This window comes from Nonomuraea sp. NPDC052116 (genome assembly GCF_040680035.1).
GTDB classification, from domain to species: Bacteria; Actinomycetota; Actinomycetes; order Streptosporangiales; family Streptosporangiaceae; genus Nonomuraea; species Nonomuraea angiospora_A.
This window is the reverse complement of the sequence record NZ_JBFAWA010000002.1, coordinates 1-56,548: the sequence shown is the minus strand read 5'-3', so window position 1 is coordinate 56,548 and position 56,548 is coordinate 1. Positions and strand designations below refer to the sequence as shown.

48 protein-coding genes and 1 tRNA gene (1 of these 49 cut by a window edge) are annotated in these 56,548 nt (G+C 70.8%); 29 read left to right on the top strand and 20 right to left on the bottom strand.

Annotation, left to right across the window (positions count from 1 at the left end):
* Positions 1-1,209: the 3' portion of a hypothetical protein gene (locus AB0L65_RS03135; RefSeq protein ID WP_364239809.1), read on the top strand. It extends 66 nt beyond the left edge of the window; 1,209 of the gene's 1,275 nt are visible here — the last part of the coding sequence; its start codon lies beyond the left edge, outside the window; its stop codon occupies positions 1,207-1,209.
* Complete coding sequence (locus tag AB0L65_RS03130; protein WP_364239807.1) at positions 1,206-1,682, top strand: hypothetical protein; 477 nt, start codon at positions 1,206-1,208, stop codon at positions 1,680-1,682. Before AB0L65_RS03135 ends, AB0L65_RS03130 begins: the two co-directional genes overlap by 4 nt.
* A gap of 193 nt (positions 1,683-1,875) precedes the next feature.
* Here AB0L65_RS03130 and AB0L65_RS03125 read toward each other — a convergent pair whose 3' ends face one another.
* Positions 1,876-2,193 carry a YtxH domain-containing protein gene (locus tag AB0L65_RS03125; RefSeq protein ID WP_364239805.1) on the bottom strand — a complete coding sequence of 106 codons (318 nt, stop codon included), beginning with the start codon at positions 2,191-2,193 and terminating at the stop codon, positions 1,876-1,878.
* Between the two features lie 125 nt (positions 2,194-2,318).
* On the opposite strand from AB0L65_RS03125, the gene AB0L65_RS03120 reads away from it, so the two are divergent.
* Positions 2,319-2,393: transfer RNA gene (locus AB0L65_RS03120), tRNA-Asn, on the top strand.
* A 62-nt stretch (positions 2,394-2,455) separates the two neighbouring features.
* On the opposite strand, the gene AB0L65_RS03115 is transcribed toward AB0L65_RS03120, so the two are convergent.
* A complete protein-coding gene (locus tag AB0L65_RS03115; RefSeq protein WP_364239804.1) occupies positions 2,456-2,632 on the bottom strand; it encodes a hypothetical protein in 177 nt (58 codons plus the stop codon).
* A 75-nt stretch (positions 2,633-2,707) separates the two neighbouring features.
* On the opposite strand from AB0L65_RS03115, the gene AB0L65_RS03110 reads away from it, so the two are divergent.
* On the top strand, positions 2,708-3,850 hold the full coding sequence (locus tag AB0L65_RS03110; protein ID WP_364239802.1) for a sensor histidine kinase: 1,143 nt from the start codon (positions 2,708-2,710) through the stop codon (positions 3,848-3,850).
* Positions 3,838-4,452: a response regulator transcription factor gene (locus tag AB0L65_RS03105; RefSeq protein WP_364239800.1), complete on the top strand. Its 615-nt coding sequence runs from the start codon at positions 3,838-3,840 to the stop codon at positions 4,450-4,452. Before AB0L65_RS03110 ends, AB0L65_RS03105 begins: the two co-directional genes overlap by 13 nt.
* Before the next feature lie 238 nt (positions 4,453-4,690).
* Here the strand turns inward: AB0L65_RS03105 and AB0L65_RS03100 are convergent, their stop codons facing one another.
* Both AB0L65_RS03100 and AB0L65_RS03095 read right to left on the bottom strand, forming a co-directional pair.
* Positions 4,691-5,932, bottom strand: coding sequence for a DUF6596 domain-containing protein (locus tag AB0L65_RS03100; RefSeq protein ID WP_364239798.1), 1,242 nt, complete (start codon positions 5,930-5,932; stop codon positions 4,691-4,693).
* Positions 5,929-6,252 carry a YciI family protein gene (locus AB0L65_RS03095; protein ID WP_364239797.1) on the bottom strand — a complete coding sequence of 108 codons (324 nt, stop codon included), beginning with the start codon at positions 6,250-6,252 and terminating at the stop codon, positions 5,929-5,931. Before AB0L65_RS03095 ends, AB0L65_RS03100 begins: the two co-directional genes overlap by 4 nt.
* 348 nt (positions 6,253-6,600) lie before the next feature.
* On the opposite strand from AB0L65_RS03095, the gene AB0L65_RS03090 reads away from it, so the two are divergent.
* From AB0L65_RS03090 to AB0L65_RS03080, 3 genes are all read left to right on the top strand, one after another.
* Positions 6,601-7,005: a hypothetical protein gene (locus tag AB0L65_RS03090; RefSeq protein WP_364239795.1), complete on the top strand. Its 405-nt coding sequence runs from the start codon at positions 6,601-6,603 to the stop codon at positions 7,003-7,005.
* A gap of 267 nt (positions 7,006-7,272) precedes the next feature.
* A complete protein-coding gene (locus AB0L65_RS03085; protein WP_364239794.1) occupies positions 7,273-8,394 on the top strand; it encodes a nitric oxide synthase oxygenase in 1,122 nt (373 codons plus the stop codon).
* 3 nt (positions 8,395-8,397) lie between these two features.
* A complete protein-coding gene (locus AB0L65_RS03080; protein ID WP_364239792.1) occupies positions 8,398-9,171 on the top strand; it encodes an enoyl-CoA hydratase-related protein in 774 nt (257 codons plus the stop codon).
* 18 nt (positions 9,172-9,189) lie between these two features.
* On the opposite strand, the gene galK is transcribed toward AB0L65_RS03080, so the two are convergent.
* Complete coding sequence (gene galK / locus AB0L65_RS03075) at positions 9,190-10,302, bottom strand: galactokinase (RefSeq protein WP_364239790.1); 1,113 nt, start codon at positions 10,300-10,302, stop codon at positions 9,190-9,192.
* Between the two features lie 43 nt (positions 10,303-10,345).
* On the opposite strand from galK, the gene AB0L65_RS03070 reads away from it, so the two are divergent.
* On the top strand, positions 10,346-11,143 hold the full coding sequence (locus tag AB0L65_RS03070) for a pyridoxal-phosphate dependent enzyme (RefSeq protein ID WP_364239788.1): 798 nt from the start codon (positions 10,346-10,348) through the stop codon (positions 11,141-11,143).
* A 41-nt stretch (positions 11,144-11,184) separates the two neighbouring features.
* On the opposite strand, the gene AB0L65_RS03065 is transcribed toward AB0L65_RS03070, so the two are convergent.
* Entirely contained in the window at positions 11,185-11,733 is a 549-nt protein-coding gene (locus AB0L65_RS03065; RefSeq protein WP_364239787.1) for a hypothetical protein, read from the bottom strand.
* Positions 11,734-11,862: 129 nt separating this feature from the next.
* Here AB0L65_RS03065 and AB0L65_RS03060 point away from each other — a divergent pair, with 129 nt between their 5' ends.
* Positions 11,863-16,818, top strand: a complete 4,956-nt coding sequence (locus AB0L65_RS03060) for a tetratricopeptide repeat protein (RefSeq protein WP_364239785.1) — start codon at positions 11,863-11,865, stop codon at positions 16,816-16,818.
* A 6-nt stretch (positions 16,819-16,824) separates the two neighbouring features.
* On the opposite strand, the gene AB0L65_RS03055 is transcribed toward AB0L65_RS03060, so the two are convergent.
* Positions 16,825-17,385, bottom strand: coding sequence for a TetR/AcrR family transcriptional regulator (locus AB0L65_RS03055; RefSeq protein WP_364239783.1), 561 nt, complete (start codon positions 17,383-17,385; stop codon positions 16,825-16,827).
* Positions 17,386-17,469: 84 nt separating this feature from the next.
* Here AB0L65_RS03055 and AB0L65_RS03050 point away from each other — a divergent pair, with 84 nt between their 5' ends.
* Positions 17,470-17,898: a hypothetical protein gene (locus AB0L65_RS03050; RefSeq protein WP_364239781.1), complete on the top strand. Its 429-nt coding sequence runs from the start codon at positions 17,470-17,472 to the stop codon at positions 17,896-17,898.
* Here AB0L65_RS03050 and AB0L65_RS03045 read toward each other — a convergent pair.
* Positions 17,882-19,522 (bottom strand): bifunctional metallophosphatase/5'-nucleotidase, encoded by a 1,641-nt coding sequence (locus AB0L65_RS03045; RefSeq protein WP_364239779.1) that lies wholly within the window; start codon positions 19,520-19,522, stop codon positions 17,882-17,884. The two genes, AB0L65_RS03050 and AB0L65_RS03045, sit on opposite strands and share 17 nt — an antisense overlap.
* A 112-nt stretch (positions 19,523-19,634) precedes the next feature.
* Here AB0L65_RS03045 and AB0L65_RS03040 point away from each other — a divergent pair, with 112 nt between their 5' ends.
* From AB0L65_RS03040 to AB0L65_RS02990, 11 genes are read left to right on the top strand one after another with little or no spacing between them, the layout of a single operon-like run.
* Entirely contained in the window at positions 19,635-20,498 is an 864-nt protein-coding gene (locus AB0L65_RS03040; protein WP_364239777.1) for a MurR/RpiR family transcriptional regulator, read from the top strand.
* An 8-nt stretch (positions 20,499-20,506) separates the two neighbouring features.
* Positions 20,507-21,739, top strand: a complete 1,233-nt coding sequence (locus AB0L65_RS03035) for an extracellular solute-binding protein (protein ID WP_364239775.1) — start codon at positions 20,507-20,509, stop codon at positions 21,737-21,739.
* Positions 21,730-22,620, top strand: coding sequence for a sugar ABC transporter permease (locus tag AB0L65_RS03030; protein ID WP_364239774.1), 891 nt, complete (start codon positions 21,730-21,732; stop codon positions 22,618-22,620). Before AB0L65_RS03035 ends, AB0L65_RS03030 begins: the two co-directional genes overlap by 10 nt.
* Complete coding sequence (locus AB0L65_RS03025; protein WP_355207921.1) at positions 22,617-23,420, top strand: carbohydrate ABC transporter permease; 804 nt, start codon at positions 22,617-22,619, stop codon at positions 23,418-23,420. The genes AB0L65_RS03030 and AB0L65_RS03025 overlap by 4 nt, the downstream gene beginning before the upstream one ends.
* Before the next feature lie 11 nt (positions 23,421-23,431).
* Entirely contained in the window at positions 23,432-24,178 is a 747-nt protein-coding gene (locus AB0L65_RS03020; protein WP_364239772.1) for an SIS domain-containing protein, read from the top strand.
* Positions 24,175-25,200, top strand: a complete 1,026-nt coding sequence (locus tag AB0L65_RS03015; RefSeq protein WP_364239770.1) for a hypothetical protein — start codon at positions 24,175-24,177, stop codon at positions 25,198-25,200. The genes AB0L65_RS03020 and AB0L65_RS03015 overlap by 4 nt, the downstream gene beginning before the upstream one ends.
* On the top strand, positions 25,197-26,123 hold the full coding sequence (locus AB0L65_RS03010) for a BadF/BadG/BcrA/BcrD ATPase family protein (RefSeq protein ID WP_364239768.1): 927 nt from the start codon (positions 25,197-25,199) through the stop codon (positions 26,121-26,123). Before AB0L65_RS03015 ends, AB0L65_RS03010 begins: the two co-directional genes overlap by 4 nt.
* Positions 26,124-26,166: 43 nt before the next feature.
* Entirely contained in the window at positions 26,167-26,898 is a 732-nt protein-coding gene (locus AB0L65_RS03005; RefSeq protein ID WP_364239767.1) for a TetR/AcrR family transcriptional regulator, read from the top strand.
* 1 nt (position 26,899) lies between these two features.
* Entirely contained in the window at positions 26,900-29,374 is a 2,475-nt protein-coding gene (locus AB0L65_RS03000; protein ID WP_364239765.1) for a PEP/pyruvate-binding domain-containing protein, read from the top strand.
* 56 nt (positions 29,375-29,430) lie between these two features.
* Positions 29,431-29,580: a hypothetical protein gene (locus AB0L65_RS02995; protein WP_364239764.1), complete on the top strand. Its 150-nt coding sequence runs from the start codon at positions 29,431-29,433 to the stop codon at positions 29,578-29,580.
* Positions 29,558-30,466 carry a phosphotransferase gene (locus AB0L65_RS02990; RefSeq protein ID WP_364239762.1) on the top strand — a complete coding sequence of 303 codons (909 nt, stop codon included), beginning with the start codon at positions 29,558-29,560 and terminating at the stop codon, positions 30,464-30,466. Before AB0L65_RS02995 ends, AB0L65_RS02990 begins: the two co-directional genes overlap by 23 nt.
* A gap of 9 nt (positions 30,467-30,475) precedes the next feature.
* Here the strand turns inward: AB0L65_RS02990 and AB0L65_RS02985 are convergent, their stop codons facing one another.
* The 3 genes from AB0L65_RS02985 to AB0L65_RS02975 all read right to left on the bottom strand — a co-directional run bounded on the left by AB0L65_RS02985 (position 30,476) and on the right by AB0L65_RS02975 (position 34,372).
* On the bottom strand, positions 30,476-32,458 hold the full coding sequence (locus tag AB0L65_RS02985) for an amino acid transporter (RefSeq protein ID WP_364239761.1): 1,983 nt from the start codon (positions 32,456-32,458) through the stop codon (positions 30,476-30,478).
* A gap of 126 nt (positions 32,459-32,584) precedes the next feature.
* Positions 32,585-33,472: an intradiol ring-cleavage dioxygenase gene (locus AB0L65_RS02980; protein WP_364239759.1), complete on the bottom strand. Its 888-nt coding sequence runs from the start codon at positions 33,470-33,472 to the stop codon at positions 32,585-32,587.
* A 108-nt stretch (positions 33,473-33,580) separates the two neighbouring features.
* Positions 33,581-34,372: an intradiol ring-cleavage dioxygenase gene (locus tag AB0L65_RS02975; protein ID WP_364239757.1), complete on the bottom strand. Its 792-nt coding sequence runs from the start codon at positions 34,370-34,372 to the stop codon at positions 33,581-33,583.
* Positions 34,373-34,699: 327 nt separating this feature from the next.
* On the opposite strand from AB0L65_RS02975, the gene AB0L65_RS02970 reads away from it, so the two are divergent.
* Both AB0L65_RS02970 and AB0L65_RS02965 read left to right on the top strand, forming a co-directional pair.
* On the top strand, positions 34,700-36,091 hold the full coding sequence (locus tag AB0L65_RS02970) for a glycoside hydrolase family 43 protein (RefSeq protein ID WP_364239755.1): 1,392 nt from the start codon (positions 34,700-34,702) through the stop codon (positions 36,089-36,091).
* Positions 36,088-39,327 (top strand): hypothetical protein, encoded by a 3,240-nt coding sequence (locus AB0L65_RS02965; RefSeq protein ID WP_364239753.1) that lies wholly within the window; start codon positions 36,088-36,090, stop codon positions 39,325-39,327. The genes AB0L65_RS02970 and AB0L65_RS02965 overlap by 4 nt, the downstream gene beginning before the upstream one ends.
* Before the next feature lie 48 nt (positions 39,328-39,375).
* On the opposite strand, the gene AB0L65_RS02960 is transcribed toward AB0L65_RS02965, so the two are convergent.
* The 3 genes from AB0L65_RS02960 to AB0L65_RS02950 form a co-directional block, all read right to left on the bottom strand.
* Positions 39,376-40,098 carry an SDR family oxidoreductase gene (locus AB0L65_RS02960; protein ID WP_364239752.1) on the bottom strand — a complete coding sequence of 241 codons (723 nt, stop codon included), beginning with the start codon at positions 40,096-40,098 and terminating at the stop codon, positions 39,376-39,378.
* An 80-nt stretch (positions 40,099-40,178) separates the two neighbouring features.
* The gene (locus AB0L65_RS02955; protein ID WP_364239750.1) at positions 40,179-40,997 is read right to left on the bottom strand and encodes a helix-turn-helix transcriptional regulator; all 819 of its coding nucleotides are present in this window, start codon (positions 40,995-40,997) and stop codon (positions 40,179-40,181) included.
* Positions 40,998-41,096: 99 nt separating this feature from the next.
* Complete coding sequence (locus AB0L65_RS02950; RefSeq protein WP_364239748.1) at positions 41,097-43,292, bottom strand: pectinesterase family protein; 2,196 nt, start codon at positions 43,290-43,292, stop codon at positions 41,097-41,099.
* A gap of 250 nt (positions 43,293-43,542) precedes the next feature.
* Between AB0L65_RS02950 and AB0L65_RS02945 the strand changes: the two genes are divergently transcribed.
* Positions 43,543-46,551 (top strand): endo-1,4-beta-xylanase, encoded by a 3,009-nt coding sequence (locus AB0L65_RS02945; RefSeq protein ID WP_364239746.1) that lies wholly within the window; start codon positions 43,543-43,545, stop codon positions 46,549-46,551.
* A gap of 27 nt (positions 46,552-46,578) precedes the next feature.
* Here the strand turns inward: AB0L65_RS02945 and AB0L65_RS02940 are convergent, their stop codons facing one another.
* Positions 46,579-47,658: a serine hydrolase domain-containing protein gene (locus AB0L65_RS02940; protein WP_364239745.1), complete on the bottom strand. Its 1,080-nt coding sequence runs from the start codon at positions 47,656-47,658 to the stop codon at positions 46,579-46,581.
* Between the two features lie 290 nt (positions 47,659-47,948).
* The gene (locus tag AB0L65_RS02935; RefSeq protein ID WP_364239743.1) at positions 47,949-48,671 is read right to left on the bottom strand and encodes a TetR/AcrR family transcriptional regulator; all 723 of its coding nucleotides are present in this window, start codon (positions 48,669-48,671) and stop codon (positions 47,949-47,951) included.
* Between the two features lie 115 nt (positions 48,672-48,786).
* Here AB0L65_RS02935 and AB0L65_RS02930 point away from each other — a divergent pair, with 115 nt between their 5' ends.
* Together AB0L65_RS02930 and AB0L65_RS02925 are read left to right on the top strand one after the other, a co-directional pair.
* Positions 48,787-50,055 carry a hypothetical protein gene (locus AB0L65_RS02930; RefSeq protein ID WP_364239742.1) on the top strand — a complete coding sequence of 423 codons (1,269 nt, stop codon included), beginning with the start codon at positions 48,787-48,789 and terminating at the stop codon, positions 50,053-50,055.
* Positions 50,056-50,129: 74 nt separating this feature from the next.
* Positions 50,130-51,152: a LacI family DNA-binding transcriptional regulator gene (locus AB0L65_RS02925; RefSeq protein ID WP_364239741.1), complete on the top strand. Its 1,023-nt coding sequence runs from the start codon at positions 50,130-50,132 to the stop codon at positions 51,150-51,152.
* Positions 51,153-51,326: 174 nt separating this feature from the next.
* Here AB0L65_RS02925 and AB0L65_RS02920 read toward each other — a convergent pair whose 3' ends face one another.
* Positions 51,327-51,851, bottom strand: coding sequence for a hypothetical protein (locus AB0L65_RS02920; protein ID WP_364239739.1), 525 nt, complete (start codon positions 51,849-51,851; stop codon positions 51,327-51,329).
* Positions 51,852-52,394: 543 nt separating this feature from the next.
* Between AB0L65_RS02920 and AB0L65_RS02915 the strand changes: the two genes are divergently transcribed.
* On the top strand, positions 52,395-53,675 hold the full coding sequence (locus tag AB0L65_RS02915) for an FAD-dependent monooxygenase (RefSeq protein WP_364239738.1): 1,281 nt from the start codon (positions 52,395-52,397) through the stop codon (positions 53,673-53,675).
* A 563-nt stretch (positions 53,676-54,238) separates the two neighbouring features.
* Here AB0L65_RS02915 and AB0L65_RS02910 read toward each other — a convergent pair.
* The 3 genes from AB0L65_RS02910 to AB0L65_RS02900 form a co-directional block, all read right to left on the bottom strand.
* Positions 54,239-54,997 (bottom strand): alpha/beta hydrolase, encoded by a 759-nt coding sequence (locus AB0L65_RS02910; RefSeq protein ID WP_364239736.1) that lies wholly within the window; start codon positions 54,995-54,997, stop codon positions 54,239-54,241.
* Positions 54,998-55,102: 105 nt separating this feature from the next.
* Complete coding sequence (locus AB0L65_RS02905; protein ID WP_364239734.1) at positions 55,103-55,288, bottom strand: hypothetical protein; 186 nt, start codon at positions 55,286-55,288, stop codon at positions 55,103-55,105.
* 125 nt (positions 55,289-55,413) lie between these two features.
* On the bottom strand, positions 55,414-55,659 hold the full coding sequence (locus AB0L65_RS02900) for a hypothetical protein (protein WP_364239733.1): 246 nt from the start codon (positions 55,657-55,659) through the stop codon (positions 55,414-55,416).
* Positions 55,660-55,870: 211 nt separating this feature from the next.
* Here AB0L65_RS02900 and AB0L65_RS02895 point away from each other — a divergent pair, with 211 nt between their 5' ends.
* Entirely contained in the window at positions 55,871-56,299 is a 429-nt protein-coding gene (locus tag AB0L65_RS02895; protein ID WP_364239732.1) for a hypothetical protein, read from the top strand.
* Positions 56,300-56,548: the final 249 nt, after the last annotated feature.

Genomic DNA, 56,548 nt, shown 5'->3' with positions numbered 1-56,548 from the left:
AACTGGACAGGCACGGGCACCGTGCCCGCGCCAGGTCTCTATCCGCACCAATGGAGCTGGGACTCCGCGTTCGTCGTCATCGGTCTGGCCAGGCACCGGCCGGACCGGGCCCGCGACGAGCTGCTCAGCCTGCTGCGGGGGCAGTGGGCGACCGGGATGGTGCCGCACATCGTCTTCCACACGCGCGAGGCGTACTTCCCGGGGCCGTCCGTGTGGCGCTCGCAGGAGCATGAGGCCGCGCCACGCGTACTCACCTCGGGGCTCACCTCGCCACCGCTGCACGCGCTGGCGCTGTGGTGGTTCTACCGGCACACCGGCGACGTCGCGTTCGTCAGGAAGGCGTACCCGGCGCTGGTGGCGCAGCACGCCTACCTCTCCTCGGCCCGCGATCTCGGCGGCGCGGGTCTGGCGGCGATCGTGCATCCCTGGGAGTCGGGCATGGACGACAGCCCCTCCTGGGACGAGCCCCTGAACGCGCTGCCCGCGATCAGGTACGGCTACCGCCACGTGGAGCTCGAGCAGCGCCACCCCGACAGCGACCACGACCGCTACGTCTGGCTGGCCATGCGCTACCGGGACGCCGGATACCGGGCCGAATACCTGCGGGACGAGCATCCGTTCGCGATCGAGGACCCGATGTTCAACGGGATCTGGCTGGCCTCCTGCCAGGCCCTGGCCGAGCTGGCGCCGCTGGCGGGCGCCGACCCCGTCCCCCACACCGAGCAGGCCGACCGCATCAGGCAGGCCATGCTCGACCGCCTGTGGGACGGCTGCTTCTACGCCCGCGACCTGCGGACCGACCGGCTGATCCGGGTCTGCACGGTGGGCGGGTTCGGGCCCCTGCTGGATCCCGGGCTGCCCAGCGACCACCTGCACGCGGCGGTGGAGGTGCTGGAGTCGGCCAGGTTCATGGGGGCCACCGGCTATCCGGTGCCGAGCTGCGAGATTCGGGCCCCCCAGTTCGACCGTACGCGCTACTGGCGCGGCCCCTCGTGGGTGAACACCAACTGGCTGCTGCGCAGGGCCGCGGCCGTGCACTCGCTCGACCAGCTCGGCCAGCAGCTCGCCAACGGCACCCTGCGCCTGGTCCGGCAGGCCGGGTTCCGGGAGTGCTTCGACCCCTTCGACGGCAGCGGGCGCGGGTGCAGGGACTTCTCGTGGAGCGCGGCGCTCACCCTCGATCTGCTCGCCGATAACGTGGAGGAATGAGCATTTTCCGCCGCCTGCCCGCCGACGTGCGCAAGTCCCTGGCCACCGAGCCCGGGGAGCGGGTGCTGACGTTCGCCGCCGGGGCGGTCTCCGGCTATGTGGTGGCCACGAACCTCGCCCTCTACCTGACGGACGGGACGCGGGTGCCGTACGAGATGGTCGACAAGGCGTCGTGGGACGACGACGGGGTGCGGATCCTCACCACGGACGGCGCGCGGCACGCCGAGCAGATCACCGACCCGCGGATGCTGCCCGAGACCGTGCGGGAGCGCGTCAACTCCACGATCGTGGTCAACAAGCACGTGAAACTCCCGGGGAGGGGCGGCGTGCGGCTGGTGGCCAGGCGCCGGCCCGGCGGTGAGGTGCGCGGCTGGACCTTCGTCTTCGACGACGGCCTCGACCCCGAGGACCCGGGCCTGCGCGCGCAGGCCGAACAGGCCCTGGAAGGGCTGCGGCGGAGCATGGGCGTATGACGCCCGTGAAGGGGTGCGGCGGAGCATGGACGTATGACGTTCGTGGAAGGGCTGCGGCGGAGCATGGACGTGTGACGTTCGTGGAAGGGCTGCGGCGGAGCATGGACGTGTGCGCCCGGCCCAGCTGTGGACGCCCGTACGGAGCCGTGTGGGGCCGTGTGGGGCGCCCACGCCCATGCCCTGCCCTGTCTGATCAGTAAGGGATCCCGCTCTCGCGGGCCTTCTTGTCCACGATGTCCTCTTCAGGCCAGCCCGTGCCCGTGTCGGGGTGGTGGTTGTCGGCACTGAGGAACGGGATGCGATGTTGCAATGTCGCCCCCACCTTCGACTTGGCCACCCCGGCCAGCCTCGACGCCTGCGCGCCCATCACCCCGGCGACCTCCTGCACCCTGGGGCTGTCGGCGACACGCTGGGCCGTCCGCTTGATCTGTTCGTACCGCTCGCGCCCGGCCCGGCTGCCCAGCACGTAGCCGATCGCCAGACCCACAGCGAATGTCACTCGATAACGCATTTTGCACCTCCGCTGTCTCCGGGCCTACCCCGCTTACGATGCGACACGCACTCCCGGAGTGCGCTAATCTATTCCTGCGCACGACGGAGGGGCCGACAGCCCCGAGGAAATGCGCAGACGCACGATCCCGCGTAGCTCAACGGCAGAGCAGCCGGCTGTTAACCGGCAGGTTATAGGTTCGAGTCCTATCGCGGGAGCCACACCAAAGGCCCCCTTACCGGGGGCCTTTCGCGTTTGCGGGGACTGGTGGCGATGGCGGTGGTCAGGAGGGGCGTTTGGTGAGGATACCGGTCAGCGCCCAGCCGAGGCCGACGATGACGCCGCCGACGATGGCGACGATGCCGACCCCGCCGGTCTGGAGCAGCGCGAGCAGGGCGATCACCAGCCCATAGATCACGGTCAGGGCGAGCATCAGGCGGGGATACGTCTTCTGGGTCATATGCATACGATCGCGCGGTGCAGGACGGGGGTCTGTCCTCCGATCGGTGGACATGTTCCCGGTAAAATGTCGATCATGGGCAGTCCCGTGGACGCGCGGGCGGAGAACGCCTGGTTGCGTTCCTATCCCTTCTGGGACGCGTACTTCGCGATCGTGCTGATCGCGACCATCATCATCATCGTGGTGGACGACGGGGCGCCGGTCGCCATCATCCTGCTGCTCCTGATCACCGTCTCGTACGCGCTGTGGGGCCGCAAGGCCGTGCGGGCGCCGGTCGCGCCCACCAAGGAGGGCTGGTGGCACGCCGCCGCGATGCTCGTCCTGTTCACCGCGGCCAACCTGCTCGCGTCGCAGTCCTCCGTCGCGCTGTCGGCGTTGATCCCCATGACGTTCATGGCGCTGCGGCGGGCGCGGGCCGTGGCCGTGACGGTGGCCATGTTCGCCGGGCCCGCGATCCAGCTCATGGCGGAGAACGGCTCGCACCCGCTGCTGATCGCGGTGGCGATCGTCCTCGGACTGTCGGCCAGTACGCTGCTGGGGGTGTTCATCGACCGGCTCGGGCGGCAGAACACCGAGCGGGCCCGGCTGATCGCGGAGCTCGACCGCACCCGGGAGGAGCTGGCCGAGGTGAGCAAGGAGGCCGGGATGCTGGCCGAACGCGAGCGGCTGGCCGGTGACATCCACGACACGCTGGCCCAGGGGTTCGCGAGCATCATGATGCTGCTGCAGGCCGCGGGGGACGGGCACGACCCGTACGTGCGGCGCGCCATGGAGACGGCCAGGGAGAACCTGTCCGAGACCCGCGCGCTCATCGCCGCCCTGGCGCCGCCCGCGCTGGAGGGCGCCTCGCTGGAGGAGGCGCTGGGGCGGCTGGCCAAGGGGTTCGAGCTGCCCGTGGAGGTGAGCGTCGCCGGGGCCTCCGACGCGCCCGCCCTCGTGGCGGAGACGCTGGTGCGGGCCGCTCAGGAAGGGCTGGCCAACGTACGCAAGCACGCCCGCGCCCGCTCCGTACGGCTGGCCCTCGAACACGTACCGGGCCCGGCCGTACGGATGTCGATTTCCGACGACGGGTGCGGCTTCGACCCTTCGGCCGGCGGCGACGGCTACGGCCTGCGCGCGATGCGCAACCGGGTGACCCGGCTCGGCGGCACCGTCCGGATCACCGGCTCGCCCGGCCAGGGGACCACGCTCATGGTGGAGCTGCCATGCTCAGGGTGATGATCGTCGACGACCATCCGATCGTCCGCGAGGGGCTGCGCGGGATGCTGCAGGCCGAGCCGGACCTGGAGGTGGTCGGCGAGGCCGGGTCGGGGGACGAGGCCGTGGTCGTCGTGCCCCGGCTGCTGCCCGACGTGATCCTCATGGACCTGCGCATGCCGGGCGGGGACGGGGTCAGCGCCATCGAACGGCTGGGGCCCGGCCACCGGGTCATCGTGCTGACGACGTACGAGGACGACGGGGAGATCCTGCGGGCCGTCTCCGCGGGCGCGGCCGGATACCTGCTGAAGGACGTGTCACGGGCGGACCTGGCGTCGGCCGTGCGGGCGGCGGCGGGCGGCCGGACGGTGCTCTCGCCCTCGGTCGCCGCGCGGCTGGCCGGGCGGCGGCCCGCCGTGCCCGTGCTGTCGGAGCGGGAGCGGGAGGTCCTGGAGCTGGTGGCCCAGGGGCTCACGAACGGAGAGATCGGCCGGCGGCTGTTCATCGGGGAGGCGACGGTCAAGACGTACCTGCTGCGGGTGTTCGGCAAGCTGGGCGTCTCCGACCGCACCTCGGCCGTCCTGGCCGCCCTGGACCTCGGCCTCGTCAACCGTCACCCGTGAGCCCGTCTCCAGACTGTTGGCTCCTTCAGGACCCGACGGCCCCTCGTCCCGGGCCGGGAGGTGCGTCCGTAGGGGACATGCCTGCGCGTCGGCCTCGGGTGGGGCGTGCCTCCCCCCTTTCCTCGAAGGACCGCAACCATGGATGGTGGAGCGTCCGACGTTGTACTCGGTGGCCAGGTCGGCCAGGGACACGTCGTCCTCGGCGTATCGCCTCCCGTGCGAGATGCGTCCGTGGGCGTTACCGCAGCTGGTCGCGGCGGCGGGTCAGGGAGGCGGTCTCGGCGGTGTTGCCGGCCAGTTCGATGGCTTTGTCGTAGGCCGCACGCGACTCCCGGCCGCGGCCCAGCCGGCGCAGCAGGTCGGCGCGGGTGACGTGGTAGGCGTGATAGCCGGCCAACCTGGGCTCAAGACGGTCGACGGCCGCCAGCGCCACCTCCGGGCCGTCGAGCTCGGCGACCGCGATGGCCCGGTTGAGGGCGATGATCGGTGAGGGGTCGAGGCGGACGAGCTGGTCGTACAGGGCGAGGACCTGCGACCAGTCGGTGTCGCGGATGTCGCGGGCGGAGGTGTGCACGGCGTTGATCGCGGCGAGGATCTGGTAGCGGCCCGGAGCCACCCCGGCGGCGGCAGCGGAGAGGCGCTCGCGCACCAGCCGGTGACCCTCGGCGATGAGCGCCGTGTCCCAGGCCCCTCGGTCCTGCTCGTCGAGGGCCACCAGTTCGCCGCGGGCCGAGACCCGGGCGGGGCGGCGGGCCTCGGTGAGGAGCATCAGCGCCAGCAGCCCGGCCACCTCACCGTCGTCCGGCAGGAGGGCACGGATCAGGCGGGTGAGCCGGATCGCCTCGGCGGTCAGCTCGTGCCGTACGGGATCGGTGTCGGGGCCGGTGGCCAGGTAGCCCTCGTTGAAGACGAGGTAGAGGACGGCGAGGACACCGGAGACGCGTGCCGGGAGATCCTCCGCGGACGGCACCCGATAGGGGATGCGCGCCGCCTTGATCTTGGCCTTCGCGCGGGTGATCCGCTGCCCCATGGCGCTCTCGGCCACCAGGAAGGCGCGGGCGATCTCAGGCATGGTCAGGCCGGCGACCATGCGCAGCGTCAGCGCCACGCGGGTCTCCATCGCCAGCGCCGGGTGACAGCAGGTGAAGATCAGCCGGAGTCGGTCGTCGTCAATGATGCCGGCAGGCTCGGGCGGGTCGTCGTCGTACACCATCTGAGCCTCCTTGTGCTTGTCGTCGCGTTTGTTCTCGCGCCGGATCCGGTCGATGGCCTTGTGGTTGGCGGTGGTGGTCAGCCAGGCGCCGGGGTTGGGGGGCGCGCCGTCGGCCGGCCACCGCTGGACGGCGGTCGCGAACGCCTCGGCGGCCGCCTCCTCGGCGATGTCGAGGTCACCGAAGCGCCTGGTCAGGGAGGCGACCACCCGGGCCCACTCCTCATGGTGGGCCCGGGTGATCGCTTCGCGGACGTCGATCCTGTTCACTGGAACGGCCGCACCTCGACCTTCCGGTTGCAGGCCTTCGACCCCTCGGCTGCCAGCTTGAGCGCCACGTCGAGGTCGGGGGCCTCGATGATCCAGAAGCCGGCGAGGTACTCCTTGGACTCCAGAAAGGGTCCGTCGGTGACCATCGCCTCCCCACCCCGGTTGTCGATGACGGTGGCCGTGTCGGGCGAGGCGAGGCCGCCGGCGAAGACCCAGTGCCCGTCAGCCTGGAGCCGGTCGTTGAACACGTCGATCGCAGCGTCCTCGTCCGGGGTGGCGAGGCCGGCCTGGTCGTGGATCACGGAAATCAGGTACCGCATCTGAGGATCATCTCCTGTGGTGTCAAGACAGAGCCGGTCAGTTTGCATACTGCGGGCGCCCGGCCGGCCGGTAGACCTGGGTCGTCACGCCCTTGGAGTCGACCCGCGACTCGACCAAGCTTCATGATCGCGGTTCCTTCCACCTCGGCGCCGCCCCTTGCGGGCGGCCTCACCCCTGCTACGAACACCACCGCCCCGATCCGACACCGCCTCCCGGATTTCGTTGAAGAACTTTCAGCGATCCGACAGCGCGGCGTACCTGAAGATCACTTCGGGTGCCTTAAGCCCTCCTTCAGGTGCGCCGCGCCACCCTCGGGCTGTCTCATCGAATCGGGGAAGGAGACCCCAATGTTCAAGCGACGCGCCGCCGTCGTCCTCACCGCCGTCACCCTCGGGCTCGCTGGTATGGCCGGGTCCGCGCTGGCCGACGACGGTCCGATCGAGGTGCGCGGCGAAGGGCTGGTCAGGGTCCACGGCGAGCCGGACCTCCCGGCCGGCCCGCTCACGTGCTGGCTGACCGACGGCAAGGTCGTCAAGTTCTCCAAGGCCAGGGTGGCCGAGCTCGTGGACGAGGAGTACATCGAGCCGGCCCAGCCCGTGACCGTGGACGGCGTGACGACCGTGCCCGCGGACCGGCTGTCGATCAGCGTCCCGGCCGGGGAGCTGCCGTACAAGGTCAAGGCCGGCAAGCGCTGGCACCGCAGCCGCGTCGTCCACCTCACGTGTGTGTGGAGGGACTACGCGGGCCGTTAGCCGCTCACCGCGCCCCGGAGCCTTCCGGGGCGCGTTCATTTCATGGTTTGGCAGGACAAAGCTGAGAGCGGCTGGTAAGGATGGTTTACCGGTCCTCTGGGCCGGGAGCCGCGGGCAGGTCGACGGGGGCGAGGAGAGGGCGCCGCCACCAGGACGTGTCGCCGACCCGGAATCGGCGGGGCGATCCGATGACGGAGAAGTGCTGATTGCCGCGTGCGTACCTGGATTACGAGCCTGCGCCCCTTCGATGCCCTGACCGTGCAGGCAGTGCTTGAGCGAACCACCGACTTCCGCGAGGCGGAGCGTTTCATCAGGCTCTTCCACGCCGAGAACCCCCAGGCCGGAGGCCTGCACGCCCGGCTGCGCGACGTCTCCAGAGACGTGGCCCGCCACGGGACCTACACCCACACGTACGAGGAGCTGGAGTTCGGCGCCCGGGTGGCCTGGCGCAACAGCAATCGGTGCATCGGGCGGCTCTACTGGCGTTCGCTGAAGGTGCGCGACCGCCGGCAGGTGACCACGGCCGAGGGGGTCGCCCTGGAGTGCGTCGAGCACCTGCGGGTGGCCACCGGGAACGGCAGGATCAGGCCCACGGTGACCGTCCTGCCGCCCGACACCCCGGCGCTGCCCGGCCCCCGGATCCTGAACGACCAGCTCATCCGGTACGCGGGCCACCGCACCCGGGAGGGCCGCATCGTGGGGGACCCGCACAACGCGGAGCTCACCGACCTGGCCAAGGCGCTGGGCTGGCAGGGCAGGTCCGGCCGGTTCGACGTGCTGCCGCTGATCATCCAGCCGAGCCTGGGCGATCCGCTGCTGTGCAACCTGCCGGGTGACGTCGTGCTGGAGGTGCCACTGGTGCATCCGGAGTATCAGTGGTTCGAGGAGTTGGGCCTGCGTTGGCATGCCGTTCCGGCTATTTCCGACATGTGTCTGGAGATCGGCGGCATCTGCTACCCGTGTGCGCCCTTCAACGGCTGGTATATGGGCACCGAGATCGGCGCCCGTAACTTCGCGGACGCCGACAGGTACGACCAGCTCAAGGTCGTCGCGGAGCGGCTCGGGCTGGACACCTCGACCGAGCGGACCCTGTGGCGGGACCACGCGCTGGTGGAGCTTAACGTGGCGGTGCTGCACTCGTTCGAGCGGGAGGGGGTCACGATGACCGATCACCACACCGAGTCGCGCCGTTTCCTCACCCATCTGTCGCGCGAGGAGAAGGCCGGCCGCGTCTGCCCGGCGGACTGGTCGTGGATCGTGCCCCCGATGTCGGGCGGCGTCACCCCCGTCTTCCACCGCTACTACGACACCAGCGTCCTGAGCCCCGCCTTCGTCCATCACCGCCAGCCGCCGTCCTTGCCTTCCCGGCCTAGAACATGGTTCGGTTAGGGCATGGCAGAACTCATGCTCTCATCCCTCGACCAGGGCGTACTCACACTGACCTTCAACCGTCCCGACACCCTCAACGCGTGGACGGACGCCCTGGGACGGCGCTACTTCGACCTGCTGGCGGAGGCCGAGAAGGACCCCGAGGTGCGGGCCGTCGTGGTCACGGGCGCGGGCAAGGGGTTCTGCTCGGGGGCGGACTTCAAGGCGCTGGCGGCGATCCAGAACGGCACCTACGACGTGGAGCCCGACCCGCGGCCCAACACGTTCCCGACCACGATCGGCAAGCCGATCATCGCCGCCGTCAACGGGGCCTGCGCGGGGCTGGGCATGGTGCACGCGCTCGTCTGCGACATCGTCTTCACGGCCGCGGACGCCAAGTGGACCACGGCGTTCCCGCGCCGGGGGCTGATCGCGGAGTACGGGCTGTCGTGGGTGCTGCCCAAGCTGATGGGGCAGCAGCGGGCCATGGACGTCCTGCTGTCGGGGCGGGTGTTCACCGGGGCCGAGGCGTACGAGCTCGGGCTGGTCAACCGGGTCGTGCCGGGGGAGGACCTGCTCTCCGAGGCGCGGGCGTACGCCCGGGAGCTCGCGGCCTACAGCTCGCCGGCGTCCATGGCGGTGATCAAGCGGCAGGTGTGGCACGACTGGGACGCCACCCTGGAGGACTCCGCCGCCGCGGCCGTCCGGGAGATGATGGCCTCCTTCGACCGCCCCGACTTCGCGGAGGGCGTCGCCAGTTTCCTGGAGCGACGCCCGCCGAACTTCCCGCCCCTTTAAGGAGGCAGGGTAAGCGGCTCAGGCCAGGCGGTGGGCGCCGCGGGCCGGGACGGCGGGCAGGAAGCGCGGAGCCTGGAAGCCGTGCTCCGCGTACGCGGCGGTCACCGACTCCTCGACACTGGACAGGCGCTCCACCGGCACCAGGGCGATGGCGGAGCCGCCGAAGCCGCCGCCCGTCATCCGGGCGCCCCGCGCCCCGCCCTTGATGGCGGCCTCGACCGCGACGTCCAGCTCCGGCGAGGAGACCTCGTACTGGTCCCGGAGCGACAGGTGCGAGGCGTTGAGGAGCGCGCCGATCTCGGTGACGGCGCCCGCGCGCAGGAGGCCGATGAGGGCCTCGACGCGGTGGTTCTCGGTGACGATGTGCATCGTGCGCTTGCGCTCGTCACCCTGGAGCTGATCGAGGGCCGCCGCCAGGTCCGTGACGTCGCGCAGGGCCGGGACGCCGAGCTTGCGGGCCGCCGACTCGCACTCGGCGCGGCGCTTGGCGTACTCGCCGCCGGCGTGCTCGTGGTGGACCTGCGTGTCGATGATCAGCATGCTCAGCCCGTGGGCGGCCAGGTCGAGCGGGATGTTGCGGGAGCCGAGCGAGCGGCAGTCGAGGAACAGCGCGTGCCCCTCCTCGCACAGCGCCGAGGCGGCCTGGTCCATGATGCCGCAGGGCATGCCGACGAAGTCGTTCTCGGCCTTCTGGCTGAGCAGGGCGATCTCCATGGGCGTCATGCCCAGGTCGTGCAGGTCGTTGAGCGCCGAGGCGACGGCCACCTCGAGGGCGGCGCTGGAGCTGAGGCCGGCGCCCCTCGGGACGTCGCCGTCGATCGCGATGTCCGCGCCCCGCACGCGGTCGCCCAGCATGGCGAAGACGCCGACGACGTAGCGCGTCCAGCCCGCAGACTGGTCGTGACCGGGAATCGTGACGGGATCGCCGGGAGCCTGGAGGGAGAGGAGCCGGATGGTGCCGTCCGTGCGCGGCGTGATCGCGGCCGTGACGCCCCACGGCACGGCGAAGGGGAGGACGAAGCCGTCGTTGTAGTCGGTGTGCTCGCCGATCAGGTTGACCCGGCCGGGCGCACGCCAGACGGTCTGGGGGGCCGCGCCATAGGCGGCACGGAAAGCTTCAACAACGCGCATAATCGAACACTCCTCAACAAAGGCTCGACCGTAGACTAGCGCCATGGAAGAGCTCCTGGATCCCGGGCTCGGCCGGGTCCGGTTGTTCCTGACGCACGACGACAACAAACCCCGCAAACTCCGGTACAACCTGGGCCATTCCCGCCTGCTGACCTTCGGCGGCGCGTACTCCAACCACATCAGGGCCGTGGCCGAGGCTGGGCGGCGGCACGGGATCGAGACCATCGGGGTCATCCGGGGCGAGGAGCACCTGCCGCTGAACCCCTCGCTCGCCCACGCGAGGGCGTGCGGGATGACGCTGACCTACCTCGACCGGGCCTCCTACCGGCTCAAGCACACCGAGGGTGTGCTGGCGGGGCTGCGGGCGCGCTGGGGCGACGACGTGGCGATCCTGCCCGAGGGCGGGAGCAACGCGGCCGCCGTGCGCGGGTGCGCCGAGCTGCCGGGGGAGATCTCCGCGGAGTACGACGTCATCTGCTGCCCGGTCGGCACCGGCGGGACGCTGGCCGGGATCTCGGCGGGGCTGCCGGAGGGAAAGCGGGCGATCGGGTTCGCGGTGCTGAAGGGGGCGGGCTTCCTCGCGGGCGAGGTGGCCAGGCTGCAGCGGGAGGCGTACGGGCGCACCTGGGCGAACTGGGAGCTCAACCTGGACTACCACTTCGGCGGCTACGCCAAGTCGACCCCCGCTTTGGACGCATTTATCGGGAAATATCGTGTTGAGGGCATCTATGTGGCGAAGATGCTCTACGGGATCCTCGACCTCGCCCGCCAGGGCGCCTTCCCCGACGGCACCCGCATCGTCGCCGTGATCACCGGTCAGCCCTCCACCTCGCAGTCGTAGGGGAGGTCGCGCCCCGGCTCGCCCGCGCCGGGGCGGCCATGTCAGGGGCCGAGCTGGTCGAGGACCGGTGCGACCAGCGCGTTCAGCTCGCGGGTCAGCACCACCACCGCCCGGTGCGCGCGCTGCTCCACCTCGTCGTGCGGCCCCTCGGGCTCGGGCGGCAGGTCGTCCAGGGGCACGGGCACCTCCAGGAGCAGCGAGGTCCGCAGGAACGGGTGCCGGGCCAGGTCCTGCTGGGTCGGCTCGACGTACTGGCCGAAGGTCTCCTGCCAGCCCAGCCACCCCCGGTCGCGCCACCAGGCCCGCGAGCGGGTCAGCTCCTCGGGCAGCGGCGAGACGACCCTGACCCGCGCGTAGAGCGAGCCGTCCCAGGTGTTGCGGTGGCAGGTGGCGTCGAGCACGCGCCGGTCCCACCGTACGTAACCGGGGGTCAGCGCCGGCGGCGTGGCCAGCCGCCACGCGGCGCACGCGAACCTGACGGGGGCGATGTCACCCCATTCAAACTCTTCCAGATTCTTGCGAACGTGTACGGCATAGCGCCCGTCACGGTCTCTGTCGAACTCTTGATCGATCCAGAACGCCTTGCCCATGAGGACTACGCTACGGCCTCCCCCGCCCGGCGGGGGCTCCATAAGCACGTGCCATCTCCACAAATGGCCTGTGACGGACGTGACACATGTGTAGCTTTTTCACATTGTTGGATGACTTTGGGGTGAGCAATGGCGTCAGAACAGCTCGACGCGGCCATGGGCCACTGGAAAGCGGGAGACCTCGACCAGGCCGCCGCGCTGTTCAGGCAGATCGCGGCCACAGGGGACCCGGAAGCCTCCCACCTGCTGGCGGGGCTGCTGCAGGAGCAGGGGGACCTCGACGGCGCCGAGGCGGCGCACAGGTCGGTGATCCAGTCGGGCGACCCCGTGTTCGGGCAGCGCTCGGCCATCGCCATGGGCATGATGCTGGTCGCGGCCAAGGAGTGGCCGGCGGCGCACCGGGTGCTGACGATCGCGTCCGACGGGGCCGACTTCGAGGTGGCCGCGCTCGCCGACACGGCGATGGTGCTGGTGCTCACGCAGATGGGCGACGTGGAGGGCGCGCAGGAGGCGCTGGAGCGGGCCCGCAGGTGTGACAGCCCGGCGGTGGCCGAGCTGGCCGCGCGGCTGGAGCTGCCCGAGTTCCACCTCCGGGACCCGGCCTCGGCCCGCGAGCTGTACGAGGAGGCGGAGGACGAGGACGACTTCCGGGCGCTGCTGACCTGCGGCGACCCCGACGTGGTGTCGCTGTCGGCGTTCCGGCTGTACCAGATCTATGCCGAGGAGGAGGAGTTCGAGCAGGCCAGGCAGGTGTGCGAGCACGCCATCGCCGTCGGGCACCCCGACCACCTGGCCATGGCGCACAAGCTGCTCGGCGCGGTGCTGGTGGACCTGGGCGAGTACGCCGAGTCCGCCGCCGCCTACCGCGTGGCCGCCGAGGACCCGAGGCCCGACATCCGGCTGCCGTCGCTGATCGAGCTGGCCAAGGTGACCGCGTCGCTGGGCGACGTGGAGGAGACCAAGGCGATCTTCCGCCGGGTGATCGCCAGCGGGCAGCGCGAGTACGTCGTGCAGGCCCAGGCCTGCCTGGCCCAGATGCACGTCGAGGCGGGCGAGACGGCCGAGGCGCTGGCCGCGCTGCGCGCGGTGCTGGAGGCGGGCGAGGACGAGTGGGCGTCGATCTGCGTCACGCTGCTCGGCCTGCTGCTCGACCAGCACCCCGAGGTGTACGACGAGGCCATGGAGCTGGCGCGGTTCGCGTCCGGGCACGACGACCCCGACGCCGCGTTCAAGGCCACGCTGCTCCTCGAGCACGCCGCCAGGCAGCAGCCGCTGGCAGACCCCGTCGAGGAGCAGGCGCTCCAGGACACCGACGAAGGGCTGGCCCGCCTGCAGGCCGGTGACGTGGCCGGGGCCAGGCTGCTGCTGCGCGGGGCCGCCGACTCGGGCGCGGCCACGCAGTCGCTCAGGGCCATGGCGACGCTGGCCCAGCTGGAGATCGGCGAGGGCGACCGGGAGCAGGCCGACGAACTGCTCGCGTACGTGGCCGAGAGCGACGACGTGCTCCAGGGCTTCAGCGCGGTCTTCCTGCTGCACCTGCTGCGCGAGTCGGGCGAGGAGGCGCACCCCGTGCTGGGCGCGATGCTCGACCACCAGCGACTGGGCAGGGAGGAGGGGCTGGTCCGCTACCGCGCGGCCATGGACCATCCCGATCCCGCCGTCGCCGCGATCGGCGCCGCCGTGTTCGCCCAGGTGCTGGCCTCGATCGGGTACGACCTGTCGGACGCGGCCAAGCTGTTCGAGTCGGCGGCCGAGAGCGGGGACCCGCTGGCGCTGTCGTACACGGCGGTGATCTGCAAGGAGGTGCTGTCCGACGAGGAGGCCTCGCTCGACCTGCTGCGCCGGGCCACGGCGGAGGGGCACCCGGTGCTGGCGCCGTGGGTGGGGTACGCGCTGGGCGGGCTCGTCACGGAGCACGACCTGGGCGAGGCGCGGGCCGCGTACACGACGGCCATGGACGGCGGCAACCGCGGGCTGCGGATCGAGGCGGCCGCCTCGCTGTTCACGGTGCTGGAGCGGCAGGGCGACCTGCTGGCCGTCTGCCGGCTGCACGAGAGGCAGATCGAGGAGGAGACCTCCGCGGACGACCGCTCGCGCAGCGCCTGGCTGCTCGGGCTGCACCGGGTGCGGGTCGACGACCTCGCCGCCGCTCGGGCGGCCTTCGACCTGGCGACGGGGGAGCCGAAGGAGATGGGGCGCTTCGCCCGGTTCCTGCTCGACCGGGACCTCGACGCCGCCGCCGAGGCGCTGGCGGAGATCGATGACGAGGGCAACGCGTTCCTGGTGAGCATGCTGGCCATGGAGAGCGCGCACGCCTGGCAGCGGCGCGGCGAGATCGCCGCCGCCGACGCGGCGCTCTCGCTGGTGCTGGCCGCCGGGCACCCCAACTACCGGCAGGAGGCGGGCTGCTACCTCGGCGCGCTGCGGAACGAGGCGGGGGACAAGCGCGGGGCGCTGGAGGCGTGGGAGCAGGTCGCGGAGGGCGACAACGAGCGCCTGGCCGCCATCACGCTGCGCGACATCGGGCAGGTGCGGCAGGAGCTCGGGCTGCTGGTCGAGGCGGCCGCCGCCTACCGGGGAGCGCTCGGGGAGCTGAGCGAGGCGCGCAGGAAGGACGCGACCGTGCGGCTCGCCGAGGTGCTCGTGGCGAGCGGGGCGGCGCAGGAGGCCGGTGAGCTGATGACGGAGGAGTTCGGCGCGGCCGGGCGGCTCAAGTTCGCCGTCGTTCTCCGCGACCACGGCGACCTGAGCGCCGCCCTGTCCCTCCTGACGCCCGGCTCGGGCGATACGCTCGAGGAACAGGTGCTCGGGGAGCTGCTGGCCAGGACGGGCGACGTGCTGGGGGCGCGGGAGGCGTTCGAGCGGGCCGTGGCCGCCGACCCCGAGTCCGCGTCCGGTGCGCTGATGTGGGCGGGCCGGACGCTGGCCGAAGCGGGCGACGACGAGTACGCCCGCTCCGCCTACGAACGGGTCGTCGCCCTGGACGACGACGAATGGTTCACGGCCGTCGCCCGCGTCCGGCTCGGCACGGCCTCGGCCAAGGAACGCGGATGGGTGCTGGCCGACGACGGCGACCGGGAGGGGGCGGTCGCGGCGCTGACCGAGTTCGCCGGGTCGGAGCTGATGGCCGAGGTGCTGCTCGCGCTCGAAGAGGACGACGCGAAGGCCGTACGCCGGCTGGTGGCCGCGGCGGACCCGCAGGACCGGCGGGAACCCCTCGCCGAGACCCTTGAGCGGGCCCGCGGGCTGGAGAACGAGCACGCGGCCGCGGCGCTCTGCCGGGTGGTCGTCGAGCTGGGCGAGCCCGACCTCGCCGCGCAGGCCGCGGTGGACCTCGGCGTGGTCCTCGCCGAGCGCGGCCAGCACTGCCGGGCCGAGCTGAGCACCCTGCCCGCCACCGGACACCCGCGCACGGCCGAGATGGCCTGGCGCAACATCGCCATCCTCCGCCACCGTCGCGGCGACCTCGACGGGGCGATCGAGGCGGCCCGCGCCGCGATGCCCGCCACCGCCGTCGTGCTGGCAGACCTCCTCAACGCGCGGGGCGACGCCGAGGGCGTACGCGAGGCGCTGACCGCCGGTGCGGCGGCCGGGGACCTCGAGAGCGAGCGCCACCTGATCGCCCACCTGCTCCTCATGGAGGACCACGACGCGGTGGTGGAGGAGGCCGAGCGGGCCGTCGGCACCGGCGACCCCGAGACCGTGTCGATGGGCTACTGGGCGTGGGGCGACGCGTACAAGGCGCGGGACGACCTGGAGAACGCGGCCCTCATGTACCGGCGGGGCGTGGAGACCGGCTTCCCCGGCACCTCGGCCGGCATCCGCGTGGACCTCGCCAAGACCCTGCGCGGCCTGGGAGACACGGCCGGCGCCGTCCGGGAGGTGCGGCTGGCCATGGAGTCCGGCGCGCCCGACGCGGTGGACCGGGGCGGCGTGCAGCTCGGCATCTGGCTGTACGAGGAGGACGACCACATGGGCGCCGCCCAGGCGTTCGCGGCCGCCGCGGGCGCCGGCTCCGAAGTGGCGGCGGGCAACCTGCGGGTGCTCGCCCACCAGGCGTCCGACCGCGGCGAGCACGACCTGGCCGTACGGATCCTCCGGCTGATGGGCGACGAGGCCGCCGCCGTGGCGCGCGAGCTGGGCGAGCGGTGTGCGGACCCGGCCGCCGTACGGGCGTACTTCGAGCTGTCCGAACGGGGGTCGTTCACCGAGCTGGACGTCGCCGACCGGCTGGCCGAGCTGGGCGAGCACGCCGAGGCCCGGGCGATCTACGAACGGCTCAGCCGGGACGACGACGCGGACGTACGCTTCGTCGCGGGCGGCAGGCTGCTCGAACTGCTCGACGACGAGGGGGACACCGAGGCGTTCTTCGACGTCGCGCAGCGGGCGGCGGCCGACGCCGACAGCCCCATCCGCGGGGTGTTCGGGAGCCTGCTCGGCATGCTGCAGGGCAACCGCGGGGACACCGAGGCGTCCCTGGACACGTTGCGGGCGGCGGCCGCCGGGGGCGAGCCCATCGCGGTGGCCACGCTGGCGCAGACGCTGGTCGGGGCCGGGCTGGTGGACGAGGGGCGGGAGGCGTACCTGCGGGTGCTCGACGCCGGCGACGCCGACCTCGCGGCCCGGGCGACGATCGCGCTGGGGCAGACGTATCACGAGGAGGACGAGGAGCGGGCCCGGCAGTGGTACCTGAGGGGCGTCGAGGAGGCCGAGGGGCACTACAGCGCGCTCGCGGCGATGTACCTGGGCGCGCTGGCCAAGCGGAACCGGGACTTCCCCGAGGCGCTCACCTGGTACCAGCGGGTCATCGACGCGGGGGACGCCGAGTCGGGGCTGGCCGCGGCGCACCTCGGCGAGCTGTGCTACTGGCTCGGCGACCACGACGGCGCCCTGCGCTACTACGAGCTCACGCTGGGGCTGACCGAGCAGGCCGACCTGGTGGCCGAGGCCGCCTGCCGGATGGGGGAGATCAGGTACGCGCGGGGTGACATGGAGCTGGCCCGGCGGTTGCTGCGGACGGCGGTGGAGACCGGCGACCCGTCCTTCGTCTCCCCGGCCTCGTCGCTGCTGGCCAAGATCGGGTAAGCCAGGTCAGGTGTGCCCGAGGCCCGCCGGCAGCAGGGCGCGGAGCGTGGCCCGGACGGACTCCAGGTCCACCGCCTCGGGAGCGACGCGCCACTGGGCGTGGACGCCGATGACGGCCCCCACCAGCAGGACCGCGAACGCCTCCGGGTCGGTGCCCGGGGGCAGCGCGTCCGCCGGTATCCGGGCCAGCACCCCTTGCCGGAGTGCCGCGTGGAGCCGGGCGTAGTGCTCGCGGATCGGTGAGCCGACCTCCACGGCCTCGGCGAGCAGGGTGATGAACAGCCGCGTGGCGGGCCGGCGGATGAAGCCCATGACCTGGTCGAGCGGATCACCGGCGGGCGGGGGGAAGCCGCTCGGCACGGCCTGGACCTGGTCGTCCACCACCGCTTCCAGCAGGCCGAGCTTGTTGCCGAAGTGCCAGGGGATGGAGCCGCGGCTGATGCCGGCCTGGTCGGCGATGTCGATGAAGCTCGTCTGCCGGTATCCCTTCTCGGCGAAGAGCTCGGCCGCGGCCGTCACCAGCAGCCGGCGGCTCTCCTGAGTGCTCTCGATACGTCGCGTGGCCATGCGGCCATCTAACCAGGTATGCCGGATGACAGAGCATATGCCGGGCGATATAGCCTGTGTTGGCCAACATAGAAAGGTGTCACGATGGACTCCAAGAAGCGGCTGCTCCGCTGGGCGAGCGGGATCATGCTGGTGCTGGGTGCGGGGCACCTGTCCCTGCTGGCGCTCTTCGCCTGGGGCGACGTCGCCGGCTGGGCGGACCGGGGGCTGTGGGCGGCCGTCCCGCTCGAATTCACGGGCGGCGCCCAGACGGTGGAGTCCCTGCAGAACAAGCTCGTCTTCTGGGCCGGTCCGGGGGGCTTCGCCGTCCCCTTGTTCCTCCTGGGGTGCCTGATCTGGCACCTGGCCGGACGAGGGGTGGCGGTGCCCGCCGGACTCGGCTGGGGTGTCGCGGTGTGGTGCGCGCTGGGCGGCGTCCTGCTCGTGCCGTCCCCGTTCTTCGCCGGGACGGTCTCCGGGGCGCTCATCGTCGTGGCGGCCCGGGTCCGCCCTGGTCCTAGTTCAGGCGGGTGACCCGGCCCAGGGCCGGGGCCTGCAGCGGGCTCTTCGCCCGGATGTAGGACTCGAACGCCTCGATGTCGCGTACCTTCTCCACCCGGTCGGTGCCCTCGGTCAGCACCGAGAAGCCGTCGCCGCCGTTCGCGATGAAGGAGTTGGCGGTCAGGCGGTACTTCGCGGCCGGGTCGACGACGGTCCCGTTGAGCTTGACGGTGGCCGGGTCGATCCGGTCGCAGGCGGGCTTGGCGTTGTCGTAGGTGTACGTGAGCCCCTGGGAGACGCCGAGCACGCGCGCGGTGCCCTGGCCGCACCACTGCTGCTCCAGCAGCCGCTCCAACTGGGTGCCGGTGAGCGTCATGGTGACGAGCATGTTGCTGAACGGCTGCACGCGCAGCGCCTTGCCGTGCGTCACCAGGTTCGCCATCTCGTTGCCGGTGGGGTTGACGATCAGGTCGCCGCCGATGCCGCCGCCGTAGGGCGGCTGGATCCCGATCTGGGCGCCGCCGTTCTCCGGGGCCGAGGTGGCGAAGAGCCGGGCGTCGGCCAGGGCGTGGCCGACGGTGGACTCGCCGGCGGCGTTGCGCTGTGCGGTGAGGTCGCGGGCGAGCAGGCCGACCGGCCGGTCCAGCAGCTTCTGCCCCTGCTCGTCGGTCCTGCGGCGCAGGGCGGCGATCTGGCCGTCCGGCTTGACGTCGTGGGTGACGGTGAGGTTCTCGGCCTTGGAGGCGGTCGGGTTGCCGGTCGCCCGGTCGACGGTGAGGGAGATCCTGGTGAGCTCGCGCGTGTGGCCCGAGGTCTGGGTGACCGGGATGCCGTTGATCACGCAGTTGTACGCGTTGTGCGTGTGCCCCGAGATCACCGCGTCCACCTCGGGATCGAACCGCTGCACGATGTCCTTGATCGGCCCGGCCAGGTTGTTGCACTGGTTGGGCAGGCCGCCGCCGGTCTGGCCGCCGCCCTGGTGGATCAGCACCACGATGGTCCGCACGCCCTTGGCCTTGAGCTCGGCCGTGTACGTGTTGACCGCCTCGGCCTCGTCGCGTCCCTCCAGCGGCGCGGTGGGGCCGGGGGCCTCGTTCAGCGTGTTCTTGTAGCTGACGCCGATGATGCCGACCTTGACGCCCTTGACCTCCTTCACGATGTAGGGGGTCATCGCGGGCTTGCCGGTGGTGGTGTCGATGATGTTGGCGCCCAGGTACGGGAAGTCGGCGCCCTTGAAGCCCGGCAACGCGCACCCTTCGATCGGGTGGCAGCCGCCGTTCTCCATCCGGCGGAACTCGGTCAGGCCCTCGTCGAACTCGTGGTTGCCGACGCTGGAGGCGTCCAGGCGCATCAGGTTGAGCGCCTGGATGCCCGGCTCGTCGTGCAGGGCGGTGGCGTTCATGGTGCTGGAGGAGATGTTGTCGCCGGCCGCGAGCCGCAGCGTGCCGTGGGGGTTGTCGCGCTGGAGCCGGTCCATGTGGGCGGCCAGGTACTCGGCGCCGCCCGCCGGGACCGGGCCGGACGGCGTCATGGCGAAGCTGGTCGGGAAGCCGGAGTGGAAGTCGTTGAAGGCCAGTAACTGGATGTCCACCGCGTCGGCGCGGGTGGGCAGCAGGCCGGCGCTCCCGAGCACCAGCGCCAGGAGGAAGTTCCGCATGGCCTCGAAAGTGACATACTCCCAACGAATCACACAAGGGGGAAATTTTCTAACATCGTCTGTTCAATGTGAACTATTGACATACATGTCGGGAAGCGGGAGGGTTCCTCCCATGTCACCGATCCTGGCCAGAATCCGGGGGGTCGAGCCCACCCTCACCGCGACCCACCGGCGCATCGCCGAGACGATCCTGGCGGACCCCGCCGCCGTGGCCGCCTCGACCATCGGCGAGCTGGCGGAGCGGTGCGGCACCTCACTCACCACCGTCACCCGCTTCTGCCGCGAGCTGGGCCTGGCCGGCTACCCCGAGCTCAGGCTGGCGCTGGCGGCCGAGCTCGGCCGCAACGACGCCACCCCGCGCGAGCAGAGCCTGATCGCCTTCTCGCCGGACGACCCCGCGAGCCTAGTGCTGCGCAGCCTGCTGGCCAGCGACATGCGCGCGATGGAGGAGACGGCGGCCCAGCTCGACCTCGAGGCGGTGGACCGGGCCGCCTCCGCCCTGGTGCGCGCCAGGTTCATCGACTTCTTCGCGGTCGCCGGCAGCGCCGGCGTGGCCATGGACCTGCACCTGCGGCTGCACGCCATCGGCCGGCCGGGCGCGCTGTGGACCGACGTGCACAACGCCGTCTGCAGCGCCAACGCGCGCGACGACCACGACGTGGCGCTCGGCATCTCCCACTCGGGCACCACGGCCGAGGTCGTCGAGCCGCTGACCATCGCCAAGGAACGCGGCGCCACCACGATCGCCGTCACCAACTTCCCCCGCAGCCCGCTGGCCGAGGCCGCCGACATCGTCCTCACCACCGCCGCGCAGGACACCCCCTTCCGCGCCGGCGGGGTGGCCGCCCGCCACACCCAGATGCTCGTCCTGGACTGCCTCTACATCGGCGTCGTCCAACGCACCCATCAGACCAGCAACCAGCTGCTGACCGCCGCAACCGACGCGGTCGCCAAGCACCGCCTGCCCCCACGCTAGGAGCCCCCATGCGCCTCGCCGCCGCTGTCGCGCTGGCGATAGCCCTCACCGCCTGTGCCCCTTCGACCACCACCAGTGCCGGCGAGGGCAAGGTCACCCTCTCGGTCTGGGGGTGGGGTCCCGAGGCCAACTACGACAAGATGTTCGCCGAGTACGAGAAGCTCAACCCCGGGGTCGACGTCGACGCCCGCTCCTTCACCACCGCCACCGAGTACGACACGATCCTGTCCACCGGCCTGGCCGGCGACAGCGGCCCCGACCTGGCCTGGCTGCGCGCCGGAGCCCAGCTGCAGCCGCTGGTCGAGGCGGGCCGGCTGCTCCCGCTCGACACCAAGGACGTGCCCGGCCTGGCGAGCTACGACGAGGGCGTCCTGCGGGCCGCCAAGGGCGACAAGGACGGCAAGGTGTACGGCGTCCCGTTCGCCGTGCAGACCCTGCAAGTGATCTACAACAAGAAGATCTTCGCCGACAACGGCGTCACCCCGCCCAAGACGTACGACGAGATGATCTCCTCCGCCGAGAAGCTCAAGGCCAAGGGCATCATCCCGTTCGCCTTCGGCGGCAAGGACGACTGGATGCTGCCGATCGTGGCGAGCATCTTCGGCACCGCCCAGTGGGGCGGCGACGAGTTCCTCGCCGACGTCAAGGCCAAGCGGAAGAAGTTCGCCGACCCGCGCTTCGTCGAGGGCATCGAGCAGCTCGGCAAGCTCAAGCCGTACTTCCCCGAGAACGCCGCCGGCGTCTCCTACACCGACGCGCAGATCCTGTTCTCCTCCGGCAAGGCGGCCATGTTCCCCGGCGGCCTGTGGGAGCTGAACTTCTTCAACGAGAACGCCAAGGACGTCGAGCTGGGCGTCTTCACACCGCCCTCGCTGGAGGGCCAGGGCCTCATGCCCGGCTTCACCGACGGCTCCTACGGCATCAACGTCAAGACCAGGCACAAGGCCGAGGCGCTGAAGTTCGCCGCCTGGCTGGCCTCCAAGGACTACGGCCAGCTCTACACCGACACCCTGCGCATCTTCTCCGCCGTCCCCGGCGTCACGCCCAAGGATCCCCTGCTCGGCGAGGTCGCCACCACCTTCAAGCAGCACGGCGCGGCCTACTTCATGAACGAGTTCGCCTACGGCAACCCCTCCTCGGCCGCCGTGTTCTCCAAGGCGCTGCAGGAGATGCTGCTGGGCCGGATCACCGCCAAGGAAGCGGCGGAGCGGCTCGACAAGAGCGTGTCCACATGGCTCTAGGCATGCGGCGGGGGCGGGGATCGTCGTACCTGTTCCTGATCCCCGCCTTCCTCCTCTACTCGGCCTTCGTGGTCTACCCGCTGTTCACCGGCCTGACCTACAGCTTCTTCTCCTGGAAGGGCACGCTGCGCGGTGGCTTCGCCGGGGTGGACAACTACGCCGGCCTGCTGTCGGGCACCTTCCTCGACCAGCTGCTGCCGGCGCTGGGGCACAACTTCCTGCTCTTCGCGGGCACCATGCTGGTGCAGAACACGCTGGGCCTGGCCTTCGCGCTCGCGCTGTCCCGCGTACGGCGCGGCAAGCGGGCGCTGCAGACCATGTTCGCCCTGCCGTACCTGGTCAACCCCCTGGTCATCGGCTACCTGTGGACCCTGCTGCTCAGCCCCGCCTTCGGCCCGGTCAACGCGTTCCTCAAGCCGCTCGGCCTGGCGATGCCGTGGCTGGGCGACCCGGACACCGCGCTGCCGACCGTCATCATGATCACCACCTGGCAGTGGGTGGGCTTTCCGATGCTGCTGTTCAGCGCCGCCCTCGGCGGCATCCCCCAGGAGTACGGCGAGGCCGCCAGGACCGACGGCGCCGGCTCCTGGCAGGTGTTCTGGCGCATCACGCTGCCGCTGCTCAAGCCGGCCATGGCCACCGTCACGATCCTCAGCTTCATCGGCAGCATGGGCACCTTCGCCCTGGTCTACGCGCTCGGCGGCTCCAACGGCGCCCCGGCCGGCGCGACGGACGTGCTCGGCCTGCTGTTCTACCGGACCGCCTTCGCCTCGGGCGACGTCAACGCGCTGGGCACCTCCTCGGCGCTGGCGGTCTTCATGTTCACCTTCATCTTCGGCTCGACGCTGCTGCTCGAGCGGGTCCTGAGGAGGAGGGCATGAGGGCGCTGGCGATCAAGATCCTGCTCTGGGGCTACGCCGCCTTCTCCATGGCGCCCCTGCTCGTCATGGTGCTCAGCTCGTTCCGGCCCACCAGCGAGATCTTCGACCAGCCGCTCGGCCGGCCCACCGGGTTCGGCAACTACGTCAAGGCGTGGACGGAGGCGTCCTTCTCCACCTACGTGGTCAACTCGGCGGTCGTCGTGGTCTGCGCGGTGCTGCTGGGCGCCGGGGTCTCGCTGCTGGCCGCGTACCCGCTGGGCCGCAGGGAGTTCCGCGGCCGCGGGATGTTCGCCGCCTATTTCATCTCCGGCATGACGCTGCCCGCCCACCTGGGCGTGCTGCCGCTGTTCTACCTGCTGGAGAGCATGGGGCTGGTGGACTCGCTGGCCGGGCTGGTGCTGGTCTACGCGGCCGGGTCGGTCCCGTTCAACGTCTTCGTGCTGACCGCCTTCTTCCGCCAGCTGCCGTACGAGCTGGACGAGGCCGCGTCCCTGGACGGCGCAGGCCCGTTCGCGACCTTCTGGCACGTGATGCTGCCGCTGGTCCGGCCCGCACTCGCGACGGTGGTGGTCTTCCAGTTCGTGCCGATCTGGAATGACTTCTTCTACCCCCTGGTCCTGATGCGGGACGAGAGCAAGCTGACCCTGCCGGTCGGCCTCACCCACTTCTTCGGCCAGTTCCAGAACGACTGGGGGACGCTCTTCGCCGGCCTGGTGATGACGACGATCCCCCTGGTCGTGCTCTTCGTCCTGGCCACGCGCCAGATCGTCGCCGGGCTGACCGCCGGCATGAACCGTTGAGGAAACAATCCATGGATCTTGTGATGGCCTTCGCCGACGAGGCGCGCTCCCGCCTGGACCGGCTCCTGACCGGCCAGCTGCCCGCCATCCGGCGGTCGGGAGCGCTGATCGCCGAGGCCGTGCGCGCCGGCGGCGTCGTCCACGCGTACGGGACGGGGCACTCGGAGGCGGTGGCGCTGGAGGTGGCGGGCCGGGCGGGCGGTCTCATCCCGACCAACCGGCTCACCCTGCGCGACCCGGTGGTGCTGGGCTCGGCCGACCCCGGCGAGTTCGACCCGCTGGCCGAGCGCGATCCGCGCACCGCGCACCAGGTGCTGGCCCTGCACACGATCGAGAAGTCCGACGTCTTCGTCATCGCCTCCAACTCGGGCGGCAACGGCTCGACCGTGGAGATGGCCCGGCTGGTCAAGGAGCGCGGCCTGCCGCTGATCGCGATCACCTCCCTGGCCCACTCCGGCGCCATCACCTCGCGTCACCCGTCGGGGGAGCGGCTGTTCGAGCTGGCGGACATCGTGATCGACAACCTGGCGCCGTACGGCGACGCCGTCCTGCCGACCGAGCACGGCCCGGTCTGCGGCATCTCCTCGATCACCTCGGCGCTGGTCGTGCAGCTGATGATCGCCGAGGCGATCGGCCTGCTCCAGGCGGATGGAACGGTCCCGCCGGTCTACCTGTCGGCCAACATCCCCGGCGCCGACGCGCACAACGACGCCCTCGTGACCCGCTACGCCGGGCGGATCAGGACGGGAGCGCTGTGAACCTGACGATCGCCGCCTTCTGGCCGCCGCCGCCCCACGAGACGACGGCCGCCCGCTACCGGGAGATCGCCGACGCCGGCATCGACCTGGTGATCACCGGCAACTACCTCAACGACCGCGTCATCCTGCGGCACGCGCTGGCCTGCGCCGAGGAGGCGGGGCTCGGCGTGCTGGTCGCCTCGGACCCGCGCGTGGACGTGCTCATGCGCGACCTGGACGTGGACCCCGCGCCGCTGATCGGCCGGGTGGTCGAGGACTACCGCCCGTTCCGCTCCTTCCGTGGCGTCAGCCTCATGGACGAACCGCACGCCGAGCAGTTCGCCAGGGTGGCGGCCGGGGTCGCCGCCGTGCGCGCGGCCGGCGCCTTCGCCTACGCCAACCTCCTCCCGAGCCACGCCGCCGGCCCCTACGACGCGTACGTGGGGGAGTTCGCCAGGATCGTCCGCCCCGACGTGCTCTCCTTCGACCGCTACCCGTTCCTGGCCGACGGCTTCGACGAGGGCTACCTCGCCGACCTGGCGACCGTGCGCGAGCACGCGCGCCGGGCAGGGCTGCCCGCCTGGATGTACGTGCAGACGCCGGCCTACGACGGGCACCGCGAGCCGACGGCCGCCGAGCTGGCCTGGCAGGTCAACACCGCGCTCGCCTACGGCTACACCGGCATCCAGTACTTCACCTACTGGACGCCCGACCCGGCGCGCGGCGAAGGATTCCGGCCGGCGCTCATCGACGGGGACGGCGTGCCGACCGAGCGCTACGGCATGGTGCGCGACCTCAACACCCGCTGGCTGCGCCCGGTGGCGGCGGAGCTGTCCGGCTGGACGTCGGCCGACCACGACGGCGACGTCCTGGTGGGCCGCTACGGCGAGGGCCGGCTGTTCGTCTGCAACGCCCGCTACGACGAGCCGGCCGAGGTCGCGCTCGACGGGATCACCGAGGCCTTCGACCCGGTGACCGGCGCCTACGAGGCGTGCGGCACGGCCTTCACCCTCGCGCCCGGCGCGGCGAGACTGGTCCGATGATGCTCTTCGCCGGTGTCGACGCCGGCGGCACCACCACCCGGGCCGCCCTCCACGCGGCGGACGGGACCAGGCTCGGATACGGCACCGCCGGCCCGGGCAACCCGGCCGCGCACGGCGTCCCGGCGGCCGGGGCCGCGATCGAGCAGGCCCTGCGCCGCGCGCTCGACGGCCTGGACCCATCGCTGGTGGCCGCCTCGGTGGCGGGGGTGGCGGGCGCGGACGACGGCTTCGCCGAGGTGCTGCGGCGCGTCTGGACCGCGTGCGGCATCGCCTCCCCGCCCAGGCCGGCGAGTGACGTGGACGTCGCCTACGCGGCCGGCACCCCGGCGCCGTCCGGCACGCTGCTGCTGGCCGGGACGGGGGCGGCGGCCGCCCGCTTCTGCGGCCGCGCGGTGGCGGCCGTCGCCGACGGGCTCGGGTGGCTGCTCGGCGACGAGGGCGGAGGCTTCTGGATCGGCCGGGCCGGGGTGCGCGCGGCCGTCCGCGCGCTCGATCGCGGCCTGCCGGGCGGGCCGCTGGTGGAACTCGTCGGCGCGCACTTCGGCGCGACGGGGGAGCCGCGGCGGCGGGCCGACCGCATCGTGCGGCTGGCGCAGGCCGACCGCATGCTGGTGGGGGCCGCGGCGCCGCTCGTGGCCGAGGCGGCCACGGCCGGGGACGAGCGCGCGGCGGAGATCGTCGGCGAGGCCGCGCGGCGGCTGGCGGCGACGGCGGGCCGGGTGCACGGCGAGGGTCCGATCGTGCTGGCGGGCGGCGTGCTGGCCGCCGACGGCCCGGTACGCACGGCGGTCATGGCGCTGCTGGCCGGACGGGAGGTGGTCACCGCGCGGGACGGCGCGGCGGGGGCGAGCTGGCTGGCCGCGCTCGACCGGCTGGGCGACCTCGGCGCGCACGCGCGCTTCACCAACTTGTCATTAATTTAATGACCGATTAGTCTCATCTGGTCAAACAAATGAGGTGAGACGGATGGTCAAGGTAGGGCGGCCACCGCAGGACCCGGCCCGGCAGATGGAGCGGGCCCACCGGATCCTCGACGCCGCCGCCGATCTGGTCCTGCGCTGGGGCTACGGCAAGACCACGATCGACGACGTGGCCAAGCGCGCAGGCGTCGCCAAGGGCACCATTTACCTGCACTGGAAGACGCGCGACGAGCTCTTCGCCGCGTTGCTGCGCCGCGAGCGGGTGCTCATGCTGGCCGAGGTCCGCCAGGGCACGCCGGCCACGCTGGGCGAGCTGTACGGCGGATACGCCCGCGTGCTGCTGCGCAGGCCGCTGCTCCAGGCGCTCATACGGGGCGATTCGGACCTGCTGGGCAAGTTCACCCGCCAGAAGCAGCAGGCGGGCCAGTCGCCGGCGATGGGCCTGCCCCTGGAGGCGTACGTGGCGGAGCTGGTCAAGCTGGGCGCGGTGCGCGAGGAGCCGGGCGACCACGCCATGGTGGCCAACGCCGTCCTGTACGGGTTCCTGTTCGTGCCGGGCGGCCTGCGCATGGAGGCGGAGGAGTCCGCCGACCGGATCGCGTTCCTGGTGGCCGACACCATCGACCGGGCCATGAGCACGGGCCGCACCCTGTCCGGCGACGACGCGGACGCCGTCGCGCGGGCCACCCTCGATTTCCTCGCCGCCGCGCAGGAGATCGCCGAGCAGCGGCTGGCGGCCTCCATGGGCGGCCCGCAAAAGGCGCAAAGGAGCGTGTGACGTGAAGGCCGTACTCCCTCTCGACGACGCGGCGGCCGACCTCGCGACCGTCGGCGGCAAAGGCGCGTCGCTGGCCAGGTTGACCAGGGCGGGGCTGCCCGTTCCCGCCGGGTTCCACATCACGACCGAGGCCTACCGGGCGTTCGTGTCGGCCTTCCGCGACGAGATCCCGCACGCGGAGGACCCGCGGACGCTGTTCGCCGAGTACGACATGCCCGCCGGGCTCGCCGCGGAGATCCGCCGGGCGTACGAGGCGCTCGGCGACGACGTGCCGGTGGCCGTGCGCTCGTCCGCCACCGCCGAGGACCTGCCGGACATGTCGTTCGCCGGCCAGCAGGACACCTACCTCAACATCAGGGGCGACGCCCTGCTCGACGCGGTCAGACGCTGCTGGGCCTCGCTGTGGAACCCGCGCGCCGTCGCCTACCGCGACCAGAACGGCGTCCCCCACGACGACGTGGCGCTGGCCGTGGTGGTCCAGGAGCTGGTGGACGCGGACGCGGCCGGCATCATGTTCACCGCGAACCCGGTCAGCGGCGCCCGTGACGAGACCGTCGTCAACGCCTCCTGGGGGCTCGGCGAGGCGGTCGTCGGCGGCCAGGTCACCCCTGACACGGTCGTCGTGTCCGGCGGCGCCGTGACCCAGGAGCAGGTGAGCGACAAGACGGTCATGACCGTCCGCACCCCCGACGGCACCCGCGAGCAGCCCGTCCCGGAGGACCTGCGGCGCGCGGCCGTGCTCGACGCCGCGCAGGCCGTGGAGCTGGCCGCGATCGGCACGCGCATCCAGAGCCTGTACGGCACGCCGATGGACGTCGAGTGGGCCAGGCGCGACGGGAGGTTCGCCATCGTCCAGGCCCGCCCGATCACCGGCCTCAAGCCGCAGGTCGAGGAGTGGAACGACAGCCTCAAGGGCGAATACCTGTGGACCGGCGGCAACCTGGGCGAGGCCATCCCCGACGTGATGACGCCCATGACGTGGTCGTTCGTGCGGCTGTTCATCCACGAGGCCATGTCCGCCTCGGCCCTGCCGGGCTTCGACATGGTCGGCAACATCGGCGGCCGCTTCTACATGAACCTGAGCGTCGTCCACTCCATCGCCGGCGCCCTGGGCATGCGCGGCAGGCTGAGCACGGTCGACCAGATCTTCGGCAAGCTGCCGCCGGGGCTCAGCGTGCCGATGGTGCCGGTGTCGCGCTGGGAGATCATCAAGCGGGTCCTGCCCATGGCGGTCGGCGTCCGGCGCCGCGTGCGTACCAACCTCAACGGAATGCGCGCGTTCCTGGACACCTCCCAGCGGCGCTGCGAGGAGCTGCGCGCCACGATCGCCGCCACCGGGTCGGGCCCCGAGCTGGCCGAGCTGTGGGAACGCGAGATCAAGCCTCACATGGTCACCTCCTGCCGCATGCTGGAGGCCGCCGGCCGCCAGGGCGGCGCCACCCTGGTCTGGACCCGCGACCGGCTGCGCAAGATGATGGGCGAGGTCGACGCCGAGGCCATGCTGACCGGCGTCAACACCGATGGCGAGCTGGCCAGCCTGGGGCCGGTGATGGGTCTGTCCAGGCTGGCGCGCGGGGAGATCACCAGGGACGAGTTCGCCCGCGCGTACGGGCATCGCGGCCCCCACGAGTTCGAGGTGTCGATCCCGCGGCCCGGCGAGGACGACGCCTGGATCGACGCCCAGCTCGCGGGCCTGCGTGACCTGCGGGCCGACACCGAGGCGCTGCTCGCGCGGCAGCGGAAGGCCAGGGAGGAGGCGTGGGCGCGCTTCGCCGGGCGCTATCCGCGCCAGGAGGCCAGGATGCGCGCCAGGGTGCAGCGGTGGAACGCCGTCGTGCGGGACCGCGAGTCCGCGCGCTCGGAGAACATGCGGGCGTTCTGGGTGCTGCGGGCCTTCGCCGTACGGGCCGGGGAGCTGTCGGGCCGGGGCGACGACGTGTTCTTCCTCTACCTCGACGAGCTGCAGGCCCTGCTGCGGGGCGATCCGTCCGCGCTGGAGCGGGTGCCGGTGCGGCGGGCCACCTACGAGCGGTACGCGGCCCTGCCGCTCTACCCCGCGCTGATCGTCGGCCACTTCGACCCCGTGCGCTGGGCCGCCGACCCCGCCCGGCGGGTCGACGTCTACGACGCGCGCGGCACGGTCGTGCCGGTGAGCGACACCGTGAAGGGCTTCCCCGGCGCCCCCGGCATCGTCGAGGGCATCGCCCGGGTGATCTCGGGGCCCGAGGAGGGCGACCGGCTCAAGCCGGGCGAGATCCTCGTCACGACGCTCACGAACGTGGGCTGGACCCCGATGTTCCCCCGCGCGGCGGCCGTGGTGACCGACATGGGCGCGCCGCTGTCGCACGCCTCGATCGTGGCGCGTGAGCTGGGCATCCCCGCCGTGGTCGGCACCGGCAACGCCACCATGCGCGTGCGCGACGGCGACCGGATCAGGGTGGACGGCGAGCGGGGCACGGTCGAGTTGCTGGCGTGAAAAGTCTCCGCCAAGTCGATCGCTTTAACGGGTGGCATGGGATGACCTTGGTGCCCATGATCGAATGGTGGACTCCGCAGGACGTGTACGAGCTCGAGGCGCGCTGCGCCCGATTCCGCATTGCCAAGCTGGCGCTCGATCGGGGCCCCATGGAAATGGGCAGGGCGGAAATGGACAGGGAGGATGAGGCCGATCCGGCGGCGTGACTTCGCCGAGCTGCCCCCGTCGCTCGTGGCCGAGGTGGAGCGCAGGCTGGGCGCCGTGCGCGGCTTCGAGGAGCGGCGGGGCGGCTTCTCGGACGGCGTGCTCGGCGTGGCCGCGCTCGCCGGCGGGGAACGCGTGTTCGTCAAGGCCGTCCCGGCGGACGGCGGGGACGCGGACAGCTACCGGGAGGAGGCCGCCGTCAGCGCGGCGCTGCCTCCCGGGGTGCCCGCGCCGCGCCTGCTGTTCACGGACGAAAGGGACGGCTGGCTCCTGATCTGCTCCGAACTGGCGCCCGGGCGGGTGCCGCACGAGCCGTGGCGCCCCGAGGAGCTGGCGGCGGCGCTGGACCTGCTCACGGTCTGCGCCAGGGAGCTGACCCCGGCGCCGGTCGACGGCCTCCCGACCGTCGCCGCGCGCATGAAGGGCCGCTGCGAGCTGTGGCAGGACCCGGGCGCCGCCCGGCTCGGCGCGTGGGAACGCGACCACCTGGCCAGGCTGGCGGAGGTCGAGCGGGAATGGGAGTCGCTGGTCACCGGCGACACGATGCTCCACTTCGATCCGCGGTTCGACAACATCCTCATCGACGAGCGCGGCACGGCCCGGCTCGTGGACTGGGGGCGGGCCTGCGCCGGGCCGGACTGGGTGGACCTCGTCTGCCTGCTGCTGGAGTCCGAGCTCGGGGATCCCGACCCGGAGGAGGTCTTCGCCGGGCACCCGCTCGGGCGGGGCGCGGCACCAGCGGGCGTGGACGCCCTGCTGGTGGCGCTCCTGGGCTACTGGACGCGCACCGCGGTGCTTCCCGGACCGGCGCACGCGCCGCACCTGCGGGAGCGGCGCGAGCACTCCCGCCGCGCCACCCTCGCCTGGCTCGGCGCCCGCTGGGCGTGACGGGGCCCGCTAGCCGCCGACGTGGATGCCGGGCCGGTTGGCGGGGTCGGGCTCGCTCTTGCGCAGGATCTCGCGTACGACCGGCGCCGTGTCGCCGCGGCCGAGGATGAGATAGCGGAACAGGTGCACCAGCGGCGAGCCCTCCGCCCACGCGAAGTAGCAGTGCGGCCGCACGCCCCCGGCGTCGCGGAGCGCGAGCAGGACGGCGGCGATGGCGTTGGGCGCGGCCGGGCTCTCCGCGCGCAGGATGCGGTACTTGTCCACCTCCACGCCGCGCACGTGGAGCACGTCGCTGAAGCCGGACGGGTCGATGACGTCGATCTCCAGGAACATGATGTCCGCCCGGCCCGGGACCGGGTTGACCCCGCGCTGCTCGGCCTCCTTCTCGGCGTACTCGGCCGCGTCACCCGCCTGGCGGCGGTTGGCGATGATGTTGAGCGCGTCGTCGTAGTCGAGCGAGTCGGCGATGAACCGCCGCGCCGCCTCGTCGAACTCGATCCGGTCGGCCCGCAGCTCGGTCGTCCGTGAGACGCGCGAGATCAGCGAGATGGCGATGATGCCCAGGATGAACAGCGCGGAGATGGCGATGCCGTCGGGCTTCTCCCGGATGTTCTCCACCAGCGCGTACACCAGCACCAGGGTGAGCACCGAGAAGCCGGCCGTGGCGGCCCGCTGGCGGCGGCGGATGGCCGAGATCGTCACCGCGACCGCGCCGGAGACCATCATGGCCAGGATGCCCGTGGCGTACGCGCCGGCCTGGGCGTCCACGTCGGCGTCGAACGCGATGGTGAGCACCACGCAGATGCCCGTGTAGACCAGCACCACGGGCCGCACGGCGCGGCCCCAGTCGGGCGCCATGCCGTACGAGGGCAGGTAGCGCGGCACGATGTTGATCAGGCCGGCCATCGCGGAGGCGCCGGCGAACCACAGGATGAGGATCGTGCTGATGTCGTAGACCGTGCCGAACATCTCGCCGAGCCGCTCGTGCGCCAGGTAGGCCAGCGCCCTGCCGTTGGCCTCGCCGCCGGGCCGGAACTTCTCGGCCGGGATGAGCACCGTCGTCACGAAGCTGGTCGCGATCAGGTAGACGCTCATGATGAGCGCGGCGCAGGTGAGCAGCTTGCGCGTGTTGGCGACGCGGGACTCCAACTGCTCCTCGGCGGTCTTGCCGGCGGCGGCCACCAGCGGCATCATGCTGACGCCCGTCTCGAACCCCGAAAGGCCCAGCACGAGCAGCGGGAAGGCCAGGACGGCCGGTCCGATGAGTCCGCCGAAGCCGCCCGTGCCGCTGGTCAGCGCGTCGGTCCAGCGGGAGAGCGCGTCCGGCGAGGTGAAGACGTCGCCCAGGCCGACGGCGACGACGACCGCGTTCAGCACCAGGAAGATCGCGACCAGCGGGATGGCCACGCCGACCGCCTCGCTGAACCCGAGCAGGAACACCCCGCCCAGCACCAGCAGCAGCACCGAGGTCAGCAGGACCTCGTGGCCGTGCAGGAAGCTCGGGAAGAACGGGTTCTCCACGACGTGCACGGACGCGTCGGCCGCGGACAGCGTGATCGTGATGATCCACGACGTGGCCACGAACCCCAGCAGCACCAGCACGAACAGCTTGCCCCGCCAGAACGGCAACAGCCGCTCCAGCATCGCCACCGAGCCCTGCCCGTGCGGGCTCTCCCGGGCCACCCGCCGGTACATCGGCAGCATGCCGAGCAGCGTCAGCGCCACGATGAGCAGCGTGGCCAGCGGCGATAAGGCGCCGGCCGCCAGCGCGGCGATGGCGGGCAGGTAGGCCAGCGTGGAGAAGTAGTCGACGCCGGTCAGGCACATGACCTTCCACCAGGCCTGCGGCTCGGCGTGCGCCTCGGTCGTCTCCGGGCCCGTCGGCTGCACGCGAAGCTGCAGCAACCAGCGCGCCAGACCGTTGGACGGCGGCGCTGGAGGGGTCGGGCTGTCGACGACCGCGGGGATCGTACGCCCACCGGTACCGCTCACCGGATCTTCCTCTCATCGAGAACGGAAACCACCCTAGGGGGTCCGGCACGCTACCACGCGGCTGGTCCGGCGAATCTCCCCGCACCCTCCCGATCGCCACCTATCCGGATGACCGGCCCGGCGGGTCTAGGCGCCGTCCTTGTCGGAGTCGGCGGAGAAGACGATGGCCCCGAGGTAGCCGTCGTCCTCCTGAGTGATCTTCATGAGCATGCTGTCGTCGTAGATGTTGTCGTTGTCGTTGAACGTGTCGCGCCCCGTGTGCTCCGAGTACGGCGACTTCGCCATGACCACGCTGTTGAGCTTCTCGTCGAACATCATCTGCGTGGTCAGCACCCGCTGGTTGCTGAAATGGACCATGGCGTGGATGTGGATCGTGCGCCCCCGGTACCAGCCCGGCCAGATCGTGGTGAACTCCACGATGCCGTCGGCGTTGGTGACCTGCGCGCCGCGGAGGTAGCGCTTGTCGTCGGTGGGCGTCAGATCCGCCATGTCGCCCCCACCGTTACCGGGACCACCACCGGGACCACCACTCGGCGGGGCGCCGGTGGGCGCGCCGCTCGGGGGATTGCCTCCGCCGGGCGGGTTGCCGCCGCCCCCGCCGGTCGAGGCCGCCTCGGCCCCCGAGTAGAGCCCGGCCGCGTCGCAGTGCCAGATCTCCACGACCGCGTTGCCCAGCGGCTTGCACGTCTCGCTGTCCTGCACCTTGACGGCCACCCGCAGTCGCACGCCCTGCTTGTCCTCGCGGATGTCGCTGCGGATCTTGTCGGCGTCGAAGTAGTAGGGCCCCTGCGTCGTGGTGCTGGTCAGCTTGCAGGTGCCGGCCCCGTCGAACAGCGAGGTGAGGTCCTTGGCCGTGGTGGCGGCCGGCGTCACGCTCGCGCCCGTGGACGTCGTGACGGTCGCCGTGCCCTCGGCGCTCGAACAGGCCGCCAGCAGGCTGCCGAGCCCGAGCGAGCTGATGCCGGCGAACAGCCGTCTCCGGCTGACGCGCTGACCTTCGTGATCGTGTCCCACTATGGTGTCCTTGTCCGGGATGCTGTGGTGTTCCGGACCTCACCGTAGGACGGGACCTCTTGGGACCTCCTTTACCGCGGATGAAGTTCTCATGAGTTGGGGACGGGGTCAGCCGCCGTCGGTATCGGAGTCGGCGGACAGGATGATCGTGCCCAGGTAGCCGTCGCCGTCCTCGATGACCTGCAGCATCATGCCGTCCCGGAAGATGTTGTCGGCGCTGTTGAAGGTGTCGCGCCCGGTGTGCGCCGCGTAGGGCGGCGTGGCCAGCACCTTGGCGTTGAGCGCGTCGTCGAACATGATCTGCGTGTTCAGCACGCGCCGGTCGCTGAAGTGGACCATGGTGTGGATGTGGACCGTCCGGCCCGGGTACCAGCCCGGCCAGATGGTCGTGAACTCCACGATGCCGTCGGCGTTGGTGACCTGCGCGCCCCGCAGGTAACGGTAGCCGTCCGAGGGCTTCATGTCGCTCATGAAGGCCACGTCGGTGAAGCCGCCCGGGGGAGGGCCGCTGGCGGCGTCGTCCTTCGACTCCTTCTCCGCCCCCGAGTAGACCCCCGCGGCGTCGCAGTGCCAGATCTCCACGACGGCGTTGCCCATGGCCGAGCACGTCTCGCTGTCCTGCACCCTGATGCCCATCCGCAGCCGCACACCCGGCTTGTTCTCCCGGATGTCGCTGCGGATCTTGTCGGCGTCGAAGTAATAGGGTCCCTGCGTCGCCGTCGGGGTCAGCTTGCACACCCGCGAGCCGGCGAGCAGCGAGGCGAGATCCCCGGTGGCCGTCCTCGACGCCGCCCCGGCCCGGGCGCCGGGTGCCGACAGTACGGCGCCGAGCCCGAGCGAGCTGATGCCGGTGATCAGCCGCCGCCGGCTGACCCGCTGACCTTCGTGATCGTGTCCCACTGGAGTTCCTTCTGGCGTTCCTGCACTCAGACGAACTTCTCACGGGAGAGCGGTCTTTCAGCGGAGGCGCGTCCTGCGCTCGATGACAGTCGAGTCGAAAACCTTTTCTGTGTTATGAAACTGTAACGAGGTGGCTCGCGAGCTGATCAGCGACCGTCAGGCCAGATAGGCCCAGTTGGAAGGCCATGCACACAGTTGCAGTGGCCGATTGACAGCCCCTGTCCGGTCGTTCTACTTTCCCGAAAACCTTTTAGGTTCACCGCTTCGATCCCTGTCCGTGATGTTAGCGCTAACAAAAGCAATCGCTAGATTGTAAGGGGCGAACACATGAGACGACGCTGGGCAGCGGCCCTCACCGCGGCACTCGTGCTCATCCTCGGCAACGCGACGCCCGCGTACGCGGGCGCGCCGATCACCACCTCGATCTACACGGCCGACCCGGCCGCGCTGGTCGTGGGCGACACCCTGTACCTCTACACCGGCCACGACGAGGCCCCCGCGGGCGGCACGAACTTCGTCATGCGCGACTGGCACGTCTTCACCTCGACCGACGCCGCCAACTTCACCGACCAGGGCGCCAAGCTCTCGATCTCGAACTTCTCCTGGGCGGGCGCCGACGCCTGGGCGGGCGAGGTCGAGCGCGGCGCCGACGGCAAGTACTACTGGTACGTCCCCGTCAACGGCAACGGCGCCGGCTGGATGGACATCGGCGTGGCCGTCGGCGACAGCCCGCTCGGCCCGTTCCGCGACGCCAAGGGCGGCCCGCTGATCAGCGACAGCACCCCCAACTCCTCGCCCCTCAACATCGACCCCACCGTCTTCACCGACGACGACGGCCAGGTCTACATGTACTGGGGCTCCTACTACGGCCTGCGCGCGGCCAAGCTCAACGCCAACATGACCTCGCTCAACGGCTCGGTCGTCACCCCGAGCGGCGTGTCGAACTTCTGGGAGGCCCCCTGGATGTTCAAGCGCAACGGCGTCTACTACCTCGCCTACGCGGCCAACGACTCGGCCTGCTCCGCGCCGGGTTACGCCTGCATCAGGTACGCCACCGCCAGCAACCCGCTCGGCCCCTGGACGCACCGCGGCGTCGTGCTCGACCAGGTCAGCTCGACCACCAACCACCCGGCGATCATCGAGTACAAGGGCCAGTGGTACATGGTCTACCACAACGCCGCCGCCCCGGGCGGAGGCAACTTCCGCCGCTCGGTGACCATCGACAAGCTCTACTTCAACGCCGACGGCACCATGCAGAAGGTCGTCCAGACCAGCGGCGGCCCCACCACCCCGGGCAATCTGGCGACCAGCGCCACCCCCTACACCTCGTACGTCTCGTCCTGGGAGACGCTCGGGGCGATCAATGACGGCTACACCCCGGCGAACTCGGCCGACCACAGCCACGGCGCCTACGGCAACTGGGACCACCAGGGCACCGAGTGGATCGAGTACCGCTGGCCCAGCGCCCAGAACATCTCCAAGATCCAGACCTACTGGTTCGACGACGACCTGGGCATCGACCTGCCGGCCTCCTGCCAGGTGCAGTACTGGAACGGCAGCGCCTACGTCAACGTGCCCGGCCAGTCGTCCTGCGGCGTGGCGGGCAACACCTTCAACACCACGACGTTCACCTCGGTCAACACAACCCGGTTGCGGCTGAACATCACCTCCAAGTCCGGCTTCTCGACCGGTGTGCTCGAATGGAGGGCCTTCTCATGAGGCGCGCCTTATTAGCCCTGCTGCTGGTGGCGGGATTGGTCGTCGCCGGTGCGCCGGCGCACGCGGACCAGACCATCGGCTATCCGACCTTCAGCGGTCCGGCCGTCCCCGCTCCGCCGGGGTCGTACACGACCGGCAACACGATGCAGGCCATCTACGACGCCGAGAGCTCCGGCACCGACTTCTGGATGGACCGGCTGCTGGCCCGCTCGGGCAACGACCCGGCCGGCACGTGGCTCATGACGCGCGGCCGGGCGCTGTTCATGAAGACCCACACGCCCGGCACGCTCGGCTTCGCCGGGCAGGTGGCGTACTGGGAGAGCATCAACAACAACAACGCCTTCACCGTCGCCGTCACCCCCGGCACGTTCACCGAACAGGTGAACTCGCGCTGGCAGGCGCCCAGCTACTGGAAGAGCCGGCACACCAGCGGCTCGATCACGATCGACCAGACGAAGTTCATCACCGACAACAACGTGGCGGTGGCCAACCTGGCCATCACCAACGGCGGCTCCGCCTCGACGACGCTGCAGCTGCGGGCCACCTCGCCGTACGCCACCTCCGGCAGCGGCAGCGAGCTGACCGGCCAGGTGAACGCCTACAACAACCTCACCACCCTCTACCCGAGGCTGACCGGTGACGGGTTCACCGTCTCCAGCGGCGGGCTGAACAGGTCCGTCACGATCGCCGCCGGGGCCACGACGACCGTCAAGGTCGTCATGGGCTTCGTCACCAACGAGATCCCGGCCTCGCGCACCGACTACGACGCCTACGCCGGCTACACGCCCGCCACCGCGTTCGCCACGCACGTGCGGGCCTACAACAAGTGGTGGGCCGACAACATCCCCTACATCGACGTCCCCGAGCCCGGCATCAAGAAGAACATCTACTACCGCTGGTGGCTGATGCGCTTCAACAACCTGGACGCGGACATCCCCGGACAGACCTTCCAGTTCCCCACCTCCGTCGAGGGCGCGCTGGGCTACAACAACGCGATCGCGCTGACCCAGCCCATGCACATCGACGACCTCAAGTACCTGCGTAACCCGATCTACTCGTACGGCGACTGGCTGAGCGTCGGGCAGATCTCCAAGAACGGCCGCTTCCTGGACAACCCCGGCGACCCGGAGAACTGGTCGAACAGCTACACGCAGTACATCGGCGAGGCGGCCTGGAAGAGCTACCAGATCCACGGCGGCCAGCCCGCCATCGCCGCGAACCTGGCCCGCTACGCCGAGCAGGACGTCAAGGGCCAGCTCTCCTACTACGACCACGACAACAACAAGCTCATCGAGTACGACTGGGGCGCCCTGACCGGCAACGACGCCGACGCCGTGTCCTTCCACTGGAAGCCGGGCAACATGGACCGCGCCGAGTCCGCCTACCAGTACAGCGGGGCGCTGGCCGCCGCGCAGGCGTACGACGCGGTCGGCAACACGGCCAAGGCCAACGAGATGCGCACGCTGGCCACGCAGATCCAGAACGCCATCGTCAACGTGCTGTGGAACCCGAACAGGCAACTCTTCGAGCACCGGCTGAAGTCCACCAACGAGTGGGTGCCGTGGAAGGAGATCAACAACTACTACCCGTTCGCCGTCGGCGCGATCCCCAACACCTCCACCTACAAGCAGGCCCTGCGCCTGTTCGACGACCCGGCGCAGTACCCGATCTTCCCCTTCTACACCGCCAACCAGGCCGACAAGGCGGCCTCGGGCACCGGCAGCAACAACTTCTCCACGATCAACTCCACGGTGCAGTTCCGCCTGCTCTCCTCGGTGCTGCGGAACTACCCCAACGAGTGGATCGACCCGACCTGGTACAAGAAGCTGCTCTACTGGAACGCCTGGGCGCAGTACATCAACGGCAACACCCAGTGGCCGGACGCCAACGAGTTCTGGGCCGACTGGAACGGCTCGTCCATCACGTACCGCTCGTGGATCCACCACAACATCCTGGGCAGCAGCAACTGGACCGTGGTCGAGGACGTCGCCGGCCTGCGGCCGCGCAACGACGCCAAGGTGGAGCTCTCGCCGATCAACATCGGCTGGACCCACTTCACCGTCAACAACCTGCGCTACCGCAACGCCGACCTGACCATCGTCTGGGACGACCCGTCCGACGGCGTCGTGCGCTACCCGGGCGTGCCCGAGGGCTACTCGATCTACATCAACGGCAACCGGGCGGCCACGGTGTCGTCGCTGGTGCCGTTCACGTGGGACCCGGCCACCGGTGACGTCACCACCAGCGGGTCCGTCACCTACCACGTGGCGGTGCCCGGGCTGCAGGCGCCCGCGCAGGTCACCCAGAACAGCGCCCGCATGGTCGACATGCTGGCCAAAGCCGGCGTCGACCTGACCGCCAACCTCACCAACCTCGCCTCCGGCGCCACCGCCACGGCCTCCACCACGGCCTCGGGCAGCACCACCGCGGGCGCGGTGGACGGCTTCCCGATCAACGAGCCGTTCTGGGGCGGCACGACCGCTGGGCAGGACTGGTACGAGCTGAACTTCGGCTCCGCCAAGACGGTCAACGAGGTGCGGCTCTACTTCAAGGACAGCCGCCCGGCCAGCGCCACCTACCGGGCGCCGGCGTCGTACGACATCCAGTACTACAACGGCAGCGCCTGGGTGAGCGTGCCCGGCCAGGCCAAGACGCCGTCCGCGCCGCGGGCCAACTACAACGTGGTGCAGTTCTCGGCGGTCAGCACGCAGCGCCTGCGGGTGCTGGCCACGGCCGCCTCCGGGGCCAGGACGGGGCTCACCGAGATCAAGGTGTTCAACCGGGGCGGGACGCAGCAGCCGAATCCCACCAACCTGGCGTCGTCGGCCACGCCGTCGGCGTCGAACACCTCGTCGTGGGAGAGCGTGGCCGCGATCAACGACGGGATCGACCCGCCGTCGTCCAACGACACCGTCAACCCGCGCTGGGGCTGCTGGCCGGAGACCGGGCAGCAGTGGGTGGACCTGACCTGGGGTTCGGCGCAGAACCTGAACCGGGCCGAGGTGTACTTCTTCGACGACGACGAGGGGATCGACATGCCCGCGTCGTGGAAGCTGCAGTACTGGAACGGCAGCGCGTACGTGGACGTGCCGGGCGCCTCGGCGTACACGCTGACCAAGAACGCCTACAACAGCGTCACCTTCAACGCCACGAGCACGACCCGCCTGCGGGTCCTGCTCACCGGTAACGGCAGCAACTCCGTGGGCCTCCTGGAGGTCAAGGCCTACGGTCCGTGACGCCGCGTGGGGGCGCGCCTCGGCGCGCCCCCACCCCGTCCCGCCCCGTCAGCGCTGCCTGGCGGGGCGGATGATCATCTCGTTCACGTCCACCTCCACAGGCTGGCCGATCGCGTACGCGATGGCGTCGGCGATGGCCTCCGGCGGGATCGAAGCCGCCCGGTACGCGCGCATCGCCTCCTGCGCGCCCGGCTCGGTGATCGTGTCGGCCAGCTCCGACTCCACGACGCCCGGGGAGACCGTGGTGACCCGGATGCTCGGGTCCAGCTCCTGGCGCAGCCCCTCGGTGATCGCCCAGGCGGCGTACTTGGTGGCGCAGTAGACCGCGGCCGTCGGCACCACCTGGTGCGCGCCGATCGAGGCGACGGTGACGAAGTGGCCGCCGCCCTGCCGCTGGAAGTGGGGCAGCGTCGCGGCGATGCCGTGCAGCAGGCCGCGCACGTTCACGTCGATCATGCGCTCCCACTCGTCCACCAGCAGCGAGTCCAGCCGGGACAGCGGCATCACCCCCGCGTTGTTGACGATCACGTCCACCCGGCCGTGCTGTTTCGCGGCCGTGTCGACGAACCTCGTGACGTCCGCGCGATCCGTCACGTCGAGGCGGCGCACCTCCACGCTGCCGCCCTCGTTCCTGATGTCCTCGGCGACGGCGGCCAGCCGGTCCTCGCGGCGGGCGCCGATGACCAGGTGGTGACCCTCGCGGGCGAGGCGCGTCGCGGTGGCCTGGCCGATGCCGCTGCTGGCGCCGGTGATCAGGACGATCTTTGTCATATCAGTCAGTTCCCTTGGTAATAGGTAGACGGGCATGGCGAAATGGCGCCCCGGCCGGGGCGCGGTCGGTGCAGGGTTGTTCAGCCGGCGGTCAGGGAGCCCAGCAGGGACAGCGACTCTTCCGACGGGCTGCCCGGGTCGGCCTGATAGACGACGAGCTGCTGCCCGGGAGCGCTGTTCACGGTCAGCGACTCGTAGTGCAGGGTCAGCTCGCCCACCAAGGGGTGGCGGAAGCGCTTGGTCTCGTGGGTCTTCTGGCGGATGTCGTGGCGGGCCCACAGTCTGCGGAAGGCCTCGCTCTTGACCGACAGCTCGCCGACCACCTCGATCAGCAGCGGGTCGTCCTGGTCGGTGCCCGCGCCGGCGCGGAGCCCGGCGACCGTGTTGACCGCCACCCGGTCCCAGTCGGGATAGAACTCCCGCGCGTCCGGGTCGAGGAACACCAGCCGGACCAGGTCCCCGCTGTAGGCGTGGCCGTCGAACAAGGCTCTGCCGAGCGCGTTGGCGGCCAGCACGTTCAGGCAGCGGCCCAGGACCACCGCGGGGGTGTGCGGCCAGCCCTCCATCATGCGCAGCAGGTTCGGGCTGACCCGCTCCCGCCTGGCGGACGCCCGCCTGCGCCGGACCGGGCGGGCCAGCCGGTGCAGGTGCGCGACCGCGTCCTCCTCCAGGGCCAGCGCGTGGGCGAGCGCGTCGACCACCTGGGCGGAGGGGTGGCGCTCGCGGCCCTGCTCCAGCCGTACGTAGTAGTCGGTGCTCACGCCCGCGAGCCGGGCGACCTCCTCGCGGCGCAGCCCCGCCACGCGGCGCCGGGTCGTGACCGGCACGCCGGCCTCCTCCGGCTGGAGCAGCTCGCGGCGGGCCCGCAGGAACTGGCCGAGTGGGTTCTCCCTGTCCATGTCTTCGAGGCTAGGCCAGGCCCGGGGGTGCCATGGGGGCTGAAGGTGGCCGCGCCACTCCCACCTTCGGCCCCGTCAGCTGATCGGGCTCGGGCGGCCTCAGCGCAGGCGGCCCGCTCCGGCTCTGGCCGGGACGAGGGCGCGCAGCGCCTGCGGCGGGTGGACGCGGGTGAACAGCGCCGGGGTCCAGCCGGCGTCCGACCCGATGGCCGTGCCGTGCGCGGCGTTGTACGCGGCGACCACGTCGGCCGGCGCGCCGTCCACCAGGTTGCCCTTCGCGGTGATCGCGGTGCCGTTGAACACCGACAGGACCTTGTCCGCCGCGATGCCGTCGAAGGCGTTGTTCTCGGCGTAGACCTTGGAACCGAAGCCCACGCCGATGCTGTAGCCGTGGCCGTCGCCGCCCTTGTAGTAGTTGTTGTAGACGTGCACCTGGCCGAAGCGCACCCTGGGCGTGCGCTGGCCGAGGCCCTCGAAGTAGTTGTGGTGCAGGGTGACCTTGAGCTTGTCCTCCTCGCCGTACCGCGTGGGGCTGTCGGTGTTGCCGACCAGGGTGACCTTGTCGTGGTCGCTGAGGTGGTTCCAGGAGAGCGTCACGTACGTGGAGGCGCGGACCACGTCCAGCAGGCCGTCGTGCACCTGGTACGGGCGGCCGAAGTAGCGCGGCTGGCCCGCGTCCGGGTTGTCGCCGTCGTTGAGCGTGTTGTGGTCGAGCCAGACGTGCGTGGACCCGGAGACCTCGACGTTGTCGAAGGAGGCGTTCCAGTTGCCGTCCGCGCCGTCGGTCGGGTCCCACTGCGGGAAGCAGTCGGAGGTGTCGGTGATGGTGAGGTTGCGGACGATGACGTTGTCGGCGTTGCTGACGCGCACGCCGAAGCTCTTCAGCGCCGCGTCCGCGCCGAGGCCCATGAGGGTGACGTTGGAGCCGACGGTGACCGTGACGTGCTCGGCCATCTTCGCGTACGACGCCTTGCGGGCGTCCTCCAGCGGGCCCGAGGGGACGCTGGTCCGGCCCCAGACGGCCGGGTCGTACGCGGCCAGGTAGGCGGGCAGGCCGTAGCCGTTGACGGCGTAGTCCTCGCAGGTCAGCGGGGTGCCGTCGGGGGCGGTGTCGGCGTCTATGGCGCCCTTTACGTACACGATCCTGGGGGTGTTGTCGGCGGGGTCGCCGAGCGCCGCGACCAGCTCGGCCCTGGTCCTGACGACGTGGACGTCCTCGGGGCGGGCGGCCGAGCCGCCGGTGGTGCCGGTGGTGGCCGCGGCCCAGCCGTCGTCGCGGGGGAGCGTTTCGCGGCCGGGCTCGCGCGGGACGGGGCGGTGGCGGCGGATCGGGTTCCAGCCGTCGGCGCCCGCCAGGTACCGCTCCGGGGTGAAGGCGGCGGCCTGGTCGGACGTGAGCTGCGGCCGGTCGTCGTTGACGGTGGCGCCGGGGCCGTGGTTGCGGTACTCGGACAGGCGGGCGTCCCGCCAGCTCAAGCCGGACATGTCGGTCCAGGGGGCGTCCTTGATCTGCTGGCCCAGCCACGACTCGCGCACCAGCACCTGGCCCCGGGCCGTGGTGGAGCCGCCGGCCGGCCACGGGCGGCCCAGGTGGAAGGTGCGGGCGGGCGCGTCGCTGGTGAGGTGGCTGCGGTAGATGAGGAAGCCGTACGGGTTGCTCAGCTCGGTGCTGGCGGCGGTGACGTAGCCGTTGTTGTCCGCGCTGCCGCGCGTCCTGCCCTTGATCAGGCAGTGGTCGAAGACGGCGGTGGCGCGGCCGAAGATGAAGTCGACGTCGCCTTCGACGTAGCAGTCGGTGAAGTACTGCCTGGCGGTCGTCGTGGCCGAGGCGGTGTTGGCGTACAGGGTGTCCTGGTTGCCGATGAACCGCACGTTGTCGTACACCTGCCGGTCGCCCGTCGTGCGCACGGCCACGGCCTGGCTGTTGCCGTGGGCGGCCTCGTCGTAGGCGTTCTCGAAGGTGAGGTTGCGGGCGGTGAAGTCGGGGGCGCTGATCGTGTACGAGGCGCTGCCGGAGGTGCCGTACGGTCCCGAGCCGTCCGGCTTCTGCGCGGCCGCCGAGGCGTCGAACGTGAGCACCACCTCGCACGGGTCCCGCGTGGCGCCGACCAGGGAGATGTGCGGTTTGTCGGCCGGGATCACCACCTGCTGCCGGTAGGTGCCCTTGCGGACCAGGATGGTGACCGGGCGGGTGTTGCCGGCGGGGACGGCGTCGACCGCGGCCTGCACGGTCGTGTGGTCTCCCGAACCGTCCGCCGCGACCACGATGGCGGCGGGCGCCGGGGCCGCTGTCACGGGAGGCAGGGCGAGCAAGGGGAGAAGTAACAGGAAGCGCATGAGGCGACCTCGCCGATGGGGGGTGCGGCAATCGGTTGCATGAAACGCTGACTCAGCCGCCTCACTCCGTCAATGCCCTGCAGTGAAACTGCACCACGCTGCAACAAGCGATTGCAAGATTAGGAGCAATCTTGACCGTGGGAGCGCGCCGATCTACAGTCCGCCTGATATTTATCGGCGCTTCGCTGAAACTTTCATCGGGAGCATCGTGCGCACCCTTCGAGCCCTGGTGGCCGCCGCCCTGTTATGCCTCGTGCCCGTGCTCTCCGCGCACGCGGCGGCGGACCTCGCCTACGACTTCGAGAACGGCACCACCCAGGGATGGGGGCCACGCGGCGGCGGCGTCTCCGTCACGGTGACGCCGGACGCCGCCCACGGGGGCACGAGCAGCCTCCTGACCACCGGCCGGACCGCCACGTGGCACGGCGCGTCCATCGCCGCGCCGTTCGTCCGGGGCGTCGGCTACACCGTGACCGCGTACGCGCGGCAGGTGAGCGGCCGGCCGGCCGCCACGATCGCGCTGACCGTCCAGCGCACCCCGACCGGGGGCAGCACCACGTACGAGCGGGTCGCGGCGGCCACCGTGACCGACGGCGGGTGGACGCGGCTGTCGGGGAGCTACCTGTTCACCGCCGAGTCCGCCGACGTGCAGCTCTACGCCGAGAGCTCCGACGCCACCGGCGAGTTCTACCTGGACGACATCGTCGTCACCCCGCTGGGCGACCCCACGCGCGAGCCCGTCAGCAGCGACTTCGAGGACGGCACCGCGCAGGACTGGGCGTCCAGGGCCGCCGCCACCCTCCAGCCGAGCGCGGAGGCCGCCCACGCGGGCAGCCGCTCGCTGGCCGTGAGCGGCCGCTCGGCCTCCTGGGACGGTCCCGCCCTCAATGTGCTCGGCCGGATGGCCAAGGGCGACAAATACGCCCTGTCGGTGTGGGTGCGGCTCGGACCGGAGGCCACGGCGGGCCGGCTCGGCCTGTCGATCGAGCGCAGGACCGGCGGCACCCCCAGCTACGAGCGCGTCGTCTCGCCGAAGGATGTGGCGGCGGGGGAGTGGGTGCAGCTGTCCGGCACGTACACGCTCGCGTACGACGTCGACTTCCTCAGCGTCTATGTCGAGTCCGACACCGGCACGTTCCCCTTCTACCTGGACGACTTCTCCATGAAGTACATCCAGCCCAAGCCGATCCAGACCGACATCCCCGCGCTCAAGGACAAGGTGCCGTTCGTCATGGGCTCGGCGCTCACCAGGCCCGACGCGCTCGGCGTGCACGGTGAGCTGCTGGCCAGGCACTTCAGCGGCGTCACGCCCGGCAACGAGCTCAAATGGGACGCCACCGAGCCCCGTGAGGGCGAGTTCACCTTCGCCGACGGCGACTTCCTGGTGGACTTCGCCACCCGGCACGGCATGACGATCCGCGGCCACACGCTCGCCTGGCACAGCCAGACCCCCGACTGGGTCTTCCAGAACGCCGACAAGGAGCTGCTGCTCAGGCGCCTGGAGACGCACGTGCGCACGCTCGTGACCCGGTACAAGGGCAAGATCGCGGCCTGGGACGTGGTCAACGAGGTCGTGGACGAGAACCAGCCCGACGGCCTGCGCCGTTCCAAGTGGTACGAGATCGCCGGCCTCGACTTCATCCGCACCGCCTTCCGCGTCGCCCACGAGGCCGACCCGGACGCCAAGCTCTTCATCAACGACTACAACACCGAGTTCCCGCGCAAGCGCGAGGCCCTGTACGCGCTGGTCAAGCGGCTGAAGGCGGAAGGGGTGCCGATCGACGGCGTGGGCCACCAGCTCCACCTGAACATCGAGTACCCGCCCGCCTCCTCCGTCGAGGCCACGATCGAGCGCTTCGCCACGCTGGGGGTGGACCAGCAGATCACCGAGCTGGACGTCAGCGTCTACACGGACTTCGTGTCGTCGTACGACACGATCCCGCCCGAGCTGCTCGTCCAGCAGGGCCACCGCTACAAGGAGCTGTTCGACGTCTTCCGGCGGCAGGCCGCCAAGCTCAGCTCCGTGACCGTCTGGGGCGAGTCCGACGACGTGAGCTGGCTGCGGTCGTGGCCGATCCCGCGGCTGAACGCGCCGCTGCTGTTCGACGACGACCTGCAGGCCAAGCCCGCCTACTGGGGCGTCGTGGACCCGTCGCGGCTCTCCCCGGCGGTGCGCCGGCTGGAGGCGCCCGCCGGGACGCCCAAGGTGGACGGCAAGCGGGACCTGGAGTGGGACCTGCTGCCGGACTCGCCGGTCGCGCGGGTGGGGGACGTGTCGGCCGGGTTCCAGGCGCGCTCGTCGGGCAAGGGGCTGTACGTGCTGGTCGAGGTCACGGATCCGACCGCGGGGGAGGATGACCGGGTGACGTTCACGGTCGACGGCACCTCGTACGTCGTCAAACGAACCGGCGGCTCGTACATCGCCAAGGGGACCGGCACCCCGCACGTCGTCAAGCGGACCGGCACCTCGTACGCCGTCGGATGGACCGGCGGCGGCCTCAAGGCGGCGGTGCGGCCGACGCCGACCGGCTACCGCGTCGAGGCCCTGATCGCGACCGGCACCAACACAGACGTGACCGTGAGCGACTCCGCCGGCGCGAGCACCTCCTGGACGGGGAAGGTGACCGCCGCGCCCGCCGTCAAGCTCACCTCCGCCGCCCACCGCACGCCCGTGCTCGACGGCGCCGTGGACCGGGCCTGGTCGGCCGCGCCGGAGATCCGCACCGCGACCTGGATCCAGGGCACGTCCGGCGCGACCGCCAAGGTGCGCTCGCTGTGGAGCGGATCCACGCTGTACGTGCTCGCCCAGGTCGCCGATCCGACGCTGAGCGAGGAGTCCCCGAACCCGTGGGAGCAGGACTCCGTCGAGATCTTCGTGGACCCGGGCAACGGCAAGACCAAGGGCTACGAGGACGACGACGGCCAGTACCGGATCAGCTTCTCGGGCCGGATCACGGTCGGCGGGACGTTCGACGCGGGCGGGGTGAAGGACCACGTGAAGGCGGTGACCAGGACGGTGCCCGGCGGATACGTCGTCGAGGCGGCCATCGAACTGCCCACGATCACCCTCGCTCCGGGGACGCTGCTGGGCTTCGACGCCCAGGTCAACGACGCCTCGGGCACCGCCCGTACCAGCGCCGTGACCTGGAACGACAACACCGGCCGAAGCTACCTGGACACCAGCCACTGGGGCGTCCTCCGCCTCACCCAGGGGTAGGTGGCGCCACCCTCGGCCAACCCAGACTCAGCGATCGCACATGGCGGCGACGAAGGCGTCGATCAGGTGCTGCCGCTTCTCGGGGACGCCCGTGACGTAGACGGTGGCCGCGCGCCCGGCCCGGTCCCGGCCGCTGAACACCGCGGCCCCCGCCATGTCGCCGGCGCCGAAGTAGGCATGGCCGCAGCCCGACTCCATCCGGGCCACCCCGTAGCCGTAGCGGGCGCCCTCGGGCCAGCCTTCCTGCTCGACCGGCACCGTGCCGGCCATCATTTTGCCCAGCGGGGCCTTACTCCAGAACCGGTTGAGGTCCTCCGGGGTGGAGACCAGACCGCCGCTGGGCCCGAACTCGTACGTGGGCAGCCGGTCGGTCAGATCCACCTCCCCGTCCTGCGGGCGGCCGGGGTGCACCCCGTAGGTGTGGGCGTGCGGGCCACGGATGCCGTAGTCGCCCTTGGCCGGCCAGTACGTGTCCCGCATCCCGTACGGCTTCAAGATCAGATCTCGGCTCGCCTGCCGGAAGTCCTTGCCGGTCACCTCGGTCACGATCATGCCGAGGACCAGGTAGTTGGTGTTGGCGTAGGCGAACGAGCCGCGGGGCGTGGGCTTGAGCGCGAGCGCCACCCGCAGGAAGTCCGGGAACGGCTCCTTCCACTCGATCGCGTTGAGGAACTCGGGCAGGCCACTGGTCTGCTGCAGCAGCATCCCGACGGTGATCTTCCGCCCATCGATCGCCGCACCGTCACCTCTGCCGCGCAGCACGCCGGGCAGATAATGCTCCACCGGCGCGTCCAGGTCGATCTTCTTCTGATCGGCCAGTCGCAGCACGGTGGCGGCGATGATCGGCTTGCTCACGCTGGCGATCCGGAACCGGCCCTCGGGGCCGATCATCGGCTGGCCGGTGCCCCGCTCCGCGGTGCCGGAACGCAGGGTCACGGTCGTGCCGCCCGGGGTCCGCACCTGGCTCAACGCGCCCGCCATGCCGTCCTCGGTGGTGAGCCGGTCAAGGCGGGACTGCGGCGAGGGTGTTGCGGCGGCGGCGAAGGCGGGAGCAACGGGGGCGATGACCAGACAGCCGGCGACAGCGGCGGCGAGCAATTTCTTCATGCCTCCAATGTGGCGAGAAGATCACTCATGTTCAGTCATGCCTACCTGCCTGTTGGGGTGGAGGTCTTCCCTACCTTGTCCACCCCGAGCCGAGGCCAAGCACCCGCCGATATTGACCATCACGCCCGGCTCTGCGGACGCCGGCAAGCTGATGCTCCTGGCCTCGTCCACACTGACGCCTACCGGCCAGGCGGACCGGCCTGACCCGCCGGCAGGAAGGCCGGGATCCGGCTGCCCGACGTCGGTGACCTCCACCCGCCGGCTGAGGTCACCTGCGGGAGGAGCCGGCTTCACCGCAGGCGCAGGTTGGGGCTCCGCTTGAGCCCGAGGAGGCCGAGCAGGTCGTCGATCATGTGCTCGAACAGCGGCTGCAGGTCGTCGAAGGCGAACTTGTGGTGCCCGTACACGGCCATGCAGAGCAGCCCGTAGATCTGCCGCCAGCAGACGACCATGAGGAACACCACGCCGATGGGGAACTCCAGGCCGACTTCCGAGCGGTAGGTGCGCAACTGGGCTGCCAGGACGGGGTCGATCTCCTCGTCCGCCGGGCAGGTCAGCCGCCCCTCGTTCCACAGGCGGGCGAACAGCTGCCCGAACAGGCCGCCCAGCTCGCGCGCGATGATCACCGGGATGCTCTCCTCCGACTCGGCGATCTTGGCGAACCCGGCTCCCATGAGCAGGTCGAACTCGACCTTGTTGGCCAGCGACCAGTCGAGCACGGCCTGGGTGGCGGCGTGCAGCTGGGCGCTGACGTCGTCAGGGTCCTGGCGCCGCGCGGCCCGGTCCACGGTGTCGATGAACTCCGCGGTGATGTCGTCGTAGATGGCGCGGATGAGGCCCGCCCTGCCGTTGAAGTAGCGGTAGAGGGCCGGGGGCGTCACGCCGACGCCGCGGGCCACGGCGGCGAGGGTGAGACCCTCGATGCCCTCCTCCGCGGCGATCCTGCGGGCGGCGGCCTTGGCGTCGCGTTCGAGCTCGGCCCGCAGTCGTTCCCGTCGCGTCAACGCTGTCACCCGACCATCTTGTCTGGTCTCGCCTGCCGCGGCCACTTGCGGTGAATGGGCGACACATGGTTAATGGTATTCACTCTTTTAAGGATCATCATTGAAGGCGTGAAGGAGATCTTGGATGAGTTCCCGTAGCGGTGGCTGGCCGGCGACGGCGGTCGCGCTCCTCCTGGCGGCAACCGGCTGTTCGGCGGCCTCCGGCCCCGTCGCCCTGTCCCAGCCGAGCCCGCGCGCCTCCACCCCCACTCCGGACGCCAGGAAGACGGCGCTGGCCGAGGCGGCGAAGAGCCTTCCGGCCGTGCTCGCCGCCCAGGGGCCGGTCGCCTGCTCGTGGAATGACGACGGGTGGCGGGCCACGGCCTACGACGACGCCTTCCGTACCGGTGTCGCGAGCTTCTCCAGCGTGACGCTCGCGCCGCTCCTGACCGAGATCGCCGCGACGGCGGGCGGAGAGAAGGCCGTCGTGCGCAGCCTGTGCGGTGAGGAGGGAGATCCCGGCGTCAGCCCGGTCTCGCCGGACGGCCGCCGGGTCGCCGTCCAGGTGGACTTCCCGTCCAGCGGCGACCCGACGCACGTCGGCTGGCTCGACCTCGGCACCGGGACGTTCACGGACCTCACCGACAGGTCGAACAAGAAGGGATATGTCAAGGAGACGTTCTCCGACAAGTACCCCGGATTCGCGCCCGACGGGTCGTTCTGGTTCCTGCGCGACTCCCAGCAGTACTTCTCGGCGGACCCGAACGGCCGGCTGACTCCGCGCAAGATCAGCCTGGCCTGTTTCACCAACAGCAACGACGACACCTTCTACCGCGTCGTGGGATCGGTCGCCGTCATGTGCCCGGGCACCGTCCATCCCTCCGGGAGGTTCGCGGCGCACCCCAGCCGGGCGGCCGTGGGGATCAACCTGGTCCAAGGGGCTGAACTGGACATCCTCGGGAACACGGTGGACCGCTATGAGGACGCTCCGCTCCAACTGCCGTTCGGCATGAAGATCGTCGTACGCGACGGCGGCCTGCGCCACTGCGACCCGCTCGCCTGGATCAACGCCACCGACCTGCTCTGCGCCGGCGGGAGCAACGACTTCTACACCGCGCGGATCAACCCTCGGCTCGCCCGGAACGACATCGATTACGTGCAGCACACCGAGGTGAAGGTGAAGAACGAGATCGCCCCGGCGACCGAGTCGTCGATCATCACGGCGGCCGTCTCCCGGGACCGCCGCTCCCTGATCATCGCGGCCAACGAGAACGACGACCCCGCCACGGCCAAGCTCTACCGCGCCGACCTGATCTCCCCCTCCGCACCCGTGGAGATCGGCCCGATCCCGGCGGAGTCGAGCGAGCACTTCACCCTCCTGAACAACTACCAGCAGCCCGTACGCGCCGACTGACCGGCACTTCCCGGGACCTGGAGCTTCGGGAACCGCTCCCGACCTCCGCTCCTGGGCCCGACTACCATGTGACCGTGACCACGAGCCCCCGACATGTCCGTAAAGGGGCCGTCCCGAGCATCCGCGACGTCGCCGCCGCGGCCGGCGTCTCGCATCAGACCGTCTCCCGCGTGCTGAACGACTCACCCCGGGTGCGGCCCGACACCCGGGCCGCGGTGCTGGCCGCGATCGACCGGCTGGGCTTCCGCCCCAACCGGGCCGCCCGGGCGCTCGGCCTCGGCCGCGCCAGCGGCGTCACCGTCGTGACCTCCAACACCATGCTGTACGGGTACGCCTCCACCCTCCAGGGCATCGAGGAGGCCGCCAGGACCGAGGGCGTGGCGCTGGGGATCAGGGTCGTGGAGTCGGCCGAGGTCCGGCAGACGGTCGACTACGTCAGCGATCCGAGCGCGGGCGGCCTGGTGGTGATCGCGTTCGACCCGCTGGGAACGGCGGTGGCGCAGGCGCTGCCGCCGCACATCCCGGCCGTGGTGGCCGCCGAGCCGGTCGCGCCCGATCTGGGGCGGGTGGCGATCGCGCTGGACGAGCGCCGGGCCGCCGCCGACGCCACCCAGCACCTGCTCGACCTGGGGCACCGTACCGTCCACCACGTGGCCATCCCGTCCGAGGGCCGGGCCGGCGGGCGGCACGCGGGGTGGCGCGACGCGCTGCGGCAGGCGGGCGCGGAGATCCCCTCGGTGCTGGGGTGCGGGTGGGACATCGAGTCGGCGTACGCGGCGGGGGAGCGGCTGGCCCGCTCGCCCGGGGTGACGGCGATCCTGTGCGGCAACGACGACATCGCGCAGGGGGTACGGCGGGCGCTCTACGACGCGGGCAAGGACGTTCCCGGGGACGTCAGCATCGTGGGCTTCGACGACATCCCGGGCTCGGCCTTCTGGACCCCGGCGCTGACGACCGTACGCATGGACTTCGTGGGACTGGGCCGGGCCTGCTTCCACGCGGCACTCGCCGAACTGAGCGGCCAGTCACAGCCGGACATCTCCCTGGTCCCGCCCCGCCTGATCATCCGCGAGTCCACCGCCCCACCACGGCAGTAGGTGGGCCGGGGCTCGCCCACCCCTTGACCGTCTGGGTGGTTGACCGACTGATGCCCACTCCAGACCGGAATGCCACCGGCACCGTCGTTGGCCGACGGGCAATGGGGCCATGACTCACTTTTGGTTATCAGTTACTGCGAGTGAGTCTCGCGTGGTGTTGTTCGTCATGCGATGTCAGTGGGAAACGACACCCTCGTAGCCTTCGCCGGCGTAATCAAGGTCGCGCCTGCGCAGGTGCAGCTCCACCTCGAACTCATCGACGAAGCTCCGGCTATGGCTGTCGCTGCGCGTGACGCCGTCGACGGTGTGTTCTTCGATGACCTCCGTTCCGGTGGCCGTGATGGTGATGACGTCGATGCCCCAGGCCGGGTTGGCGTTCTCGCGGGTGTAAGTGAAGCTCTTCACGATGAGGGAAGGCAGGTAGTCCTGCGCCGCGTCGCCAAGCTCGTGCCGGTGGACCTGGAGTGTCACGCCATGGACTGCACCCCACGTTGCTATGACCGTGAGGTCGTCGACGCTCGCGGGATGCCAACCGTCGGTCTCGTTCGGCTCCCAATCGCCACTGGTCCAAGCCTCGGCGTGTTCGGCGAATCGGCCCATCAGGTTCGTCCGGTCGGCGACCTGAAGGGACCATGCCACCTCGTCCCAGCGCTCGAGGATGAGCAGGCCGCTGGAGGTCTCGTAGAGGGTGACTGCCATGGCCTTCTCCTAAGGGACGAGGAATGTTGGGCCGACACTCGTCGAGTTCGGAAGTTGCCCGAGAAACGCGCCGCAAGGCCGTGCAGGTTCTCAAAGAGGAGCTGTCCTGTTCGGGCGAACCTTGCATCGTCCGAACCGAGCTTGCCACCGCTCGCGAAACGTTCGGACTAACCCTGCATCGGGAGGGATCGTGTCCGTTCTCACTGGTCCTTTCAGCGTCTCACTGTGTTGCGCGCAGGTCTGGCGAATTCTCAGGTGGCGGCGTAGCTGACGGCCTGGTTCGCCTGGTTTGCACCAGTCTGGGCTGATGTGAGTCTCATCGGAGTTGGCGTTTCTCATCAATGTCTGCCGAGGCCGAGGCGATCATGACCATGCCCGTTGCACGCACATGCCGAGTTCAGGGCGTTTGCGGGAGCGTGGACGCGATTTCGGTCGTGCCGATGAGTTTTGTGCGGACCCGTGGTCCATACGGCTGGACACACCGACAGCGGTGGGCCTGTGCTGGGAACGTCCCAGCGCAGGGGGAAGCATATGGAGGCAGTGATGAGCGTCGACGACTCCAAGCAGGAGCACACCATCCGGACCGGCGGGCGGGTGAGCGGTCCCAGGGTGTTGGTGGCGGGGGCGAGCATCGCGGGACCCGCGCTGGCCCATTGGCTGCGCCGGCGGGGGGCCGAGGTGACCGTGGTGGAGCGGGCTCCTGAGCTGCGTCCCGGCGGGCAGGGGGTGGACGCGCGTGGGGTCGCCAGGGAGGTCATCGGGCGCATGGGGCTGGACGCGGCGGTGCGGGCGGCGTGCACCGACACCGCCGGCGCGCACACCGTGGACGCGGACGGGCAAGTGCTGGAGACCTTCCGTGCCGACGACGACGGCGGCGACGGGTTCATCGCGGACATCGAGATCCTGCGCGGGGACCTGGCCCAGGTGCTCTACGACGACACCCGCGACGGCGTCGAGTACGTCTTCGGCGACCGAATCGCGGGGCTCGCCCAGGACGCGGACGGGGTCGACGTGGTCTTCGCGGGCGGCGACCGGCGGCGCTTCGACCTGGTGGTCGGGGCCGACGGGTTGCACTCGGAGCTGCGAGCGATGGTCTTCGGGCCGCATGAGCGGTTCCTCCGCCACCTCGGGCACGTGCTGGCCTTCTACAGTGTGCCCAACGAGTTCGGGCTGGACCGCTGGCTGCTCGAGTACCAGGATCAGGAGTCTGGGCGCGCTGCCCTCCTGCGGCCCATCCAGGACGCCACCCGGGCGATGGCCATGTTCTACTTCGCCTCGGCCGACCTCGACGTCGACTACCGTGACGTCGCGGCCCAGAAGGTCCTGCTGCGTGAGCGGATGGCGGGTCTGGGCTGGTTGACCCCGGACATCCTCGCGCACCTGGACGACACCCCGGACTTCTACCTCGACCAGGTCGCCCAGGTGGTGATGGACCGCTGGTCGAGTGGACGGGTGGGGCTGCTGGGGGACGCGGCGTTCAGCTCCTCGCCGATGTCCGGGCAGGGCACCGGGCTGGCGCTGGTCGGCGCCTACCTGCTGGCCGGAGAGCTGGCCGCCGCCGGATGGGACCCCGACGCCGGGTTCGCCCGCTACGAGGCGCGGATGCGCTCGTTCGTCGAGGCCAACCAGGAGATCGGCCGGTTGAACGCCCGCAGCCGCGACGTCCCCGGGCCAGACGCCGAGCCGAGCCCCGATTTCGCCGGCGAATGGTTCACCGAGCTGGTCGGGCGCGCGATCAACGGCATCGAGCTGCCCGACTACGCGGGGGTGCCGGACTCCGCAGCCCCGGCCGGATCGTCGATCACCTCGTCGGCCAAGCGGTAGGTGTCACATAACGTGTCGAGAGGGACCCACGCTTCGGTGGGACACCGCCGGACGACCTCCGCTCATGCCGCGTAGTGCGCGTTGGAGCGCCCGTTCGGCGGCCACGCCACGTTCCGATGAGGCGGTGTTGACTCGGAAAACTGACAAGATCGATGAGATTCCAACGCGGCTGGTCTCATCGGTTCTGTCACTTGCCTGGTCGGCGCTCACCGGAACTGACAAGACCATGGGGACATCGACCCTGTGACGTCCAAGCCCATTGATCCCCAGCTGGATTGCTCGCCCGTCTTGCCTCAAGGCAGTTGTCGGTGCGCAGCTCGCCGACATGGCTCCCTGACACGATGGATGAGAACGGACAGATCGCGGCAGTTGGTTGCTGGACTGGTGGGCGTCATAAGGGCCGAAGCGTTCTCGGCTGGTGGGACTTAGAGCCTGCCGACAAAGGGTTTGGTCGCTGAGGCGGAGACGGGGGATGCCTTGGTCGAGGCCATCTTCGAGTGATATGCCCGCGATCGGGCCCAAGGAGGACCACAAGGCCGCCGCCCCCTGCGGACGGTCGGCGATCAGGGACGCGGGCCGAAGCCTTGGGCTGCGAGCCACGTGGCGCAGAGGCTGGGCCAAGCGGACGCGGTCGGTTCGCTCTGGGCGAGCCCGAGCCCGTGCTTGCCCTCGGGAAAGACATGGAGCTCGAACGGCGTGCCGGCGCGGGCGAGTGCTGCGGCAAACAGCAGGCTGTTGTCGACTGGGACCACATTGTCGTTCGCGGTGTGCCAGAGGAATGTCGGTGGCGTCTCGGCCGTCACGTTCAGGTGGGCGGATAGGGCTGTCGCCTGCTCCTCACTGCCGTCAGTACCGAGCAGTCGGCGGCGGGACGAGGAGTGCGCCCCGGTGAGGTCGATGACCGGGTAACCGAGCACCACGGCATCCGGGCGCTCCCCGTCGTTCGAGCCGTCTTTGGAGGTGGCGAGGGTGGCGGCGAGATGGCCGCCGGCGGAAAATCCCATGACGGCGACCCGCGTGGCGCCGCGTTCCCGGATGACGTGCATCGCCTGGCGCAGGTCGTCCAAGGGAGCTGGATGCAGCGGCTCGCGGCCCGGCTCGCCCCCGGCCACCCGGTAGCGGAGCACGTAAGCGTCGACGCCCAGCGCGACCAGCCAGAGGGCCACGTCCGTGCTCTCGTTCTCGGCCAGTCTGGCGTAACCGCCGCCGGGGCACACCACCACCGCACCCGAGGCCGGGATGTCCGCTCCGTACAGCGTCAGGCTGGGGATTCCGGTAGCAGGGCCCGGAGGAGTCATTGACCAGAGCGGAATGTCGATCATGTACTGGAACTATACCCCCGAGGGCTACGGACCTCCCTGTACCTGTACGACCGCAGCCCCCGGGAAGGGACGATTCGCCCTAGACCCTGGACCGGAGGCACGTAATCAACCGTCAACTAGGCCGATTCCTGCTGCGGCCAGGACCAGGCGGCCACCGAGTGCTCCCTCACCATCGAGCCAGATGTCGTCGGCGAGCCCGATGAGCCTCTTGTTCGGGTCGTCGAACTCGACTCCGCCCACGACGATGGGCACGTCGTCGGGCACGGCCTCTTTGAGCAGGAAGCGGCGCAAGTCGCCGACGGTGAGCGGTGGGAGATCACGAGGTGTGGGGGGAACTCGACGGTCGTATCGCCCAAGTCCTGACCCATGGTGGGGAAGGATCGGTGACCACAGCGAACCGCTGGCTACGCGGGTGCTCACCGGTCCGGCCGCTCCTGGCCGCCGCGAGCCCACTCGTTGTAGACGGTCTCTAGCGGCGCGGTCAGCACGTCATGCACGAACTGTTCTTCTGCGGTCCAGTTGCCGGGGTCGAGCCTTCTTCGGGCCAGGCTTGCCGTGGTGCTGGCCCCGGACATTGGGTAACCGCCGGCGATGATGCGTAGGAGCGTGTCTCCGACCTTCTGCGGGTCGAGGTTGGCCAGGGGCGGGATGCTGGTACCCAAGGAGGTGTTCTCCCATCGAGACGTCCGGGCGATGCCGACCGGGTCGCCCGGAGTGCCATCACTCGACTCCTGCTCTTGGCCGTTACGTCCGGGACGAAAGCTCAGTTAGGTCCTCGTCCTTGTGCGCGAGCCGGGACTCAACAGGTTCTCAACAGCCTCTCAACACGCGCGGGGCTACGTTCTCCGCATTCGGTACGACCAAGGAGAGGCAATGCGAACGATTAGGACCACCATCCTCGGTGCCGCGGTCGTGGCCGCCGGACTCGCGGTCGGCGCCCCTGCCCAGGCGGCCCCCACGGCGAAGTCCAGCACGGCCGCCGCGGCCCCCGCAGCCGTCACCGCGGCGACCACCGCGACCTCGTGCCAGATCCGCGTCTACAAGCCGGAGATGCGCAGGGGACACGTGGCGGCGACCTCGTGGGCCCCGGGGTGCCGGGGGACCGCGCGGGTCTCCATCCAACTCCAGCGCAAGCGCTGGTGGGGCTGGCAGAAGATCGCGAGCACGACCTACAGCGCCCCGGGGCCGAAGACCCTGTACAAGGGGTGCAAGCGCGGCACCACGTTCACCTACCGCCTGATGGGGCACCTCATGGGGGGCGGCAACGGGTACAGCCCCACCATGCGGGCCAAGTGCCCCTGACCGGCCCGTCGGCAACCAAGATCGCCTCCTTGGGCCGCGCCATACCGTGGGCCCGCAGTGACCCGTACTGGCGGTGGCGGCGAACCTGACCCCCGAGGAGCACGACAAGCCCCGCACCTCCTGGCCCCCATGTCCAGGAGGTGCGGCGGTTTCGGGGCAGGAGCGGTGCGACGTCGTCGAGTAGATCGCCCCCGCAGAACGGCAGCGAACCTGAAGTTCTGTCTGGTCGGCTCCTGCGCGGCCCGTACT

Excerpts from the sequence above, each read along its gene's own strand:
- AB0L65_RS03005 (WP_364239767.1), top strand. The coding sequence starts at position 26,167 with ATGGTCAAGGTAGGGCGGCCACCGCAGGACCCGGCCCGGCAGATGGAG.
- AB0L65_RS02940 (WP_364239745.1), bottom strand. The coding sequence starts at position 47,658 with ATGAAGAAATTGCTCGCCGCCGCTGTCGCCGGCTGTCTGGTCATCGCC.
- AB0L65_RS03130 (WP_364239807.1), top strand. The coding sequence starts at position 1,206 with ATGAGCATTTTCCGCCGCCTGCCCGCCGACGTGCGCAAGTCCCTGGCC.
- AB0L65_RS03010 (WP_364239768.1), top strand. The coding sequence starts at position 25,197 with ATGATGCTCTTCGCCGGTGTCGACGCCGGCGGCACCACCACCCGGGCC.
- AB0L65_RS03065 (WP_364239787.1), bottom strand. The coding sequence starts at position 11,733 with ATGGGCAAGGCGTTCTGGATCGATCAAGAGTTCGACAGAGACCGTGAC.
- AB0L65_RS03070 (WP_364239788.1), top strand. The coding sequence starts at position 10,346 with ATGGAAGAGCTCCTGGATCCCGGGCTCGGCCGGGTCCGGTTGTTCCTG.
- AB0L65_RS02930 (WP_364239742.1), top strand. The coding sequence starts at position 48,787 with ATGAGTTCCCGTAGCGGTGGCTGGCCGGCGACGGCGGTCGCGCTCCTC.
- AB0L65_RS02920 (WP_364239739.1), bottom strand. The coding sequence starts at position 51,851 with ATGGCAGTCACCCTCTACGAGACCTCCAGCGGCCTGCTCATCCTCGAG.
- AB0L65_RS03055 (WP_364239783.1), bottom strand. The coding sequence starts at position 17,385 with ATGGCCACGCGACGTATCGAGAGCACTCAGGAGAGCCGCCGGCTGCTG.
- AB0L65_RS03080 (WP_364239792.1), top strand. The coding sequence starts at position 8,398 with ATGGCAGAACTCATGCTCTCATCCCTCGACCAGGGCGTACTCACACTG.
- AB0L65_RS03030 (WP_364239774.1), top strand. The coding sequence starts at position 21,730 with ATGGCTCTAGGCATGCGGCGGGGGCGGGGATCGTCGTACCTGTTCCTG.
- AB0L65_RS03095 (WP_364239797.1), bottom strand. The coding sequence starts at position 6,252 with ATGCGGTACCTGATTTCCGTGATCCACGACCAGGCCGGCCTCGCCACC.
- AB0L65_RS03115 (WP_364239804.1), bottom strand. The coding sequence starts at position 2,632 with ATGACCCAGAAGACGTATCCCCGCCTGATGCTCGCCCTGACCGTGATC.
- AB0L65_RS03110 (WP_364239802.1), top strand. The coding sequence starts at position 2,708 with ATGGGCAGTCCCGTGGACGCGCGGGCGGAGAACGCCTGGTTGCGTTCC.
- AB0L65_RS03090 (WP_364239795.1), top strand. The coding sequence starts at position 6,601 with ATGTTCAAGCGACGCGCCGCCGTCGTCCTCACCGCCGTCACCCTCGGG.
- AB0L65_RS02990 (WP_364239762.1), top strand. The coding sequence starts at position 29,558 with ATGAGGCCGATCCGGCGGCGTGACTTCGCCGAGCTGCCCCCGTCGCTC.
- AB0L65_RS03045 (WP_364239779.1), bottom strand. The coding sequence starts at position 19,522 with ATGCGGAACTTCCTCCTGGCGCTGGTGCTCGGGAGCGCCGGCCTGCTG.
- galK (WP_364239790.1), bottom strand. The coding sequence starts at position 10,302 with ATGCGCGTTGTTGAAGCTTTCCGTGCCGCCTATGGCGCGGCCCCCCAG.
- AB0L65_RS03040 (WP_364239777.1), top strand. The coding sequence starts at position 19,635 with ATGTCACCGATCCTGGCCAGAATCCGGGGGGTCGAGCCCACCCTCACC.
- AB0L65_RS02915 (WP_364239738.1), top strand. The coding sequence starts at position 52,395 with ATGAGCGTCGACGACTCCAAGCAGGAGCACACCATCCGGACCGGCGGG.
- AB0L65_RS02965 (WP_364239753.1), top strand. The coding sequence starts at position 36,088 with ATGAGGCGCGCCTTATTAGCCCTGCTGCTGGTGGCGGGATTGGTCGTC.
- AB0L65_RS03025 (WP_355207921.1), top strand. The coding sequence starts at position 22,617 with ATGAGGGCGCTGGCGATCAAGATCCTGCTCTGGGGCTACGCCGCCTTC.
- AB0L65_RS03035 (WP_364239775.1), top strand. The coding sequence starts at position 20,507 with ATGCGCCTCGCCGCCGCTGTCGCGCTGGCGATAGCCCTCACCGCCTGT.
- AB0L65_RS02970 (WP_364239755.1), top strand. The coding sequence starts at position 34,700 with ATGAGACGACGCTGGGCAGCGGCCCTCACCGCGGCACTCGTGCTCATC.
- AB0L65_RS02895 (WP_364239732.1), top strand. The coding sequence starts at position 55,871 with ATGCGAACGATTAGGACCACCATCCTCGGTGCCGCGGTCGTGGCCGCC.
- AB0L65_RS02955 (WP_364239750.1), bottom strand. The coding sequence starts at position 40,997 with ATGGACAGGGAGAACCCACTCGGCCAGTTCCTGCGGGCCCGCCGCGAG.
- AB0L65_RS03020 (WP_364239772.1), top strand. The coding sequence starts at position 23,432 with ATGGATCTTGTGATGGCCTTCGCCGACGAGGCGCGCTCCCGCCTGGAC.
- AB0L65_RS03050 (WP_364239781.1), top strand. The coding sequence starts at position 17,470 with ATGGACTCCAAGAAGCGGCTGCTCCGCTGGGCGAGCGGGATCATGCTG.
- AB0L65_RS02995 (WP_364239764.1), top strand. The coding sequence starts at position 29,431 with ATGATCGAATGGTGGACTCCGCAGGACGTGTACGAGCTCGAGGCGCGC.
- AB0L65_RS03105 (WP_364239800.1), top strand. The coding sequence starts at position 3,838 with ATGCTCAGGGTGATGATCGTCGACGACCATCCGATCGTCCGCGAGGGG.
- AB0L65_RS02960 (WP_364239752.1), bottom strand. The coding sequence starts at position 40,098 with ATGACAAAGATCGTCCTGATCACCGGCGCCAGCAGCGGCATCGGCCAG.
- AB0L65_RS02910 (WP_364239736.1), bottom strand. The coding sequence starts at position 54,997 with ATGATCGACATTCCGCTCTGGTCAATGACTCCTCCGGGCCCTGCTACC.
- AB0L65_RS03125 (WP_364239805.1), bottom strand. The coding sequence starts at position 2,193 with ATGCGTTATCGAGTGACATTCGCTGTGGGTCTGGCGATCGGCTACGTG.
- AB0L65_RS03060 (WP_364239785.1), top strand. The coding sequence starts at position 11,863 with ATGGCGTCAGAACAGCTCGACGCGGCCATGGGCCACTGGAAAGCGGGA.